Raw genomic sequence first — 57671 nt, 5'->3', positions numbered from 1 at the left:
AGAAAGAGTTTATATCGTAAATGTGAATAACGGAGAGCGTTTCGACACTTATGTTATTAAAGGTAAAAGAAAATCGGGAGAAGTCTGTCTTAACGGTCCTGCGGCGAGAAAAGTACAGAGAGATGATATCATTATTATTATCGCTTATGCACAGATGACTCCGGAAGAGGCGCAGAATTTCCAGCCGAAGATTGTTTTCCCCGACGAAAAAACAAACCTTTTAACGTAACAGGATGGAGAAGAACTCAAAAAATCCTCTGAAATCCATTCTTACGATAGTGATCTCGCTTGCTTTTGCAGGCTTTTTTTTATGGTTTGCTTTAAAGGGGCTGGATTTTGAAGTGATTCAGAAATCCATTGAAAGAGCAAATTATACCTGGGTCTTTATTGCAGGTGTCTTTGGTTTGTTAGCATATTGGCTGCGTGCAATACGCTGGAATATTCTTCTCGAACCGATGGGATATAAAATTTCGGATGCAAATGCTTTCTGGACCATATCTTTTGGATATTTAATGAATCTTACGATTCCGAGAAGTGGGGAACTGGCAAGATCTACAGCATTGTACGGTGTAGAAGACGTTCCTGTTGATAAATCTTTCGGAACTATTATTTTAGAAAGAGTTGTAGACCTTATCTGTATGATAGGTTTTCTGGGGCTTACCATCATTTTCAAGTATGATGCTATTCTTTCGTTCTATGATATTGCGACCGGACAAAAAGAGGAAAAGGTAAAAGTGGAGCATAGCTTTTTTGAAAAATTTCTAATGAAAATAGGAATTGTAGATTTTACTGCTTTTTATTTCTATATGAAGATTTCTCTTTTCCTGCTGGCAATCGTAGGATTGATTATTTTGTTTAAATACAAAAAAGATAAACTTATAGGATTTGCCAAAGGAATTTTACAGGGCTTGACCACAATATTCAAGCTCAGACAAAAAGGAAAATTCATTCTTTATACAATAGGAATCTGGATATGTTATTTTCTTGCTGCTTATCTTGTATGTTTTTCTCTTCCCGAAACATCAGATTTTACCATAGGAGACGGCTTCTTTATTATTACCGTGGGAACTTTCGGAATGATTGTGCCGGCAAGCGGAGGAATTGGCGCTTTTAATCTGGCGATGAAATATGGCTTTATGGCTCTTTTTATTTCTGCAGGTAAAAATGCTGTAACAGGCGGTGAAATGGGATTAATATATTCTTTTATATCCCTGCCCTTACAGTTTCTGCTCACAATTATTACCGGATTGCTTTCAATTCCTGCTTTAGCAAGAGCAAGGAACAAAAATGTGGTAAAAAAAGAATTTACAGAATAATTTATCTTTTAATTAAATCTTTTGAAAATATAAAATCCGGTCATAACGATCGGATTTTTTTAGGCTTAATTTTTAATGAATTTCAAAATTTTATGTTTTGCAATTTACATAATTTTTTGTCACAAAATTTTTTGGAAATTTACTAAAACCGCCATAACTTCGATAAACAATACATAAAACACATATCATTATTATGGCAATTAATTTACAGAAAGGGCAAAGAATTGATCTTGGATTTACAAAAATGACCATCGGTCTCGGATGGGATCCAAATGAAGGAATGGGATATGATTTTGACCTTGATGCCTCCGCAATTATGATTGATGCGGAACGAAAACTGGTGAGTGAAGAATATTTTGTTTTTTATAATAACCTGCATTCGCCGGATGGTGCACTTACACATACAGGAGATGACCCAAGTGGAAAAAACAGCGACGGAGATGATGATGAAGCCATCATTATTGATCTCGAAAAAGTAGACGAAAGAGTTCAGGAAATTCTTTTTGTTGTTACCATCGAAGATTTTGATAGGAGAAAGCAGAATTTCGGACAGGTAAGAAATTCTTACATCAGAATTGTAGACAATAATACCAATATGGAAATTGCCAAATACGAACTGGATGAAGATTTTTCCATAGAAACCGGAATTGAATTCGGAAGGCTGTACAAACGTGGCGGAAGCTGGAAATTTGAAGCTTCGGGAATCGGCTACAGAGCAGATCTGGGTTTCTTTCTTGAAAAATATTATAAAGGACAAATCATAAAATAAAAATGGCTATCAACTTACAAAAAGGTCAGACCATCAATCTCCGCAAAAATGAACATGGAGAAGATGCATATGATCTGTCATCTGTAACCATAGGTTTAGGATGGGATGTTAGAAGATCCGGTGGTTTTTTCAACCGTCTTTTCGGGATAAGTGACGGTGCGGAATATGATCTGGATGCCATTGCTTTTCTTTTGGATAAAAACGGGAAGGTTGCGGATCTCGGAATGACGGTTCCCGGAAGAAACGGAAGAGAGATTGCTCTGTATAAAAGCGACGTAATCTATTTCAATTCTATGCGGCATCCCAGCGGAAAAATATGGCTGACCGGAGATAACAGAACCGGAGCCGGAGATGGCGACGACGAACAGATTATTGTATTGCTGGATCAGCTGGATGAGCGCTATCAGAAAATTGTGTTTGTAGTTTCAATTTATCAGGGATTGTTCAACAGACAACATTTCGGAATGATAGAAAATGCATTTATCCGTGCGGTAGATGCAAGAGGAAGGGAAATTACAAAATTCAGTCTTTCTGGTGACGCCAGTATGAACGGAATGTGTTCTATGGTTTTTGCGGAAGTTTACCGCCACAACGGCGACTGGAAATTCCGTGCCATTGGAGAACCGCACCGGACGGATAATTTTATTGAGGTTCTTGTTCCTTACACCTATAAGTAAAAAAGTATGCTGAAAATGCATACTTTTTTATTTTATCATTTAATACCAGAATTTTACTAAGACAGAGCATTTATTTCAATCCGATTTTCAGTCCCATTTCCTTTTTCATATACAGCAAAACTTCTGCATTTCCTTTTGCGTCATCAACGGGATGATGGGTGTGCTTAGTTTTTCGTAGATGTTTCCACTGGGCAAAAGTGTCTTTTTCCAGTCCGCAATACAGATCCGCAAGTCTTCTGGAAGAAAAACCGAATGGATTTCTCCCGATGAAATGATGAAAATACCAACAGATAAACATCCAGTCGAAGCCGTTGTTATCACTGATGAAAACAGGTCTTCCTTTAGAATTTTCTTTAATCCATTCTTCAAATTTCAGCATCACTTCTTCAGGATCATTAAAATCCAATGTTTCTTCCCGCGTAAAACCGGAAACTGCCAAAGCTTCGGGATTGAATTTCTCTGAAACAGGCTTCAGTTTTCCGTAAAATGTGGTTTCCAGATTTTCGTCTACTAAAACTGCTCCAAAACAGACCATTGAAAAATCTCCGGGAATCGGTCCGTCCGATTCTATATCGACCATAATGTAGCTCATGCGATTGTGTTTCTATTTTAAAATTTTCTAAACGAATATATTGAAAAAAAAATCTTAAAATTTAATGTTTACAAAAGTTCAAAAAAACTTCTTTTTCCGATCTTAATTTTTATTCCTTTTTCTAATTTAATTTCTTCATTCGGATCTGTTAATTTGATATTGTTGATCTGAATTCCACCGTTTTCAATCAGTCTTCGGATGAAAGATTTACTTTCGTTACATTTCAGCTGATGGCATAATTCCGATAAGACTATTTTATGCTGAATATGGTGGAGAGAGTCAATGAAAACCGGTTCAAAAACTTTTTCTCTAAAATTTTTACTCTGGAACTGGTTCATAAAAAACAACTCTGCATTTTCAGCTGATTCTGCATCATGATATTGTGTGATGATATTTTTAGCGATCAGCTTTTTAATATTCATCGGGTTTTGACCATCATTGATGTTTTGTTTTAAACGTTCTTTCTCTTCAGAAGAAAAATCCGTGGTAAAATCAATAAATTCATCAATCAGAGAATCCGGGATGGACATCGTTTTCCCAAACATTTCATTCGGCTCGTCAGTTAATCCGATAATGTTGTTTAAAGATTTGCTCATCTTTTCCTTTCCGTCAAGCCCTTTCAGTAAAGGCATGCACATCACGATCTGCGGAGATTTTCCGTGATTTTCCTGCAATTGTCGCCCCATGGTACAGTTGAAAAGCTGGTCGGTTCCGCCCATTTCAATGTCACAATTAATCTGTACAGAATCGAATCCCTGCAAAATAGGGTATACAAGTTCGTGCATGGCAATCGGTGTGTTTTCAGAAAACCTTTTGCTGAAGTCATTTCTGTGCATCAGTTGTGCAACTGTCACTTTCGACATCAGTTGGATCACTTCCGAAAAATTCAGCGCATCCAGCCATTCAGAATTAAAGACGATTTTTGTTTTTTCCACATCAATAACTTTGGAGAGCTGACTGATATACGTTTCTGCATTATGATGAACTTCCTCAGCGGTTAAAGGTTTTCTCGCCTTGTTTTTTCCTGTGGGATCGCCGATTCTTGCCGTAAAACTTCCGACAATGATTACAATCTGATGTCCCAGATCCTGAAACTGTTTCAGTTTTTTCAAAACAACTGCGTGTCCCAAATGCAGATCCGGAGCAGTGGGATCAAACCCAAGTTTGATGATTAATTTTCTCTTCTCATTTTCGGCTTGCTGAATTTTCTCTTCCAGTCCGTTTTCCGGCAGAATAATTTCTGCATTCTCTTTTAATTTTCTGATCATTTTTTTAATTTTTAAGCATGAAAAAACCCGAACAAAACTGTCCGGGTTCTATGATATTTTTAGATTAAATTTCTACTGAATATAGTTATAGAAGTTTTCCCGAACGATTATCCGGGTAATAATAATTGCTGAAAAAAGGAAGTCGCAATAGGTTATTTAAGTGCTTCATGAGTGCAAATATAGAATTTTATTAAAAAATCATTTGTTTTTTCTTCAGAAAATCTTCAACTTTTCTTTCAAAATCATGGAAATTCTGTACAAGAAAGGCACCGCTTCTTTTGTCTGAAAATTCTTTATCATTAAGCATTAAATACGTTTTTTTCAATTGAAGGTAACACAGCAAAACAAATTGTTTTATTTTAATTTCGAACTGTATTTCCAGTTTAAAATTCAACTGTCCTCCGTAAGATTCTTCAAAATCATATACAGAAATAATTGCTTTGTGCTGTTTATCCTTTATTCGTTTTATTTCAAATTTGCATCCTCCCGGTTCGTTGTACCAGATAAATTCAGTTTCCTGTTTCTCTTTTATCAGATCCAGAACAGCATACATGATTTGAGAAAAGGGATTATTAAAAGCATGAGTGATTAAATAATTAAAGTTTCTTCCATCAATGTAAAGCAGAAATTCACTCCATCCGGAAGGAAGAAGGATCAAAAGCATATCCAATTCATCAGACTCTATTATTTTTTTGTTGTTTCTCATGGTACTTTGCAATTTGTAAATTTAGAGAATAGTTTGAAACAAAATATCTTTTGATTTTCATTAAATTTGTGTTTCTCATTCATTTTTATCATGCACGGCAAATTCATACAGCATCTTCAGTCTTTTCATCATTTCAACACTGACGAAATCGGGCTGATTAAAGACTGCTTCGAGCCTGTGGAATATCCGAAAAATACGATTATTGAAGAAAAGGGTAGTGTTCCGGTGCATCTGTATTATATCGTTTCCGGATATCTGAGATTGTTTCATACTGATGAAAAAGGAAACGAAATAACCACCCATATCAATTGTCCTCCCGGATTTTTTACCTCATACTTTCACTTTATCAATCAGACAAAATCAGACGAAAATGTGGAATGCATTACAGATTGTAAATTATTAAGAATTACAAAGGAAAATCTGGACAGGCTTACACTGGAAAGTTCTGCAATGAAAGATTTCAGTATTTCTGTTTTCCATCAGTCGATTACTTACAACGAAAACCGTTCAAAAGAACTTTCAACATTAAATGCAGAACAACGGTATCTTCAATTGCTGAAAAATTATCCGGAAATAATTCAGTTTGTTCCTGTTCAGTATATTGCTTCTTTTCTCGGAATGAAGCCCGAAAGTCTCAGCAGAATCCGCAGAAAACTGATTAACTAACAAAAGTCAGGTGCTTTTGGAATCAGGACAGGGAACTTTGTATCGTCAAAATATAATGAAAAATGATACAAGAAAAACTAAGTCTGGTTTCCGGAGCCAATGGACATTTGGGAAATAATCTGGTAAGATTGTTACTGCAAAAAGAAATTCCTGTAAGAGCAACAGTAAGAAATACAGCTCAAAAAAAATGTTTTGAAGGATTAAACTGCGAAGTTGTTCAGGCAGATATTACGGATAAAGCATCTTTCGTAAAGGCTTTGCAGGGAGTGGAAACTTTTTATGCCGTTGGAGCCGCATTTAAACTTTGGGCGAAAAATCCGGAAAAAGAAATTTATGACGTTAATCTGCAGGGTACAAGAAATACGATTGAAGCAGCGGCTGAAGCGGGAGTGAAAAAAATGGTCTACGTAAGTTCAATTGCAGCTCTGGATTACACCAGACTTCCTACAAAAGAAAGCTATGGTTATAATCCGGATCGTCGGGATATGTATTACAATTCTAAAAATGACGGTGAAAAGCTGGCTTTTGAACTGTCTGCAAAGTTTGGAATAGAACTGGTTTCCGTAATGCCTTCCGCGATGATAGGAGGGGAAGCTTTTCTTCCGCTGAATGTTTCTTACGGTATCTTAAAATTAATTCTGAATAAAGAAATTCCTGTTGATACAAAAATTACGCTTAATTGGATTGATGTGAAAGATGTGGCGGAAGGATGTTATCTTGCAGCACAGAAAGGACGTTCAGGTGAAAGATATATTCTGGCAAATGAAGAATGTATGACGATCACAGATACAACAGCTCTGGCAAAAAAACTGTATCCGGAACTGAACCTGAAAATTCCGCAGTCGGTTCCGAAATTTGTCCTTAAGCTGATTGCGGGAATCATGGAATTTTCGGCAATACTGAAAGGAAAAGCTCCTATTTTGACGCGAAAGGATATTTCTATGTTTTCCGGATTACAGCAGAATTTTGATATTTCAAAGGCAAGAAATGAATTGGGCTTTGCACCGAAAAATCCTGAGACAGCAGTAAAAGAAGCGCTGGATTATCTCATGAAAAACAGGAACTTAATAATAAAAGAGGCCTGAAAAAGCCTCTTCTTATTTTAAAGTCTGAAAATTAAACCTTTATAAAACTTTGTGCAGTCGTACAGCTCCTTAAAATCGGGAAAATAATTTTCTTGATAAAGTTCTGTATTTCCGGCGTTGAACTTCTGTTCTGCAAAGGAAAACAGATCTTTATGATTAATCTGTAAATAATCAGATAAATAATCTTCCTTCTTTTTATTAATAAATCCTGTGAAAAAAATTCCATAGATCAGGAAGCGGTTGAAATCTTCCGTATTGCATTTGTAGCCTAAATATTGTGTTGAATATTTTTCATAATCTGAAATAAGGGTGTTGAAATTTTCCACTTTTTCTGCATTATTTATTTCATAAAAAATATCAAATCCGTGTACGAAAAGCTGGGTTTTCATTTCTTCCGGATCAGAAATGTATTTTGATGCAAACCAATTGAAAATATCTTCCACTTCATCTTTATTAAGACTTTCTGCATTCTCCTGAACTTTCTTTTTAATAAGCTCAAAACTTGTTTTTTGATTTTCTTTAAAAAACTGAAGTGCACCTTCTTCTTCGCGGCAGATTTTATTGTATAGATTGATCTTTGCGGCAACAGGATTGGTTTTGATGAAATAAAGTTTTTCTGCCATAATCTTATGTATTGCCTTATTTTTCAGCAAATTTCAAAACTAAGGTAGTGAAAAATTTCACATGAAAATGCAGATTGGTATTATTTTATACACTTTACAGGTGTTTTTATTATAAGTTTTACTATTTGTTGAAAATGTTTAAATATTTTAGTTCATCTTTTAAAACAACTTCCTGAATGGCTTTATTCATCATGCTTCGAACGATGGAAAGGGGATGATCGGGAAAATCACTGTCATATTCTTCTCTTTCAGATTTGTTCATAAGAGTTCCGGATCTGAACGAAGGTTCGTACGGATCTTCAAACCAGTTTTTAAGTCCATTATCATCGAATGTAACTTCGCCGTTTTGGAGAAATCTGCTTAGTATCAGATTATCTCTTATCCCTGTTGTTCCGGTTTCAACAGCCTGAGCTTTGATGACGAAACTGCAGTTTTCAAAAGGAATGGTAACCGATGCAAGATACGTCATCCCATGTTCTTCCTGCGGAATTTTAAAAATGATTTTTACACTGGGTATGTTATGAAGATTAAATAGTGAAACCTCAACAATACCACCGCCGGAAGCTGAAATGGAATGTCTGTGAAAATTTCTTAATTCATCTGCATTTTTAACAGTTGGCAAATCAGGAGGAATATTGAAAAAATAGAGAGAAATTAAAGCGCTTTGCTCAGGATTCACCCACACAATACGTTCCGCATTCTGATCGACGATTTCCCATCCGAAAGTGGGGATAGAAACCGAATGGATGGTAACTTCCGGCTTTTTTCTTTTAAAGAAAGTAAACATAGTTATTGATTTTAAAGTTTATGATTTGCCGTTTTAAGGAATTTTATCAATTCGGCAAGTCCGTTTTGGGAAAACTGTATTTCATTCTGACTGTAGAATGTAGCTGGCAATTTCAGGTAATATTCCCATGTTTTCAGATCAGCATGGTAGTTGCTTCCTGTTTCAATACCGCTTTTGGTGGTGTATTTGTATTTGGTGTCGTTTTCAGTTTTGGAAGATGAGTTCTGCTGAATTTTTTCAAGCGCATTGATGAGTTTTTCGACTTCATCTTTTTCCAGAGTAATGGTCTTTCTGGAAATGTTGTCGAAAGTTTCGGAAAGTGTCATGATGCCCAAAACACTCAGCGTAGAATCATCCGACAAATCTTTAAGAACAATTTTCTGAAAATGAAGGTCTTTAAAGTCACCGAGTTTTATGATTTCTTTTTGAATTACCGTTTCTTTTTTTGAACTGAAGTTTTGATAATTTTTCTCCAGACCCACATTCAAAGGTTTTACAGTGGGAATCTGCGCTTTAAGAGCTGAAAAAATGATAATAAAAAATGCCGAAATAATTGTTTTCTTCATATAAGATGGTTATTATTTATGTTTTTTAAAAATGCTGAAATTACAGAAAAATTGGGAATTGATTATTAAACCGAATCATTATTTTAGATAAAATTCTCAACGCGACTCCGGATCAAAATGAGCTTTAAAAGTAAGCGGATCTTCTGTTTTGTCTTCTGCAATTTCCAAAAATTCATGATATTCTTCAGGATGCTTTCCCATGTAAGTCATCACAATTGCAAGATTAATAAACAGATTCTTATCCGCCGAACCCAGATTTAATGCCCTGTGAAGATATTTTAAAGCCTGCTCGTCTTCTCCCATATCAGAATAGATTGCACCGATGTTAATTAAGGCTGAAGTATTTTCCGGTTCTAGTGCTAAAATTTCATCTAGCTCTTTGATTAAAAGATCGTTAATTGCATCCCAATGATCTTCATTTTCCCATCTTTTTGCCTGAAGTTTTTTTACGTTTTGTAATCTTGTGTTTGTGTTACTCATGATTTTTATTTTTTTTCTAAAATTTCTGAACAAATGTTTTTGCCTTCATTGCACCGATAATCATATATAATATAATTTTTTCCTGTTTCTACAACTTCATATTCCGTTTTTTTACCAACATAAAATAAGCTGTCCGGCATTTTTTATTTCAGCCTCAAATTTACATTTACTCAGCATTTTTATATCACTTTCTATAATAACAGTTTTTCTTCCATAGATTTCAGTCATTTTATTATTATTGAATTTAACTTTAAAACCAGAGTTACCTTTTTCGTCCCTTGAAAAAGTTCCTTTTTTTATTAAATCGCAGTTGGGAATTTTATCTGAATCTGGGAAATCATTTCTTCTTTGAGATTGACATGTTGAATATAATGCCGTTAGAGTAAAAAGGATAATTTTAAACTTCATTAAAAGGAAATAAAGACAATTACATTATATTTTTATGAACACCAATCTTTAAAATATTAAAGGATTCATCGAATATAATTTTTGTTCTGATAACAGGGCTCGAACCTGTGTCCTCCCGGGTGAAGAGCCGGGTGCTCTGCCGCTGAGCTATACCAGATACGAAGATAAGTGTAGGGCTCGAACCTACGTCAATCCGGAAGAAGAGCCGGATATTCTGCCACTGAATTAACCTATCTTAATTTTTAATTTATTTTTCCAGAGAAAAATTTATTCTTTCTTAAAACTGCTGCCAAAAATGGATTTGAAACCGTTACTCCGTGTACAAGTTCGGGTGTCGGTTTAAATTTCGCAACTGAATGTTGTCTTGGTGCAATCCATCCGCATTTTTCGGGATCTATTCTTGCTTCTCGGCAAATATCTGTAATTAATTTTTTATTGCAAAATGCTTTCCCCTGAAAAACTTCCCAAGGTAGAGGAATCTTGTTCCATACTTCTGTATTAGGATCAATCTTACTGCCTGTTGCATAATGCCATGCAACAACATCAGCAGCCATTAATCTCATGACTTTTCCAAAGCAAATGTCTTCCAGAATAAAATCCATTCCCATTGCATAAATAAGATTCATCCAGTTGTCTCTTGCTTTATTCCATGCTCCGGCTGTATTATTCCAGGTTGTAGAATCATTTCCGCGTCTTACAGCCATTGTCTGGCGATTGATATTGTTTTTGTTCCATAACAATTCTAAAAAACCGGAGATTTCCTGAATAATAGATGTCCATTTGCCCAAGAGTTCGCCTTTTTGTTTATCACTTAAATGATTTAAAGTTGTATCGCTTGTGTAAATATGAGAAATTGCCCACCAATTTGTATTTTCAGGATTTTCTTTACATCTCCCGAATAAAATTTCGCAAATTTCATCAAATGGTCTCTCCTGACTTTGATTGGTAAATACACTTCTCATATTGCAGCGTGCATTATAATAAGCGATAAAACATGCAGTATTTAGATCAGATTGAAAATCCTCAAAACTTATCGTGTGAGCTAGTCCGTGTTTAGAAATTTTTTGAAACTCAAGCTTTTTAGTTTCCTGAATTAATGTTTTTAATTTCTTTTCGATCCTTTTCAGGAGACGCCATTTTTTATTGTAATTCCGTTTAGAAATATCCAGACCTATTTCTTTTCTTTGAATTTTGTTCAGCCTGTCTGTCTTAAAATTATTCTGACCAAAGGATTTAAAAATGAGGGGAGAAGTCTTATTTAAAAAATCTTCAATATCTTCTGTCTTACGACCATATTTGTCAGTTTTTTGAGTTTCAATCTTAAAGATTTCTATGGCTTTATTAATTTGGACTTCTGCACCAACTGTAGTTCCAAAACTTTCTAACATTGAAGTATAGCCGTACAGATTTCTATTCAGAGATCCTTTTGCTGCCTTTTCCAGAATTTGATTTTCATGAGTTGAAAGTTGAACTTTCATAAGTTCAACAATCATTTCCGCAACATCTTCCGGACGTCGTCGTTCATCTAAGGTTTTGTAAAGATCTTTGATATTGTACATTGTCACTTTTTATTTCAAATCTAATAATAAACTGTGAAAATTATTGATACTTCATTTTAAAATCAAGTCCATTTTCATATTCGGCAGGATTAAAAAAAGTAATAACTCCGATATCAGAATTCAGCCTTTGTTTCAAATCATTTAAATAAATTTCAGCTAAAGTAATGGTTCCGTCAATAGTTAAACTGAAGACAGTTTTATTATCATCTGTGATATTGACGCCAAATGAAATTTTATCAGGATTATTTACATATTGATTCCAGTAAAATGTCTGGTCAACATGATCTTTATTTACAAAATAATCGATCATCTCTTTATTGCTGGTAAAGCCTTCTTCGCTATCTATTCTGGAAGTATAATCTAAATTCAAAGACTCATATTTAGGCAGATAAAGATGTAAAAGTTCAAAAATTTTTTCGGTTGATTTTCCGTCAAAATAAACCTGACAGACAATGTCTTTAATTAATTCCATGGTTTTAATTTCGAATTGGTTTAAAACGGATTCTCAAATATAAATTTTAATTCTACGCAAAGTAAAACAATTTTTAAGATTAAAGAGAACAAGCATATTTCCGTTATGTGCAGATGATGAAACGTGCGCTTCATAGCAGATGAAATCTGCCTCACTTTGCTTTACTTAAATATTTAGCTCTGAATATAAAGCTTTGCGTTTCAGATTTATAATTAAGAATAGCTTAAATTTTCATTACGGATTTTTAAAATAAAACCATTAAGCTCAATAACTTAATGGTTTTAGAAATGTTTTTATCCAAACGCTCTCTTCAGCAAACTTTCCACTTTCGGTTCGCTTCCTCTGAAATTCTTGTATAGCTCCATCGGATCTTTTGTACCGCCGGAAGAAAGAAGAACTTTGTATTTTGCAGCAATTTTAGGATTGAAAATTCCGTTTTCCTTGAAATATTGAAACGCATCTGCATCCAGAACTTCCGCCCATTTGTAAGAATAATATCCCGCAGAATATCCACCCTGAAAAATATGTGAAAAACTCGGACTCATCGCCGTTTCAGGATTCGCAGGATATAACTGTGTTGCTTTTGTATATTCATCCTCAAACTCCTTTACACTTTTATTCTCCAACTCTTCAACTTTAGTATGGTAATTCATATCCAGTAACCCGAAACCAAGCTGCCTCAAGGTCTGATAACCTTCCATAAAGTTTTTAGACTGGGCGATTTTCTCAATTTTTTCATCCGGCAAAACTTCTCCTGTTTTGTAATGTTTTGCGAACGTTTTTAAGAATTCCGGTTCGTAGCAGAAATTTTCAAGGAATTGAGAAGGCAGCTCCACGAAATCCCATTTTACGGAAGTTCCGGAAAGAGTAGGGTATTGCGTATCGGCAAGCATTCCGTGAAGAGCATGACCAAATTCATGGAACAAAGTCGTTACTTCCTGAAACGTCAGTAAACTCGGCGTATCCTTCGTCGGCTTACTGAAATTACAAACGATAGAAATATGCGGACGGGAATTTTCGCCGTCTTTTTTGTACTGGTTTTTATAACTCGTCATCCATGCTCCCGCTCTTTTGCTTTTTCGCGGGAAATAATCTACATAAAGCAGCGCTTTGAATTGGGTTGATGGTTGTTTGTTGTCAGTCTGAGCGGAGTCGAAGACTTCTTTTACCTCATAAACCTTTACCTCTTCATGGTATTTCGGAATATCGTTTCTTTCCTCAAAAGTCAATCCGAAAAGTTGTTTTGCCAATCCGAAAACAGCATCCTGAACCTGATTTAACGGAAAATAAGGTTTTAATTCTTCATCATTGAGATCATATTTTGCTTTGCGGAGTTTTTCTGCATAAAAAGCGTGGTCATAACCTTGCATTTCTTCAATTCCGTCTGCTTTTGCCAAAGATTTCAACTCTTCAATTTCTTTGTCGGCATAAGGTTTTGCTTTGGTTAAAAGTTCGTTCAGAAAATCGATAACTTTTGTCGGAGATTTTGCCATTCTTTCCTCCAGAACGTAATCTGCATAATTTTTATAGCCTAATAATTCAGCTTTTTGCTGTTTTAAATTCAGCAATTCTTTAATTAAATTCTGATTATCAAATTCTCCGCCGTCGAAAGACTTTTTGCCGTTTGCCAAAGTAATTTCCTTTCTAAGCTCACGGTTTTCAGCATACGTCATGAACGGAATATAACTTGGATATTGCAGCGTTACCACCCATCCTTCCAGATTTCTTTCTTTGGCTTCTTCTGCATATTGTTCAAGAATAGCTTCCGGAATCCCCGCAAGATCTTCTTTATTGGTGATATGTTTAAAATAATTATTCGTTGAAGCCAATACATTCTGTCCGAACTGAAGCGATTTTAAAGACAAATCCATGCTGATTTTCTTTAATTTCTCTTTGTCTTCTTCATTTAATAAAGCACCGCTTCTCACAAAACCTTTGTACGTTTCCTCCAGAAGCATTTTCTGCTCTTCGTTGAGGTTATATTTCTCTTTTTCATCGTACACTTTTTTAATTTTACTGAAAAGAGCTTCGTTTTGAGAAATTTTTGAAGAATATTCTGTTAGAATCGGAGAAACTTCCTGTGCGATCTTTTGGATTTCGTCGCTGGTTTCTGCAGAATTTAAATTGAAAAATATATTGGAAACCACATCAAGCTGCTCTCCTGAATACGCCAATGCTTCAATTACATTTTCAAAGGTTGGTTCTGCAGAATTATTGGTGATCGCATCGATCTCTTCTTCGGATTTTTTAATTAATTCTTTAAAAGCAGGAAGATAATCTTCAGTTTTAATCTGATCGAAAGGTGCTGAATGATATGGTGTGGTAAATTTTTCTGTTAAAATATTCATATTCTGATTTTTAATTATTGTAAATTTAATGATTCTCCGGAACCGACAGCAAAAATGCTCAAAAATGATGCCTGAAAAGAAGTTGTGACAAAATTGATATTATTGTATAATCTTGTCATATGCAAAGTTAAGATGAAGCCGGATTGATTAATTTTGACAGTTAACTGAAGTCTTATTAAGATAAAATTATAAACTCCTAAAATAATATAACGATGAAAACATTTTTAAAGGCTCTTGGAATCATTATTTTGTTAATTGCAGTTTACGCTGTAGTTGCCATTTTGGCTTTCGGCAACAATTATCATTATGAAAAATCTATGGTGATGAACGCTCCGAAAGAAAAAGTCTGGAAACAGATCAGTTCCACAAAAGCATTCAACCAGTGGAATCCGTGGATGAAGTTGGATCCGAACATGAAACTTACGTACTCCGGAAATGAAGGACAGGTGGGAGATAAATATTGTTGGGACAGCAAAAATGATGATGCAGGAGCAGGATGTCAGGAAATAAAAGAATTGGTTGAAAATCAGAAACAAAAGACTGAAATGATTTTTGAAAGACCTTTTGCGGGACAGGCAACCTCAGAAATTACTTTATCTCCAGAAGGAAATGGTACAAAAGTAACGTGGACGATGGATACGGAACAAGATCCGATGATGAAAATAATGCGCCCGATGATGGATTACCAAATGGGAAAATCCTATGAAGAAGGTCTGAATAATCTGAAGAAATTAGTAGAAAAATAAAGATTTTTTACATCAAAATAAAATAAAGCCTTGTGAAATTTTTCACAAGGCTTTATTCTTAATATTCTTTTTGACCTATTTCATTGATAGAATTGTAATTTCCTTCACCTTTCGGATTGGGACCGTATTCATTCGGACCATGGTCGCTGTTTCCAAACAACATCCAAAGGGAATAGAAGGGAATAATCTGAAACCATCCTGAATTTCCTCTGTCGTGACATCTTTTTGCTCCTTGTGCTAACATAAACCACACTAGAGGAATAAGCAATAGTAAAAAGATAATAAGAAGAACTCCTGGAGGATCTTCGTTATTATTAATATTAAAATAAAGATTGAAGGGAACAGAAAATACTAAATAGATAAGATAGGATAGTCCATACTCTGTTCTTCTGATTCTTCCCTCGAAAGAAAATGGTGCTTTAAACATGGTATTTTAGTTTTATTTGTTAAAAAACAAATGTAGAAATTATTTTAAAATTTCAGTACCATATTTGGAATTGTTATTTTATGTTAAGCCGAGTAAGAATTATTGAAAAAATATTATCTTTATATAAAGATTTGATTCATGGAGAAGACCGTATTTGAGAAAAATAACATAAGAAATTATGTGAAGAACGTAATTGCCGAAAAAATTGAGAAACTTAAAAACTTTATTGAATTTACTCAGGAAGCAAGCCGTGATATAAAAAAAACTCCGAAATATGACAGCATGCGCGAGGAAATGCAGGAAGAAATCTACCAGATGCAGCGTCAGTTGGGCGCATTAAATGATCTCAGGAGAAATATGGCTAAAGTCCTGAATAATTCTACCGAAAGAGTTCAACTGGGTTCTCTGGTCATTACCAATAAGGCACGGTTTTATATTTCAGTTTCTTTAGGTGAATTTTTCTTCGAAGGAGACCGCTTTTACGCTATTTCATCTGAAAGCCCGATGGCAAAGAAAATGATGGGCATGAAACCCGGAGATGAATTTACGCTCAATAAAATCCATCAGAAAATTGTTGAGGTACTTTAATTTTTATGAATGATGAATGATGAATGATGAATGATGAATTTTTCAAACTAAACATTGCTGTCATTCTGAATGGAGCGTAGCGGAATGAAGAATCTATTTTGATGATATTACCGTTGAATATTCGTCAGAAAGACAAACAAACTTTTAAAATAAACGCGTAATCTAACTTATCAATAACTAAAAACTATCAGCTATCAACAGCCAGCCATCAACTTTTTCGTAATTTTACGCTCATGAATAAAGCAGAAGTTTTAAAAGAAATCATAGAGCAGAGAAGAAGTATATTCCCGAAAGATTATTCGGATACTGAAATTTCACAGGAAATTCTTGAAGAAATTTTACATTCGGCAACGTTAGCTCCCAATCATAAACGTACAAAACCCTGGCGTTTTAAAATATTCAGAGGGGAGGAAAAAGCAAATCTTTCTTTAGAAATGCAGTCGATTTACAAATTTACCCAACCTGAACATCTTTTTTTAGAAAAAAAATACAATGATATCGGCTTTAAAATCAATAAAGCAGATACCGTAGTCTCCATTGTTGTTAATTTCAGCGGAATGGTTCCGGAATGGGAAGAAATTGCCGCAGTTTCTATGGCGGTTCAGAATATGTATTTGACCTGTACAGCAAATAAAATCGGATGTTACTGGAGTTCCCCGAAAATCGTAGATCATTTAAAAGAGTCTTTAACGATTGAGGAAAATCAAAAATGTCTTGGGTTGTTCTACATGGGTAATTTGGACTAAATAGCCCTGATCGAACGGCACGTATGAGCTTTTTCCTTGGATTCCGGCGCGGCGAAGCCGCGCCGGAATCCAAGGAAAAAGCGAGTAGTGAGAGCAGGTTCCCGGCTCCAAAAAAAAAGAGAATTTACAAAACTTTTTACTGGAAACTTTTTACTTTGAACTTTTTTATTATCTTTGCACTCTTAAATATTTAACTGGGACGAGTTCCCGTAAAATTCAAACATTATGTCAGTAAAAATCAGATTACAAAGACACGGATCTAAAGGAAGACCTTTTTTCCACATCGTGGTTGCAGATTCTAGAGCAAGAAGAGATGGTAAATTCATCGAAAAACTAGGAACATACAACCCAATTACAAACCCTGCAACTATCGATTTGAACGTTGATTCTGCTGTAAAGTGGTTAAACAACGGTGCTCAGCCAACTGATACTGCAAGAGCTATTCTTTCTTACAAAGGAGCGCTTTACAAAAAACACTTACAAGGTGGTGTTGCTAAAGGAGCTTTTGATGAGGCTGAAGCTGAAAAAAGATTCAATGCTTGGGTAGAAGCTAAAGAAGCTAAAGTACAAGGTAAAGTAGACGGTTTGGCTACTGCTAAATCTGATGCTAAGAAAGCTGCTTTAGAAGCTGAAGTAAAAGTAAATGAAGCTAGATTGGCTGCTGCTGCACAGGCTGAAGCAGACGCTAAAGCTGCTGAAGAAGCTGCAAATGCACCTGCTGAAGAAACTACAGAAGGAGAAGCTGCTGCTGAATCTACAGAAGAAAATACTGAAGCTTAAGAAAAATCCGGTATGCGTAAAGAAGATTGCTATTTATTAGGAAAAATCACGCGCAGACACGGACTTGCGGGAAACGTTATCCTTAAACTGGATACCGATCAACCCGAGCTTTACAATAAACTGGAATCAATATTCGTTGAAATCAACGGATTATTGGTTCCTTTTTTTATTGAAAAATCATCCTGGAGTAAATTGGATGCTCTTAATATTGCCTTTAAAAATTCCTCGGAAGCTTTAGTGGATCAGTCATTGGGAAAAAATGTCTATCTTCCTCTCTCAAGCTTACCAAAACTTACCGGAAAGCAATTTTATTACCATGAAATCATCGGGTACGATATCCATGATGAAAATGATAACGACTGTGGAGTGATCCGTTCCGTAAACGATCAGACAGCACAGGTTTACTTTATCACCAATCTCGACGGAAAAGAAGTGGTAATCCCTATCATCAAAGACTGGATCTTAGAAGTGAACAGAGATGAAAGATTCATCAAAATGCAGCTTCCCGAAGGTCTTATTGATGTTTTCTTGGTTCCTTCCAAGAAAGACGAATAATTTTACAAATAATTTTGCTGCTTACATTTTAGTATTCAGTTTCTTTTTCAAATCCTCAATCTGAGTATACATTCTGTTAAAAAATATTTTTCGGTCCCGGTTTCCCGAAGTATTCATCGACTTTGAATTTTTAATCTGATGCTCAAAATAATTCAGTGTTTCGGTACATGTCTTTTCATCGTTAATCAGAATATAGCCAAACATATTGGTCGGAATGGCAAAGAGTGACTGTTGAGGATGATGAAAAAAGATGTCATTGGAAAGATGCATCAGTTCATTTTCATACAACTGAAATTTCGTATCGTTTTCTGTTTTTTCCTCAATATACTGTATAAGTTCCGTTAATTCATTTAAAATAATCCGAGCCTCACTCTGTTTCAGGTGCCCCGTTTCATAATAAAACAAAATTTGCTGTAGGATGCTCGAAATGGTACTGTTATTCCATAACTCAATAACATTCTGTTCCTCATATTTCTTCCTGAGTTCTTTCGTGTCGAGTTTAAAATCGGGAGGCGAAAACTGCAAAAAAGGAATGAAAACTTGTTTGGAATTAAGCAGATTCATCCATACATATACTTTAAAACGGGAAAGCATCGAATCTGAAAGCGTGTAGAAAAACGGAATATCTTTCGCCGAATAATAGATCGTCATTCCTTTTGAAAGAGGAAGATTTTCAAACACATTGAGATTGTTCTGGAAAAATGATTTTAAATCTTCTGTTTTCGTAACAACACTTGTTTTTCTTACGATAATCTGTCGGTCAGAAGTCTGAAACTGATCCAGAGAAATCTGAAAATACTTTGCCAGTTCCAAAGCTTCCTCTAAACTGAATTTTGCTTTCAGGGAAGTTCTTCGGTGTGCCGCATCGTAGCTGATATTGAGAATGTTGGCAATTTCGTCATTCAGAGATTTTTCGCCAATCTTTTTTCGGATTTCTTTAAGCAAACGTTCCTGATACATGATTTTTGCGATTTTCACAAATGTAGAGATTTATTTTAATTTTTTTTCGCATTTATGAAACAGCTTTTCAAGTATAGCTTTGAGGTGTAATTTTTAAAATAAGCAATCATGAAAAATTTTGTATTAATCATTGCGCTGTCTTTTTGCAGTTTTGTAAACGCACAAATCGGCAACAAAAAAGACTGGGCAATTATAGGATCAATTATTTGCACTCGTCTCGAATTAACCATCATGAATGATAAATCTTTTCTTTCTTTCGGTCCGAAAATTCCTCTTAATGAAAATAATTATGTGAGTTTAAGAGGGCATTTCAATTGGTGGGATACACCGGAAAGAAAATTTATTGTCATTCCGGAACTGGATTATTTTTACAAAATTGCAGATTTCAAAGAAAAAAGTATAATTACCAATTTATATACCGGCGCCGGAATTACTCCATATGCCGTATCACCAAAATTTGGAATAGTTTTTTACCATTTTATTTCTGCTGAATCAGGTTATAATATTGAATACGAACCTTATAAGTACTTTTCTACTTCAGGTTTCAGATTTTCTTTGGGATTTAATTTAGTCTTCTAAATCTTAAAAATAATTGAAATGAAAACAATACCCTATCTATTAATCGCCACAAGATTTTGTTTGGCTCCGGTCATTCTTTTATTAGCTTATTTTAAAGGAGAGCAATCCCGGTTTTTAATTTTAAGCTTAATGTATTTTGGTTTATTAACGGATATTTTCGACGGAATTATCGCGCGAAAAGTCGGTGTTTCTTCCGAAAAACTTAGAAGATTAGACAGTCAGACCGATTTGATATTCTGGCTATCTCTTGGATTTGCTTCTTACTTTTTAAATGCTGAATTAATAAAAAACGAATGGAAAGGAGTTACTCTAATTTTCGTAATGGAAGCACTTTGCTATATAATAAGCTGGCTAAAATTCGGCAAAGAGACCTGTACTCACGCTTTTTTATCGAAAATGTGGGGACTAAGTTTGCTGATCGCTTTTACCTATTTAATTGGATTTCAACAGGCAGGTTGGACTTTTTATCTTACCGTTATTTTAGGATTTGTTTCGCATATTGACGTAATTTTAATTATTTTAATCCTTCCCAAATGGCAATATGATGTTCCGAGTTCTTATCATGCATGGAAAATTAGGAAAGGAAAACAGCGAAAAAAATCGATTTTCTTCAATTGATTCTTATTTAAAGCATAATTTTTTGAGTAATTAATTGATAAATGAACTGAATTAAAACAGTGTAATCCTCAAATTGCGCTGTTTTTTTGTAACTTTGCAGACATTAATTTTTACAGAAAAATTTTAATCAACAAATGAAAAAGCAGACCATTAAGGAAATCCTACAGGATTACAAGAAAGTATTACATCATGACATTACGGTTTACGGTTGGGTAAGAACGTTCCGTGCGAATCGCTTTATTGCGCTTAATGATGGTTCTACGATTAATAATTTGCAGATTGTTGTTGATTTTGAAAATTTCGACGAAGAGATTATCAGCAAAATCAGTACAGCTTCTTCCCTTAAAATTGTAGGAGAAGTGGTGGAAAGTCAGGGAGCAGGACAGGCTGTTGAGATTTTAGCTAAAAAAATTACCATTTTAGGAGATAACTTCACGGAAGAAAGAGACAAAACGATTCTTCAGCCTAAAAAACACTCATTGGAGACTTTGAGAGATCAGGCGCATTTGAGATTCAGAACCAATTTGTTCGGAGCAGTTTTCAGAGTGCGTCATGCGGTGAGTTTTGCGGTACATTCTTTCTTTAACCAGAATCAGTTTTTCTACATCAACACACCGGTCATTACGGGAGCTGATGCAGAAGGAGCCGGAGAAATGTTCGGAGTAACGAATTTTGATCTGAACAATATTCCAAGAGATGAGCAGGGAGACATCGATTTTTCTCAGGATTTCTTCGGAAGAAAAACAAATTTAACGGTTTCCGGACAGCTTGAAGGAGAGACTGCGGCGATGGGATTGGGAAGAATTTATACTTTCGGGCCGACTTTCCGTGCAGAAAATTCAAACACAACCCGTCACTTGGCAGAATTTTGGATGATAGAGCCGGAAGTGGCGTTTAACAACCTTGAGGATAACATTGATCTCGCAGAAGATTTCTTAAAATATGTAATTAAATATGTATTGGATCACTGCAAAGATGATCTTGAGTTCTTAGACAAACGTTTTGAAGAAGAGCAAAAATCGAAGCCTGAAAAGGACAGAGCAAAAGAAGGTCTTATTGAAAAGCTTGAAAATGTAATTGCGAAACGTTTCAAGAGAGTTTCTTATACAGAAGCTATCGAGATCTTAATGAACTCAAAAGAAAATAAGAAAGGGAAATTCCAGTATCCGGTTGAAAACTGGGGAACCGATCTTCAGTCTGAGCACGAAAGATATCTGGTAGAAAAACATTTCGAAAGTCCGGTAGTTTTGTTTGATTATCCAAAAGAGATCAAAGCGTTCTACATGAAGCTGAATGAAGACGGAAAAACAGTTGCTGCGATGGACGTTCTTTTCCCGGGAATCGGAGAAATCATCGGAGGTTCAGAAAGAGAAGCCAGACTGGATGTTCTTAAGCAGAAAATGGCAGAAATGCACGTTGATGAGCATGAATTATGGTGGTATTTAGATACAAGAAAATTTGGTTCTGTACCGCACGCAGGATTTGGTCTGGGATTGGAAAGATTAATTCTTTTCGTAACAGGAATGACGAACATCAGAGATGTAATTCCTTTCCCGAGAACTCCGAAAAACGCTGAATTTTAATTTTTAATAAAAACATATAGAAATCTTTCTGAGAACATCGGAAGGATTTTTTTATTAACTTTACTTAAAATAATGATGATGAGTACAATTACCATACATACAGAAAACGAAAATCAGATCAATCTTCTGAAAGCTCTTCTGAAAGAGCTGAAAATTAATTTTGAAATTGATAAAGAAGAAAATCTTACAGAGTGGCAGAAGAAACAATTGCTAAAGGGTATAGATGAGGCTGATAAAGGAGATTTTGTTAGTAAAGAAGATGCTAAAGAAATTTTGGATCAATGTTTCAGATAAAATGGACTCGTCAGGCATTGTTATCTTTTGCTGACACATTAAAATATTGGATTGCTCATAATTCTTCCCAAACATATTCAAAAAAGCTAAGAAAAGAAGTTGAGAAAAAAGAAAAACTTATTTCCGAAAATCCGAATATAGGTTCACCCTCTGAAATTGATGATGTTAAATATGTTTTGATTGATAAAAATTTTTCCCTTTATTATCGGGTTAATAAAGATGTTATTGAAATTCTGGCGTTTTGGGATAACAGAAGAGATCCTGAAAATTTGGATATATAAGAATAAAAAAGCCCTGAAAATCATTGTTCAGGGCTTTTTTCGTTTATTTTAAATAGTTTATTATACGTAATTGAATACAAAAATCGTGCTAAAATTTAATTTTGTCAAAAAAAAGTATTAAATTCGTAAAATATGTTATGTTAAAACACCAACTAGTAATATGCTAAAACAACACTTACAACTCAAATTAGGACAAAAGCTGGCTCCCCAGCAAATCCAGTTAATGAAGTTGATCCAGCTTCACACACTGGAGTTTGAAGAGGAACTTGAGAGGGAGTTAGAAGAAAATCCGGCATTGGAGATCGCAAAAGAAGAATCTAAGGAAGATGATTATTCTTCTCTCGAAGATACGTATGAAACAGAAGGAACGGAAAGTATTGAAACGGATTTTGATGTAGACCAATATCTTTACGACGACGAACCAAGTTATAAAACAGCATCCAGCAACTATTCATCAGACGATGAGGAATTTGATAACGAAAGTCTTCTGACAGAAGGGCAGTCTTTGTATGATTATCTCATGGAACAGATTAATCTTGCCAATATTAACAAAGAAGATCTGAAGATTGCGGAATATCTTATCGGAAATCTCGATACAGACGGATATTTAAGAAGAGAAATAAAATCTATTGTTGATGACCTTGCGTTTTCTCAGGGAATTTATACAACGAGAGAAAATGTAGAAGATATTCTGGAAAACTATGTACAGAAGCTTGATCCGCCCGGTGTGGGAGCAAGAGGTCTTCAGGAATGTCTTTTGCTGCAGATTGAGAAAAAAGTAAGCTCAGATAAAGCGGTTTCTCTGGCTGCCAGTATTCTGAGACATCAGTTTGATGCACTTACCAACAAACACTATAACAAGATCATTCAGAAGTATGATATCGAGGAGGAAGATCTGAGAGACGCTCTGGATGAAATTTCAAAATTATCTCCGAAAGTAGGAGGAAACTTTGATACGCAAACCGTTACCATTAATCAGGAAATTATCCCGGATTTTGTAATTCAGGTGAAAGACGGACAGGTTGTTCCGATGCTGAACAGTAAAAACGCACCTACGCTGAGAGTTTCTGAAGAATACAAAGATATTTTATCTACTTATTCTCACGATAAAAATTCAGCAGAACACAAACAGGCGGCTTTGTTCATCAAGCAAAAATTAGATGCGGCAAAATGGTATATTGATGCCATTAATCAGCGCCAGAATACATTATTACAAACCATTACAGCCATTGTAAAATTTCAGAAAGACTATTTCCTTACCGGAGATGAAAAATCTTTGAGACCCATGATTCTTAAAGATATTGCCGATATTACTGGCTTCGATATTTCAACGATTTCAAGGGTGGTAAAAAGTAAATATGCCGATACGCCGAACGGAATTATTTACCTTAAAGATCTGTTCTCGGATAGTTTAACGAACGATGACGGAGAGGAAGTTTCTACAAAAGAAATCAAAATGCATCTTCAGGAAGTGATCAGCAAAGAAAATAAAAGAAAACCTCTAACGGATGATGCTTTAGTGGTTATTCTGAAAGAGCAGGGCTACAATATCGCCAGAAGAACGATTGCAAAGTATCGTGAACAGCTTAATATTCCGGTAGCGAGATTAAGAAAAGAATTATAAAATAGAAAAGCAGTTCAAATCGAACTGCTTTTTTTATTGTTTTTTAATTATCCATAAAGTTGTATTTCATTCTGAAACAGCCTGAAAAGATTCGAACGAAGTTGAAAGAATCTCCATTTGTAAAGAGGATTCTTTCGCTACAAATAACAAGATCTTTAAATCTTTGCCTTATCTAATCCCAATTCCTTTACAGAAATTTCCCGCATTTCCACTTTTCGTACTTTTCCGGAGATTGTCATAGGGAATTCGTCTACAAACTTCCAGTATTTCGGAACTTTATAATGAGCGATTCTGCCTTTGCAATAGTTTAAAAGTTCTTCTTCCGTTACCTGAAAACCTTTTCTCACTTTTACCCACGCCATTACTTCTTCTCCGAATTTCTCGCTCGGAACTCCGATGATCTGAACATCGAGAATATTCGGATACGTGTACAAAAAGTCTTCAATTTCTTTCGGAGAAATATTTTCACCGCCACGGATAATCAGGTCTTTTATCCTGCCCGAAATCGTAATGTAGCCTTCTTCATCCATTACTGCCATATCTCCGGTATGCATCCATCTTCCTTCGTCAAGAACTTTTCTGGTGTTTTCGGGATCGTTCCAGTATTTCAGCATTACAGAATATCCTCTTGTACACAGTTCCCCATGTTCGCCGCGCGCAACGATTTTTCCGTTTTCATCAATGATTTTTATTTCCAGATGATCCTGAACCGTTCCTACCGTATTCACCTGCTTTTCAAATGGGGTTCCGATAAGAGTTTGCGTAGAAACAGGGGAAGTTTCCGTCATTCCGTAGCAGATGCTCATTTCTTTAATATTCATGAGACTTTCCACCTTTTTCATAATTTCCGGAGGGCAGACTGAGCCTGCCATTACGCCTGTTCTTAAACTTGAAAAATCAAAGGTTTCGAAATTTTTTACGGCTAATTCTGCAATAAACATGGTCGGAACTCCGTAAAGCGAGGTGCATTTTTCGTCAGAAACAACTTTCAAAGTGATTTCAGGATCAAAACTGTCATTCGGAATCACCATACAGGCTCCGTGAGCAGTACAGCAGATGTTTCCGATTACCATTCCGAAACAGTGATAAAAAGGAACCGGAATACAGACCCTGTCTTTTTCGGTATACTTTAACCGAATTCCGATAAAATATCCGTTATTTAAAATATTATGATGAGAAAGCGTAACTCCTTTCGGAAAACCCGTCGTTCCTGAAGTATATTGAATATTCAAAGGATCATCAAACTGAACATGCTCCTCAAAACTGTGGAGTGTATCATCAGAAATATGCTGTCCGTTATTTAAAAATTCTTCCCAGTTATCATCAAAGAAAATTTCAGATTTTAAAGTTGAGCAGAATTCTCTTGCATCGGCAATCATCTGTTTATAATCGCTGGATTTGAAAGCCAGAGACGAAAAAATATGGGACATTTCAGACTGATTGATTACAAAGATCAGTTCACTGGTTCTGTAAGCGGGATTGATATTGACTAAAATAACTCCGATTCTTGCGGTTGCATATTGTAAAAGAACCCATTCGTAACGGTTCGTAGACCAGATTCCGATGCGGTCTCCGGATTTTGCTCCCAGAAAAATCAGTGCTTTTGCAACCGCTGTTGTCTGATTGTAAAATTCCTGATAGGTAGCGCGGTAATTTTGATGTACGCAGATTAATGCTTCGTGATTAGGAAATTTTTCAACCGTGTGTTTCAGGTTATTTCCGATGGTTTCACCCAATAAAGAAATGTCGGAAGCACCATGAACATAGGATATTTGCATAGAATAAAAGATTTGGTTAAATAAAATTAACAATAATATCTTAAATTCCTGCAGTTTTCAGTTTAAATTTCCTGCGAATCGATTTCTTTTAACTGCGTTAAATTCTTATCCAATTTTTTAATGATAATTCCATAAACAACCCTGTAATACAGCCATACCATTATTACTGTAAAAACAGTACTTATGATAATACCTGCTACAAATCCTATTAGCGTAGAATTGGTAATTTCTACATTCTGAGTATTTAAGATATAAAAAACAAAGATTGTGAAAATAGAGGTAAAAGTGATTAATAATGCGATATTAATTAAAATAAAGGCATTAACTGTCTTCTTAAATTTAATGATCTTAAGAATAAACTTTTTAAGATTTTCCTCAATTTTTATAACCTTGTAATTCTGATAAAATTTAAGGACAAAATAAGCTGTGATGGCTAAACTTAAAACTTTTAATACAAGATAAATATTGTCGAACGTATTTTCTAATTCCGAAGTTTTCTGTACGCCCAGCTTTGTAAGAATATTAATGAAAGAGTTGGACTCCTTTCCCTGAATGATGTAGAATAATCCTATTAATGTAAAGAATAAAAACTCGAAAACACTGATCCAGAAAATATACTTCACATAATTTCGTGATTTTTTGTTGAGCATCTGAAGAATCTCATTGTTGTTGTATTTTTCCTGAACAGGCTGTTCCTGCCATGTTTTCTTAAAGCTGTCTAAATCAAATTCAGGCATATTTTTCCATCTGTTCTTTAAGGGTTTTCTTTAATCTGTTCATTTTCACACGCGCATTTACTTCGGTTATCCCGAGGTTTTCTGCAATATCCTTATAAGGCAAATCATCCAGATACATCATCACGATTGCTCTTTCCACATTGGGAAGGGTTTTGATTACTGTATACAAAAGTGATACCTGTTGCTGTTTTTCATCATCATCTTCCACAAAATCTGCATGATTAATGTCCAGTTCATTAGTCTGTAAACTTTTGCTTTTTTTTCTGAAAAGGGTGATAGCGGTATTTAAAGCAACACGGTACATCCACGTAGAAATTTTGGAATTTCCTTTAAATGAGTCATAACTTCTCCACAATTGTAACACAATTTCCTGAAAAAGATCTTCCTCGTCCTCCAAAGAATTGGTATAAAGACGCGAAACCTTAATAATCAATCCCTGATTATCCTTAATAAGCTGCGCAAATTCTTTTTCCTTTGAAGCCAATTGGGATGTTTAATTTTTGTAGCACGAAGATAATAATTATTAGTCAATTGTCAATTTTACTTCGTAATTGAATGGTGAATTTTTTCTTTTCATTAAATTGATTTCAATGCTTTATAAATTGAGAATGAATTTTATTGACAATTCACAATCCACAAAATGTGGATTTAATTCACATTTTGCTATCTTTGCAGCCACGAGAAAATCGGCTTGTTGATTTCCCGTTTCACGGGAGGTAGGAAAGTCCGGACACCGTAGAGCAGCAAAGCGGATAACATCCGTCACCCGCGAGGGTAGGACAAGTGCAACAGAAAGGATGTACAGTTCGGCTGTAGTGAAATCAGGTAAACTCTTTGTGGTGCAATGATAAGTATATCGGTTCTTTTCAGCAATGAAAATAGGAGTTGCTCGCTCTGAAAGCCGAGGGGTAATCAGCTAAAGTTTTGCAGCAATGTAAGATGCAGATAAATAACAGGCGCTTCTTCGGAAGAACAAAATCCGGCTTATAGATTTTCTCGTGGTTTTTAGAGTTGGAAGTTAGAGGCTGGAAGAAGGAAGTCTTTAACGCAATCATTTAAACCTCCATCTTCAGGCTCCCATCTTCCCTCCAATTTATTTCTCGCTTTCCAGTTGTTTTTTTGCTTCTTCTAAATCTTTGCGATCCTCTTCCGATAATTTAGGATACTGCAGATTCATTTTTTCCAAAGCATCAATAATAATCTGTATCGCGGCAACTCTTGCAAACCATTTGTTATCAGCAGGAAGAACATACCAAGGCGCGTAATCTTTTGAAGTTTCATTAATTGCCGTTTCATAGCATTCCATATATTTATCGAATAAAGCTCTCTCCGGAAGATCCGCGGCGGAAAATTTCCAGTTTTTTTCCTGTTCGTTAATTCTGTCCAGAAGTCTTTTCTTTTGCTCGTCCTTCGAAACATTCAGGAATATTTTTATAACGGTCGTTCCGTTTTGAGCAAGATGCTTTTCAAAATTTCTGATGCTTTCATAGCGGTTTTCCCAGAATTTATCATCAAAATCCTTAACAGATTTCCATGTTTTTTCGCTTAAATTATACTCAGGATGAACTTTGCAGACCAATACACTTTCATAATGAGAACGGTTAAAAATTCCGATCATGCCTTTTTGAGGTAATGCCAAATAATGTCTCCACAAAAAATCATGCGAGTATTCTTTCGAAGTAGGAGTTTTGAAGCTCGTCACATTGCAGCCTTGCGGATTTACTCCCCCGAAAACGTGCTCAATCATGCTGTCTTTTCCAGCGGCATCCATTGCCTGAAGTACCACCAATAGAGACTGGCTTCCATCCGAATATAACTTCTCCTGAAGCTCACGAAGTTTTTCTTTTTCGTTTAATAATAATTGTTCGCCTTCTTCTTTGGTAAGTTTTCCTTTGTACTCCGTTGAAGCTTTTTTAATGGAAAATTTTCCTTTTACCAAAAAATCGTCTGAAAAGTTAGTGTCCATGTTTATTTTAAATTATTAAAAGATTAAAGATTAATTTTGGCCGCAATCCATAGTTAAAAACCGCTAACCATCAATTAACTTAAATATAAATGTAATAAAAAAACCGCCTCCATGAGACGGTTTCATTTATTTTAGTAAAGATTTTACCATTATGCAGCAGTTTTAGCAGCAGCTTTAGCCGCTTTTTTTGCTTCCTTCTTTGCAGCTTTAGCCGCAGCTTTCTCTTCTTTAGCTTTAGCCTTCAATTCCTCAGGAGTCAATGGTTTTGGATCCGGAGCATTTGGATCTACGTTTCCTTTAATGTAGATTACGCTTCTGCTGTTTACAGGATCGTTAGAAAATACTTCAATCATTTTGTTGAAACCACCATTAATTCCGGTATTGTATCCTACCTTTATTTTAGCTGATTTTCCCGGCAGAATCGGATCCTGGCTGAATTCAGGCGTTGTACATCCGCAAGATGCTTTTACATTCGATAAGATAAGAGGCTTGTCTCCCGTATTGGTTACCGTGAAAAACCTGATGCCGTCTGAACCTGGTTTTACATTTCCGTAGTCGAAAGTAGTTTTGTCAAACGTAATCGTTTGTGCAGATGCAAGAGCGAAGGTTCCGAATAATGCAATTCCTGCGATTAATTTTTTCATATTCTTGAATATTAAATATGTTGTTAGATAAATTTTGAGAAACAAAGTTAAAAATTATTTTAATTCATACTTAAAATATTTTTCTTTAGACTATTTTTGCAAATTGTAAATTAAAGTAAAAGAATTTATGCAGATTTCAGAAAAGTACAATCCACAGGAAACAGAACAAAAGTGGTACAATTACTGGTTGGAAAATAAATACTTCCATTCAGAACCCAATGACAAGCCGCCTTATACTGTTGTAATTCCTCCGCCAAACGTTACGGGGATTTTGCACATGGGGCATATGCTTAACAATACCATTCAGGATGTGCTGGTCCGTCGTGCAAGAATGCAGGGCTTTAATGCTTGCTGGGTTCCGGGAACAGATCATGCTTCTATTGCTACAGAAGCGAAAGTGGTTGCTAAACTGAAGTCTGAAGGAGTCAATAAATCTGATATTACAAGAGAAGAGTTTTTAAAGCACGCCTGGGAATGGACTGATAAATACGGAGGAACAATTCTTGAGCAGCTTAAAAAATTAGGATGTTCATGCGACTGGGACAGAACCCGCTTCACCATGGAGCCGAAACTTTCTCAACAGGTAATTAAATCTTTTGTTGATCTTTACAATAAAGGATTGATTTACCGTGGGTACAGAATGGTCAACTGGGATCCCGAAGCAAAAACCAACATTTCTGATGAAGAAGTAATCTTTAAAGAACAGAACGGAAAATTATATTTCCTGAAATATGCCATTGAGGGATCAGAAGAATTCCTTTCGGTTGCCACAACACGTCCTGAAACCATTTTCGGGGATACTGCAGTGTGTATCAATCCTAATGATGAGAGATACGCTCATTTAAAAGGTAAAAAAGTAATCGTACCAATCGTTAACAGGGTAATTCCGATTATCGAGGACGAATATGTGGATATTGAATTCGGAACAGGGGCTTTGAAAATTACGCCTGCTCATGACATCAATGACTACGAAATAGGACAGAAACATAATCTCCAGATGATTGATGCTTTAGATGATGACGGAAATCTGAACGATCACGGTTTACACTACGCCAGAAAAAACAGATTCGAGGTAAGAAAGCAGATTGCGAAAGAACTGGAAGAAAAAGATCTTTTGCTGAAAGCAGAAGATTACGTAAATAAAGTAGGAACTTCAGAAAGAACTGGTGCGGTAATCGAGCCTAAAGTTTCTGTACAGTGGTTCCTGAAAATGTCTGAAATTGCAAAACCAGCTTTGGATGTTGTAATGGATGATGAGGTTAAATTTTATCCTGAAAAGTTTAAAAATACCTACAAACACTGGATGGAAAACATCCGCGACTGGAATATTTCCCGACAGCTTTGGTGGGGACAGCAAATTCCTGCGTTCTATTATGGTGACGGAGAAAACGATTTCGTTGTTGCAGAAACTATCGAAGAAGCTTTGGCATTAGCCAAAGAGAAAACTCAAAACCCTGAACTCGAAATTCAAAATTTAAAACAAGACGAAGACGCTCTTGATACATGGTTCTCATCATGGTTATGGCCAATGTCGGTTTTCGATGGGTTGCTTGATCCTGAAAACAAAGACATCAGTTATTATTACCCGACTTCAGACCTAGTAACAGGTCCGGATATTATTTTCTTCTGGGTGGCAAGAATGATTATGGCAGGACTGGAGTACAGAAAAGAAGTTCCGTTTAAAAATGTTTATTTCACAGGGATTGTAAGAGATAAGCAGCGAAGAAAGATGTCTAAATCTTTAGGAAATTCACCGGATCCGCTGGAATTAATGGATAAATATGGAGCAGACGGAGTTCGTGTAGGAATTTTATTAAGTTCTGCAGCCGGAAACGACCTTCTTTTTGATGAAGATTTGATGCTTCAGGGAAGAAACTTCATGTCAAAGATCTGGAGTGCTTTCCGATTGATCAATATGTGGAACCATGAAGATAAGCCTGCCAATTCAACAGAACTTCAGGCAATTGAATGGTTTGAAAATAAATTAAATAAAACAATTGCTGAGATCAACGATCAGTTTGAAAAGTTCAGAATTTCTGATGCTTTACATTTAATTTATAAATTAATTTGGGATGATTTCTGCGGTTATTATCTTGAATCAATTAAACCAAACTACGGTGAAGGTATTTCAAAAGATGTTTATAACAAAACAGTTGAGCTTTTTGAGGAATTAATGAAGCAGGTTCATCCGTTTTTACCTTTCCAGTCAGAAGAAATCTGGCAATTAATATCTGAAAGAAAAGCAGAGGAAGCATTGGTTATTGCGCAGCAGAAAAAAGCAGGCGAATTTAATGAAGAAATAATTCGAAAGTTTGAATTTGCTTCAGAAATTATTTCCGGCGTTAGAAATTACCGTCAGACAACTAAAGGGGTTTCACCTAAAGATCCTGTAGAAGTTTATACCAATGCTTCAGAATTTCCTAACGAATCAGTGATTAAGAAATTGGCCAATGTTTCAGAAATTCATTTCGGAACAAAAACGGATAAGCCGAGCTTTACATTTTTGGTAGGCGCAACAGAAATTTCAATTCCATTAAGTGAAAATTTAGATTTGGGAGAAGAGAAAACGAAAACAGAAGAAGAATTAAAATATCTGAAAGGATTTTTGATCTCTGTAGATAAAAAACTTTCCAATGAAAAATTTGTTGCCAACGCAAAACCTGAAGTTGTTGAGACGGAACGAAAAAAGCAAAAAGACGCTCTTGACAAAATTGCAATTTTGGAAGAGAAGCTGAAAAGTTTATAATAATAAGGTTTAGGTTAAAGCTGAGTCTTAAGCTTAGCCTTAACCTAAATCTTAGCCTAAATATGACATGACACACATAGAAAACATCAAAAAACTGTTCTCCAAAAACTTCGTAGAAAGCCCGTTACTGGAAAGCTTTGAAGTTGGGAAAATTTATCTTTCCAGCGGAAAACTTGTTGCCTGTGATCCTCTGATTACAAATGACATGAAACCTTTCTCCATAACATTTCCGAAGGGAGATTTTTCGGTTTTACTGCATAAGGAAAGGGAAAGCAATTGTGTGGCGTATGCCGAAATTATTTTTAGCCAGTCGGAAATTACAGACTGGAAACTGGCAACGACAGAAGGACAGAATATTAAAGATCTTGAGGAAGGAGAAGTTTTCGGATATCCTGTAGAAAGCGGGATGGGCTGCTTTATGGATGTGGATACACAGAATAATCTTAACGAGCTCGAACAAAGACTGTATCACAGCAAAGGAGTCGATTTTATGGGGATTTATGAAGAATTTTTTCATGAATATTTCTTTGATGAAAAAGGAGCAATCGATCAGTTTGCTTTTTTAAAGCCGTCTGAAAACCATCCGGGAACTATTTTTGCTTTTGAAACAGGATATGGTGAAGGTTTTTATGCAAGTTACATCGCCTGCGATAAAAATAACAATCCTGTAAAAATCATCACAGAATTTATTGAAATTAGTTAATAGTCATTAATTTTTTTTGAAATTCTAATTTCATATTATAAATTTGTACAAATCACGGAATATTAAACCATTAAGAAACACTAATGAATTTTTCCTCAGAACAGCCAAGAATTATCGTTGTAGGAAGCTCTTCGATTGATCTTGTTTTAGAAACCGAAAAAGTTCCCTGTGAGAACGAAACGGTTATTGCCCGAAAATCCGAAAGTTACTTTGGTGGAAAGGGAGCCAATCAGGCAGTTGGTGCAGCACGTTTGGGAGCAAGCGTCTACTTTGTAGGCTGTGTGGGTATGGATCCGCTTGGTCAGCAGATCATGAGAAATATGGTGAACGAAAATGTGAATGTAGGCTTTGTCTTCGAAACAGATCGTGAGTCAACCGGTACAGCTTATGTAACTACCTCAGACGGAAACGCGGCAATTGTTGTGGTTCCCGCAGCCAATAACTATCTTAGTGTAGAACATGTGGAAGCGGCAGATAAATATTTTCATACAGCAGATCTTGTTCTTCTTCAGCTTGAAGTTTCTATGAAAGTGATTGAGTATACCGTAAAAAAAGCCAAGAAATATGGTAAAAAAGTAGGTATGTATGCTTCACCTGCACAGCGTCTGAGCGATGAAATTCTAAATAATGTAGATTTTCTTGTGGTAAAAAGCAATGAACTGCATATCGTTTTCGGAGAAGAGCAGAGAGAAGAAATTCTTAAAAAATATTTTAATAAAGTTTTTGTACGAGACGACATTAATTCTACCATTTATTTCGACGGTACAGAAATGAAATACTGTAGAAACGACAAGGATAAAACTGCTTATAAAATGGGAATGGGAGATGCTTTTACGGTAGGATTTTCTATTGCTTTGTGCCATAAAAATTCGATAGCGGAGTGTGTGAAATTCGGGAATGAAGTTTCGGCAAGAGTTTCTGAATCAAAAGGCTCTCAATGTTGTCTTCCCAGACTTTCAGATTTTATTTCATAAGCTATTTGCTACATATCGAAAGTTTTAAACTTAACATAAAATATAAAGTAAAATTTCCACTTTTATAGTGGATTTTTTCTTTTACCATGAAAAAGCTTACATTTACTACATCTGATAATGTTTCAATAGCTGCCCATCTGTTTTTGCCTGAAAAAAGCAATCGTAAACTATTGCTTATCAACTCTGCAACCGGGGTAAAACAACAGATTTATTTTTCCTTTGCCAAATTTTTTTCCGAAAACGGATTTACGGTCATCACTTACGATTATCGTGGAATCGGGCTTTCAAAACCTGAAAATATGAGAGGATTTCATGCTTCCATGAGAATCTGGGGTTCGAAAGATTTTAAAGCAGTTACAGATTATATTCAGAAAAATTTTAATGATTATCAGAAATATTGCCTGGGACATTCCGTAGGTGCTTTAATTTTAGGAATGAATAAAGATGCTGAAATTTTTGAAGAATTTTTCTTCGTGGGAACCCAGAATGCTTTTGTGGGACATTTAAAATTCAAAACGAAAATAGAAGCTTATCTTGGTTTTGGAATTGCCCAGCCTCTAACTACCGCATTATTAGGCTACTTCCCCGGAAATTGGTTCGGACTCGGAGAAAGTCTCCCGAAAAATTGCGCATATGACTGGAGAACCTTAATTTTAAACAGAAAATCGACCAACGGTTTACTGGAAAAAATTGATGATTATTCTAAAAGTTTAAGACAAAAGGTATTTGTTATTCGTGCTGAAGACGATGCCTGGCTCACAGAAAAAGGCGTAAAAAGTCTTATGAATGATACCTATCCGAACCTTAAGCCAACTTACAGACTTGTGAAAACTTCTGAATCGGAAAAAGGTGAAATAGGACACATCAATTTTTTCAGAAGTTACAATAACAAACTGTGGAATATTATTTTAAATGAAATTCCGTAACGAAACATTTTTCTTTCTGACGTGTTGGTCGCCAAATATTTAAAATGATTGATATAATGAAGAATCTGATTGAAAACACGGTAGAATTTGTAAAAGAAAAACTGGAAGGAGCAGAAGCGGGACATGACTGGTTTCATATCGAAAGAGTATGGAAATTATCCAAAAAAATTGCTGAAACCGAAAATTGTAATCATGAAGTGGTAGAACTGGCAGCTTTGCTTCACGATATAGCCGATCCCAAATTTCATAACGGCGATGAAACGCTTGCTTTGAAAGTTTCCCGTGAATATCTCGAAAGCCAGAACGCCGGAGAAGAATTAATTGAGCAGGTTTTGTTCATTATTAAAAATATTTCCTTTAAAAACAGGGGAGAAGTTCCCAAAAATCTTCCTGTTGAACTGAAAATTGTTCAGGATGCAGACCGGATTGATGCTATAGGAGCCATCGGTATCGGAAGAACATTCAATTTCGGAGGCTTTAAAAATAATCCGATGTATGATCCTCATATAGAGCCTAAACTCAATATGTCTAAAGAAGAGTATAAAAAATCCAACGGAACAACCATCAACCATTTCTACGAAAAGCTTTTACTGCTTAAAGATCTTATGAATACGGAAAAAGGAAAAGAAATTGCTGCCGAAAGACACGATTTTATGCTGAAATTTCTCGATCAGTTCTACAAAGAGTGGAATGTCGATTAGTATTCTTTTAAAAGTCTTTAAATAAGTATCTTTGCAGTATGGTATTTATTGTTCTGGTTATCTTCTGGGCTTCTGTTTTTTCTCTCCTTCTTTCTAAGCTGAAGAAAGGGAAAGGCGCAGAGTGGGCAAAATTATTCCGTATCGTTACGATTATTTTTTCATTTTCAATTTTTACCTACTGGTTTATTAAGAAAAGTACTATAGGTATTGTGGAAAATTCGGTAGCGCTTCAGGTTATTAACAAACTTCCGCAGCCACTGGATTTTTATGTACTCACCTTAAATGATGCTGAAGCCGGCAAAGTAATAGAAACAAAACATCTCGGAAAAATCCGCCCGGAGTATTACAGGATAGAATATCTGAAGATGGATAAATCTGATGAATATTGGGTAGTAGGGTATCTGGGTAAAAAGAATCTTGTTTATTTTTCTCAGAATTCGGTTCCGAATAAAAATATAGATCAGATCATTGAAGTTCAGAATTATATTATTCAGAGTTCAAAGCTTTCGGATCTGGCAAAAAAGCAGATTGATACGTACAACCATGAAAATGTGAAGCTCGGAATCTGGATCACTTTAGATTTTCTGCTTTTGTTTCTCAACATCATGCTTTTGCTGCGAAAAAGAAAATAAAAAATCCCAGGCTTTAGTAAAGATTGGGACTTTTTAATGCATTTTAAAAGATTTAGGGATAGTCTAAAATAATCATAATTCTTTCTTTGTGCTCTTCCGGACAGTTTTTAATCAGTTTGTCTTTATTCTGCTTACTGATCTGTTTAGGTTCAAGCCATTCCGTAACGTCGGAACTTAAGCTGTTGTTGTCATAAGTTCTTTTTATTTTTTCGTCTTCATAAAAAGTATAATCGTCTCCGAGCCAGTTACTCGTTATACTTATTGTACAAATTTCCTTTTCCATACTGTTATTGGTTTTTATTGTGATTTGATAATATAGAATCTCTTCTTTCTAATTTACTAATTATAACAATATGAATGAAGCTTTTAGAGTAATTTTTTTTACAGACAAAAAAGTGAATTATTTATAGTGAAAGTGTACTTTTTATTATCAATTATCCCACTTATTAGTGAATAAAATTAAAATTTGTTAAACTTTAAAATAAAGTTCCTGTACTTTCGGTTGCCATTTTTGGTATGTGAATGTCTTGTTTCCACTCTTCATTCACTTTTTTAATGAAATAAGCGGAAAGCAGGGGAGAGGCTTTTTCAATATTCTGATGAACAAAAAAGTACAGATTCTGCAAACCTTCCTCTTTCCATCGGGTAAGATGTCGCATCCAGTCGTCCAGTCTGTCATAATCACTTTCTGCGTTAGCTCCTACATAACGAATGAATGCATTGGGTGTAGTGAGGCGCATATGCAGCATATCTCTTCTTCCTGCCGTATCTACAATAATATTGGTGATGTTGTTTTCTTCGAATAAGTCACATGTTTTATTAAGGATCTCTTCATCCGTAAACCAGTCTGTATTTCTCAGTTCGATTGCAAGAGGAACTTCCTTTGGCCAGTTTTTTACAAATTTTTCCAGTCTTTCATAATCTTTTGGTTTAAAATTATCATGAAGCTGAAGGAAAACCATTCCCAGTTTTTCATCAAAATTTAAAACGGCTGTAGCGAACTGTGTTACCACATCATCAATATTTAAAAGTCTTCTGAAATGAGATACCGTATTTGTGATTTTGGGAAAAAATTTAAAATCAGCCGGAGTTTTTTCTTTCCATGTCTGCACTTGTTCCGGAGTTGGCATACCGTAAAAAGTTGCATTCAGTTCAATAGAATTAAACTGAGTTGCATAGTACGTAAGTTCGTCTTTTGTACCCTTAGGATAAAATCCTTTAAGATCTGTTTTATTCCATTTTGCACATCCTATGGAAATGTTTTCCAGCCCGCTTTTATTCCTGCTCAAAATTTCTTTGGTTCTTGGATGGTCTTTTGGTAACGTAAAATCTATCTTTGAAGGATCTTCAACTTGTCCGAATTTCATATCTGAATATTTTTAGAATTAATATGTAAAACAAAGATAAAAATAAAACCACAGAAAATTTTCTGTGGTTTGCCGGATTATATAATTGGTGAGGTTTTTACTGTACTCCCTGTGTTACCATTTTATTCGATACTACCGAATAAACACATCCCGTTGTTTTTAATGTAACGGTAATAGTTGCCGGAACTGATCTGTAGGCGGTATCACCATAAGGCTCCACGATATTGCCATTAGAATCTTTAAGCGTTTTTCCTTTTATCGTATATGTCATTGTTGCTGTTCCTGTAAATCCACTTGATGGAGTAAATGTAACTATTCCGGTACTTTTATTATAGCTCCATGTTCCTTCAGGAGTTACCTTTCTTCGGTATAAAGTAAGGTCGGTATCCCCTGTTTTTGTAAAGCTGAATGTCGTTTTATCAATATTATTTTTACTTCCTGTAGGCGGAGTTGTAATACTAATAGGACCTTTGTATGCAATATCATTATCCAAAACCGGGATTGAAACTGGCTGGAGTTTACATGTGGTAGCTGCATCATCATTGGCAACAGCAGAATAAGGCAATGTTAGTTTCACATTTCGGATAATATGCTGTTGGTAAGCAGCTCCGGTTGAAGCAGCAAACCCCAGTTTTAAAAATGAAGGTACTGTAGCATTTAAAGTCTGGTTTGTAGCCGCGCCTTCAGTATCTGAACTGTTAAAGTCGGTTACAGCCGGATTCGCATTTTCGGTGTACGGAATTGATGTTTTATAATGATAATAATCAATGATATTAATTGGTGTTCCGTTTTGTGTGGTCTGAATATCGACTTTAATATCGAAGCCGTCTGTAGTAGTTGCCGTTACAAAATGAGGAATCAGATCCAGAAGCACTTTTCTGAATTCACCGTTTCCGTTTCTCAAATCAAATACAGAAGACAGGGTATTAGTGGTTGTGGCATATGATCTGTCTGTCTGTAGTATTCTTCCTACCGTTCCTGTGTTACTTAATGTGGATCTCGTTACTAAAACAGGATATCCTGTATATCCGTCTCCCAAACCATTGGTATTGATGACAGCTCCTTTTGCTCCCCTTAAAGTAACATGGCTTGCCCCTTGGCTCCATGTAACTCCGGCAATACCGTTTACTCTCGATTCTCCCTGAAAACGTTTAGATTTAAAATTTCCGAATTCATCCAAAGCGATTCCGAGATATGCTCCTGACAACCCCGTTTTTCTAAAAGAAGAAAAATCGTTTTTTGCTCTGTTATATGCATATCCTAAACCAGCACCGGGAGCACCGATTGTAGGAGTGGTAACAGATCCGTCATAAAGGAAAAAGGATAACCCGTCTCCATACGAGCCACTGAACGGAGCACCGGATTTCATGTCGTATTCGAATTCTACGTGTAAACCATTCACCGAAGTAAATGTTCTGCCGTTAATAAACAATCCTCCGAACTGGCTGGAACTTGCCGGTGTAAGCTGTACTCCTGTTGCGGTATGAGAGGCGCTTCCCTGTATGGTAAGTTCAGATGCCGATGAAGCATTCATTAATGAACTGGAATACGAGTAAAATCCATAAATACTGGCAACTTCTGTACTGTCTGTCTGTGCATACATGAGATTTGTAAGCAAGGTAAAGATAAGGCTCATCAAAGACAGCCCTGTGAAATTCTTTTTCATGATGTTTACTTATTTTACGACAAAAACAATGTTAATAAAAGAAGCAGGCGTTGCATTTGCCAGTACATCATAGTTTAAAACCCCTGTATTGCTGATGCTGTTAATTCTGAATACAGTAGAATCATACCCTGTTACATAATAATAAAGATCCGTTGCGTTAGGGAAAAAAGGAATTGTTGCAGGCGCAGAGGTACTTCTCGCATTTGTAGGGATATTCGAAAACTGATTTTTATACAGTGTATACAAATCTTTCGTCTGTCCTGACGCAATAGTGGTAGTGTCGAAAACCACACTCGGCATGTAGAAAAATCTCGCCGAATAAGGTGAAAGACATACCCAGTCCGGAGTGGCAGGAGTACCAACGTTTTGGCTTATACACTTTTTATTGGTATCAAAAATAACCAAGCCCGTTGCAGGATTAGTAACCAGTGAAAGGTTGCTGATTCTCGGCAGTAACAGACCTTTTGAACTGCTTGTAATGTCTAAAGAAGAGCTGGGATCAGGTGAACTTGTATTTATACCAACTTGTGCGGTAATGCTGTAAGAAAACATTACCAAAATTAGAGTGATAATTTTGTTCATTAGAAATAATTTTTTTGTGTTTTTAATATTGATAAACTTTTTATCAATAAAATTAATTAAGGTTTCTTTTGTGTGTTTTTATGTTATAAATAAATTCATTTATAATCTTCAAGATTTATGAATGAACTATTTGTTTTTTATTTTCAAAACAACATTTGTTTTATTAATTTAATTAAAATTTCAATTTATAGTTGTGTTTTTAACAATAATAAACTTTGTTGTTAACAAAATACATTTGCAAATATACAAAAAATTTGTTTTTAAAAATATATAAAGCGCAGAGATGCAGTAATTTGATTCACTGGTTAGGGATTGAAAAAGCTATATTTTCAATATTTACAGGTGATTACGCTGGGATACATATTTTTATTTCTTAAATGTTAAAGTTATATTAAAATTTTTTAGGATTAAAAATACCTTGTCTTTCAAGTAATAGAAAACAGTTTGTTACTGTTGCTTTCAGATTATTTTTACTGTCCTAAATAAACAAAAATATAGGCAGATAAATATTTTGGCTGCAGATTAAGGGGAGTACCCGATCCGCCTGTAGAAATTGAGAATGTATGGGTATGAGCTCCTGCAGATGAAGTTGTAGATGTCGTGGCATCATTGTCTACCACCGTTTTAGTATTTCCGGCTTCAACACTGTTTACTATTCCGCTTGCCCTGTCGTTATAGGTATGGCTGTGCGCTCCGGTGTTTGAAGTTGTCGCATTATAAGTAATATTCGGAAGATTGGCCTGTGTAAGGGTAACAGCTGTATTTCCGCCCGTTGCTCCTAATGTTTCCGATGCAGATTTCGCTTTTAAATACCTGTCTGAACTGTCGGGAAGTGAAGCTGTAAAGCCCAATGAAGACGCAGCAGACTGTGCAGTTGCAGACAAGGTAGAAACTGCTCTTCCGTTTAAGAGATACCATCCGTCATGATCTGTCGCTACGTTGCTGTATTTTATGTCTCCCACAGTAGGTATTTGTACTTCCATTTTATTCCATGAACTTCCGTCATTATAATAAATCCCGGGAGTAACACTCGTAAGTGTGGTTGCAGTAGTGGTATTTGTATTATAAACCGTCATTCCGGTAATATGACCTGGAAAAGGGCTCGGATTGTCAGTAGTTATCAACGAAACCTTGGGCATTAAAAGTCCTTTATTGTTATTTTTAGAATAAATTTCCAGCAAAGCATTCGGATTTGGAGTAGGATTGCCGGGAGTTCCGTTTGTAATAAGAACCTGTGCAGAAAGAAACGAAGTAAAAGAAGTTAATATGATGGCGAAAATTATTTTTTTCATTGTTTAAATTTTTGTGTTATTTTCCTAGATAAATAAAATACTGAACCACCAAATGTTTTGGGTATTGCGTAATCGCGGTATTGGTTCCTCCGCTTGCTACGGAAATTGTGTGGCTGTGATCTCCTGCGGCTGCCGTAGTTCTTACTTCTGTATCAATTGTTCTTGTTGTATTAATGCTGCCTGCATTATAGTTCCAGTAGTTTACGCCCCGATTGGTATAGCTGTGGGTGTGCGCTCCTGAAGAAGCCGTAGTTCCCGTAATGTTTACATTCGGAAGATTAGCCTGTGCGATGGAGAAAGAATTGCTTCCTCCTGTTGAGGATACTGCCTCAGAAGTATTTTTACCTTTTAAAATCCGGTCGCTTGAACTTGGAAGTGTTGTACTGAAGCCTAAAGCCGCTGCATTGGTCTGGCTGATTGAAGGCAGGGTGGAAATATTTCTTCCGTTAAGCAGATACCATCCGTCATGGTCGGTTGTTGCCATGCTGGATTTTAGATCGCCGATTTTAGGAAGATCATTATTAATGGACATTAAAACCCACTTGGTCCCATCATTATAATACAACCCGGGAATAACATTATTGGGAGATGTTCCTGCTGTCGCGGTATTGTATACCCACATCCCTTCCACATTGCTTCCGAAAGGTGCTGCAGACGTGGTTGAAGTAAGTGCGACAGTATTCATCAGAAAACCTTTATTGGTACTACTCAGTTCCAGAACAGCAGAATTTGACGGATTAGAAGTTCCAATACCCACTTGGGCTTTGTGTGCAACAAATAAAAATGCAGCAATACATGTATATAAAAATTTTGTCTTCATACTAGTTTCCTAAATAGATAAATACGTTCGTAATAATATTATTTGGCTGCATACTTACAGGCTGGCTGCTTCCCAAAGTAAAACTTAAACTGTGGGTATGATTTCCATCGGTACTTGTCGTATCATTTACACTCGATGTATCAGAAATAGGATTATTGGTTCCGGATACTACGCCGTTTGTAGTGGAATTTAAAGGGTTATCTGTATACGTATGCGTATGATTTCCTGTAGTATTTGTTGTTCCCGTGAAGGTTACGTTAGGAAGATTGGCTTGTGTTAAAGTAAAAGTATCAGCTCCGGAAACTGCTGCTAGATTGTCTGTACCGCTTGTATTTTTAAGAAAACGGTCTGTAGCATCCGGTAAATTGGTGGTAAAGCCCAATGCTGTAGCTCTGGCTCTGGCATTTGTACTCAAAGTGCTTATTGCTCTTCCGTTGAGAAGATACCATCCATTATGGTCTGCTGCCTGAAATCCGTTTTTAATGTCTCCTGCTTTTGGAGTTTTTGCAGATAATTTTACCCAGCCGGATCCTGTGTTATAATACATTCCCGGAGTTACATTATTCGGTGCAGTGCCTGCTGTTGCTGTATTATAAACGATCATTCCCGCAACATGAGCATTCATCGGAGCAGCTAAAGTGGTAGACTGAAGAGCAATTCTTGTAAGCAGAAAGCCTTTGTTGTTGGATGAATTTTCTAATTGTAAGATGCTTTCCGAATTTACGGCTCCAGAAGAATTGGAGATTTTTACCTGAGCATTAGACTGAAAAGAAGTGAATAGAATTAATGTGATAAATCCATTAACTTGAAAATATTTTCGCATAATATTCGTTTGAAATAATTTTTTGTGTTATTTTTTGCAAATGTATGAAAAAAATATATTTTACTGTCAATTGAAAATCAATGCTGAAATCAGAAATATTTATCTGTAAAGAATAGTCTTTGCATGTTTCCTTTATTCACGGCAGATTCTACAGGATATTTTATAACAGATCATGAAATTAATACAATATTAATTTTTTCTTAACATAAAAAAGCACGCTGAAAAAGCGTGCCCGATTGAATATGTAATGTTTATTATTTGAGTATCTTATGCTTCACAAGCTGTGCAGGTAACAAAATTTACCATCATTTCTTTAGAAACAGAAGAACTTCTTTGATAATAAAGGGTTTTTACACCTTTTTTCCATGCTTCGATATAAAGATAGTTCACATCTTTTACCGGCATTGTAGAAGGGATCTGAAGGTTCAGAGACTGCGCCTGATCAATGTATTGTTGTCTTTGGGCTGCCTGAGAAATAATCTCCATCGGAGAAATTTCCTTGAATGTTTTAAACACTGCTTTCTCTTCATCCGTTAACTCCTTCAAATGTTGTACCGAACCGTGATTCAACATGATCGTTCTCCACGTTTCTTCGTTATCAAGCCCTTTTTCCTCCAGTAATTTTGCAAGATATTTGTTCTTACGCATGAAGTTTCCTTTCGCAAGACCAGCTTTATAATAATTCGAAGCAAACGGTTCGATTCCCGGAGAAGTCTGTCCTAAGATCGCAGAACTTGACGTTGTAGGCGCAATGGCCATGGTTGTCGTATTTCTTAATCCGTAACCTTTCAGCAATTCCGGCTCTCCGTAAATATTGGCAAGCTCTCTTGAAGCCTGCTCTGCCTGTTCTTTAATTCTTCTGAATGCTCTTGCATTAAATTGTGTAGCCTCAAAACTTTCAAAAGGAATCATGTTTTTCTGAAGGTAAGAATGATATCCTAAAACTCCTAAACCAAGCGCTCTGTGACGCATTGCGAAGTTTCTTGCACCCTGAAGATAATAGTTTCCTTCCGTTTTGTCGATAAATTCAGATAAAACAGCATCTAAGAAATAGATTGCTAATTTCACCGCGTCTGTATCTTTCCATTCATCATACAATTCCAAGTTCATGGAAGATAAACAGCAGATGAAGGATTCTTCTCTTGTAGAAGGAAGCATGATTTCAGAGCAAAGGTTACTTGCATTTACAGTAAGTCCTAAGTCTTTGTAAACCTGTGGTTTATTTCTGTTAACGTTATCCGTAAAGAAAATATAAGGAAGCCCTTTTTGCTGGCGGCTTTCCAGTACTCTTGCCCAGACTTTACGCTTTTCCATATCGCCATCAATCATATCCTGCATCCAGTAATCCGGAACACAAACTCCTGTAAATAAATTCTGGATCGGACTTCCGATGTCTTTGATGGATAAAAATTCTTCAATATCTCCGTGATCGATGTCTAAGTAAGCTGCAAAAGCTCCTCTTCTTACGCCACCCTGAGAAACAACGTCCATTGCCGTATCAAACAGTTTCATGAAAGAAACCGCTCCCGAAGATTTTCCGTTATCGGTAACCGCAGTTCCTCTGTTACGAAGCTCCCCGAAATATCCCGAAGTTCCGCCCCCGATTTTGGTCTGCATGATGACTTCGCCCATTTTATGGGTAATTCCTTCAATGCTGTCCGGAATGTGAACATTGAAACACGAAATAGGAAGACCTCTCTGTGTCCCCATATTTGCCCAAACAGGAGATGAGAAACTGATCCATCCTTTCGTGATCATTTCTTTGAAAGCAGGCTGAAGTTCCGGCTTATATAATCTTTTGGCAGCAGCAGTGGTAATTCTGTCGATGGCTCCGTCTACAGTTTCACCCTTCAGCAAATAACCTCTGTTCAGCATTTGCTCAGACTCTTCATTGAGCCACCATATGTTGTTGTTTTGTTCTTCCATTTTAATTAAGATAATGGGTTAAAAATTTTGAGGAATGATGGTAATTCTTTCCAGCTAAATATTATTCCTAAAATTATCACTACGATGTATATAAATCGTTGCGATATCGAAATGGATAAGCCTTGTAGATTACCCCATTTCTCGATTTTAATTTTAACCATATATATTATTGTTAAAAAATTTTTTCGAGAAAATGATTCTATTTAATTAAAACAAATCGTTCGCGGTAATACTCTTATCGTGCTTTGTATAATCTACCGGTCTTTTCGCAAAGAAATCATCCATAGAATTGGCGAAAACTTCCTCTTCGAACCAAACCATCGGTCTGTACTGTTCAGGAGTTACGTTGTATCTTGTTTTCATGTTGATTTTCTTTAAACTGTCGTCTACACGGTATTTCATGAAGTTTAATAAATCTTCTTTAGAAACGTTGTCGATTTCACCCAATTCAAAGATCCAGCTTAAAATATCACCTTCTCTTTCGATTGATTCATCAACCAGAGTATAAATATCCTCGATGTCGCTGTCTGTTAAAAGATCAGGCTGTTCTTCCCTGATTTTGTTGATTAAGAAAATTCCTGCGTTGGCGTGGATCTGCTCATCTACAGAAGTCCATGCGATGATATTGGAAACATTTTTCATAAACCCTTTAAATCTTGTGAAAGAAAGGATAATGGCAAATTGAGAGAAAAGAGAAACGTTTTCTACCAGAATACTGAAAAGCAACAATGCAGAAACATATTCTTTCGGTGTTGCGGAGTTTGCGTGTTTTAAGGCGTTTCCTAAGAATTCAATTCTGCTTTTTACGGCAGGGATTTCTACTACATTAAGGAATTCGTCGTTATATCCCAACACTTCCAGCAATCGGGAATACGCTTCCGAATGACGGAATTCGCATTCTGCAAAAGTAGCTCCCAAACCATTCAGTTCAGGCTTTGGAAGATGAGTGTACAGATTTCCCCAGAATGTCTTTACAGACACCTCAATCTGTGCAATGGCTAAAAGTGCATTTTTTACAGCGTGTTTTTCGTGCGGCTCCAACTGCGAATGAAAATCCTGAACATCTGCAGTAAAGTCCACTTCGGAATGCACCCAGAACGATTTGTTGATTGCCTCTACAAATTGAAGAACCTCAGGGTATTCAAATGGCTTGTAACTTACTCTCTTATCAAAAATTCCCATATTAAAATGTCTTAAAAAATTAAAATAAATAGATCAATGTGGATAACGTTCAAAAAATAATCAATATTCTGATTTGGTGTAACTTATGTGTGAAAGTTATCAACCACGGAAGCGATTTATTTTTTGATCTGTGCAAGCACAAAGTTCGAAAAAAAGAACTGTAATAAAAAGGGCGAAATACTAATTCGTTGAGTTTTAGCCTTAAAAGTTTTCCACATTTACATGAAAGCCCCTTAAATATTGACTTACAAAGTATTATGTTAACAAAAACCTGATTATTCGCAGGATTTTATTAAACAAAAAAATTAAAAGTACTTTAAATAAAGGCGTTTTAAGCTAAACAATTAATTAAATAAAGATTTTTTCAATATTCGTAACAAATTAAAAATTCTGTCTACTTATTGGGTATAAAAAACATACACCGCTTAATGTTAGTAATTCAGGATTTACATAAATCATACGATACAGGGAAGAGTAAGCTGCACGTTCTCAAGGGAATTAATCTTACCATTTCCGAAGGCGAATTTGTATCGATCATGGGAAGTTCGGGTTCAGGAAAATCCACACTTCTTAATATTATTGGTATTCTCGATGAAAAAGATTCCGGAACGTATGAGCTGGACGGAGTTCCGATTGAACATTTATCTGAAGTAAAAGCTGCCGAATACAGAAGTAAGTTTCTGGGATTTATTTTCCAGTCCTTCAATCTTATCGGTTATAAAACCGCTTTGGATAATGTTGCACTTCCGTTGTATTACCAAAATGTTCCGCGAAAGGAGCGAAACCAGAAAGCGATGGAATATCTGGAAAAAGTAGGACTGGCTCAGTGGGCAAATCATTTACCGAACGAGCTTTCCGGAGGGCAGAAACAGAGAGTTGCCATTGCAAGAGCTTTGATTACCAATCCGAAAGTGGTTCTAGCCGATGAACCGACCGGCGCACTGGACTCCAAAACAACGCACGACATCATGAAACTGCTTCAGGACATTAATAACGAAGGGAAAACCATCATTGTGGTAACCCACGAACCTGATGTAGCCGCACAAACAAAGAGAAATGTGGTGCTTCGGGACGGCATTATTGAAAGTGATGAGTTTATTAAACAGTTGGTGCTGTGAGGCAGGAGGCTGGAAGAAAGAAGTTTAATTAATAGAATAAATCAGCGGAAAGGCGGAAGAACCTCAATCATCCCGCTTCCCGCTTCAAACCTAAGAATATGTTCGATCTAGATCGTTGGCAGGAAATATTTAGTTCCATTCGCAGTAATGTATTGCGAACGGTGCTTTCCGGTTTTACTGTGGCTTTGGGATTATTTATTTTCATTGTTCTTTTCGGAATCGGAACAGGGCTGCAAAATGCCTTTACACAAGGTTTTGCAAGAGATGCACAAAATCTTATTTCTATTGCAACCGGAAAAACAACGATTGCCTACAACGGGCTTCAATCCGATCGTATGGTGACGATGAACAATGATGATTACGATTTTCTCGTAAATATTGACAAGAAAAAAGTAGGAAGTTCCACGCCGAGATATACCTCAAATTTACTGGTGAAATATGGTAAGGAAAGCGGAAATTACCAGATTAACGGAGCAAAACCCAAAGAGCAGATCATCGAAAACAGAAAAATGCTCGAAGGTCGCTATCTTACCCCGACAGATCTGGAAAGAAAACAGAATGTTGCGGTAATCGGAAGAATGGTTCAGCGAGACCTTATAAAAAACGGGAATCCGGTTGGCAAAGAATTAAATATCAATGGGACAATCTTTAAAGTCGTAGGTGTTTTCTCAGACGACGGCGGAGACTGGGACGAAAGACATATTACCGTACCGATCACCACTTTGCAGCAAATGAAGAAAGGTTCGGATACCGTAAGCATCAATTACATTGCATACAACGACAAATTAACACCGGAACAGGCAATTAAATATGGTGATGAATTAAAATCACGATTAAAAGCCCGAAAAAATGTAGCACCTGATGACGAAAACGGGATCAGAGTCTGGAACAATGCCCAGAATATGAACGACACTTTTGCTTTTATGGCAGTACTTACAGGAATTGTAGGTTTCATCGGATTGGGAACTCTCGCGGCAGGAATTATCGGGATCAGTAACATCATGGTGTACATTGTAAAAGAAAGAACCAAAGAAATCGGAGTCCGTAAAGCAATTGGTGCAAAACCCAAAAGTATTGTTGCGCTTATCGTTCAGGAGAGTGTTGTGATTACGGTAATTTCAGGATTAATAGGAGTGGGACTCGGCGTTCTGGCTTTATACTTAATAGGAGATAATCTGGAAGAATACTTCATTAAAAATCCGAGTGTAGGATGGGGACATATTATCGCTGCATTTATTGCACTCGTGTTTTCAGGGCTGATTGCAGGATTTGTTCCCGCATACAGAGCCTCAAAAATCAAACCTATTGAAGCATTGAGAACGGAATGATGAAAGAAGGTGAATGGTGAATTTTGTTTAGCAAGTGAATTTAGCTATTGACATTATTAAAAGAAACAGACATTAACAAATGAACATTATATTTAAAAAAGATACTTGGCAGGAAATTTATTATTCCTTGAGAAATAATAAGCTTCGTACCTTCCTTACTATGATTGGAGTAGGTTGGGGTATGTTTTTGTATGTTAGTTTGCTGGGTGCTGCAAAAGGAATGGAAAATGGTTTTGATAAGCTATTTTCAGGTTTTGCCACCAATTCTATTTTCCTTTGGGCGCAGAATACATCCATTCCTTATGACGGTTTCCCGAAAGGAAGACAGATGTACCTAAAACTTTCGGATATTGATATTTTAAAAAGAAAAATCACCGACATTGATTATATATCGCCTCAGAACTCAAGAGGAAGCTTTACCGGAACCCCCGGAGAATTAATGTCCAGAAACGGAAAAAGCGGAACCTATTCTTTAACAGGTGATTATCCTGTAGGAAATAAAATTTCAGAAAAAAAACTGATCTTCGGGAGATATCTCAACGACGCCGATGTTTCCGGGAATAAAAATGTAGCCGTTATCGGAGAAGAAATTTACAAGAACTTTTTCGATTCAAAAAAGAACGAAAATCCTTTGGGAAAATCCATTAATATAAAAGGAATTTTCTTTAATGTGATCGGAGTATTCAGAATCAAAAAAAACGGAGGTTTTGAAAATGACCGTTCGGTTTTCATTCCGTTATCCACCTACACAAAAATGTACAATGCGGCGGATAATATTGATATGTTCGCGATTGTAAGCAAACCGAATGTAGATGTAAATTCAGTAGAAGAAAAAGTAAAACAGGAGCTTAAAGCCAAAAATAAAGTTTCGCCTGATGATACCAATGCTTTCGGAAGTTTTAATTTAGGTAAAGAATTTAAAAAACTAACGGGGTTCTTATCTGGAATGCAGTTACTCACAATCATTGTAGGAACCTTAACCATTCTTGCCGGAGTTATTGCCATTTCCAACATTCTTTTAATTACGGTAAAAGAGAGAACCAAAGAGATTGGGATCCGAAGAGCTTTAGGAGCAAAACCTTCAGAAGTAAGAAACCAGATTTTATTGGAAAGTGTGGTTATTACACTCTCCTCCGGATTACTCGGTTTCATTTTCGGGATTTTTGTTCTGATGATTCTCGATATTGCCACAAAAGGACAGGATTCATTTCCCTTCTATAATCCAACAGTTAACTACGGAAACGTATTTGCAGCAATGGCAGTGATGGTGGTTTTAGGATTGATAATCGGAATGATTCCCGCGCAGAGAGCTGTTAAAATCAGACCAATTGAAGCTTTAAGAACTGAATAAAATAATTTAAATAAAAAAATAAACTATATATGAAAAAGAAATTCACTTGGAAAAAAGCCATTTATATCATCTTGGGGCTTTTATTTGCAGTGGCGCTGTTCTCGGGAATCGGGTATCTTGTAAAGTCCAATTCTAAAGAGAGTGAGGCTTTCCTTACCAGAAAACCGTCTGTTCAGAATATGGAGGATAAAGTGATGGCAACAGGAAAAATCGTTCCCAAAGAAGAAATCGAAATCAAGCCGAATATTGCCGGAATTATAGATAAAATTTTGGTAGATGAAGGAGACAGAGTAGAAGTGGGACAGTTAATTGCAACTGTAAGAATCGTTCCGAATCTTTCTGAGGTAAATAATGCGCAGCAAAATGTCAGCAATCAGCAGCTCCAGATCAGCAATGCAAAGCTGAATGTGGATAATATGCGCAAACAGTTTGAAATGCAGGAAAGACTTTACAAGCAGGGAGTCGCTTCCAAACAGGAATTTCTCAATGCACAGCAACAGTTGTATTCTACACAACAGGTTCTGAGAAACGCACAGCAGCAATTGATAACAGCTCAGAAAGCCTTACAGATCGCAAAAACGGGATCTACTCCTGAATTACAGGGTTTGGCAACAACACAAATTCGCTCAAAAGCTTCAGGAACCGTTCTTGAAGTTCCTGTAAAAGTGGGAAGTCAGGTTATTGAAGCCAACTCTTTCAATGCCGGAACAACCATTTGTTCCATTGCAGATTTGAATTCTTTGATCTTTCAGGGAGAAATTGATGAAGCTCAGGCTGGAAAATTAAAGCAGGGAATGGATATGAATATTGTGATCGGTGCACTTCAGAATAAAACATTTCCGGGAAGATTAACCATGATCGCTCCAAAAGGAAAAGATAATAACGGAACCATTAAATTTCCTGTTGAAGGAGATGTTTTCAATCCGAATAATGAATACATCAGAGCAGGATTTTCTGCCAACGGAGAAATTGTTCTGAACTCTCAGAAAAATGCATTGCTTTTGGATGAATCTTTAGTACAGTACGAAAAGAAAAACGGAAAAGATCTTCCTTTTGTTGAGGTGAAGCAGAAAGACGGTAAATTTAAGAAAGTCTACGTGAAATTGGGAGCAAGTGATGGAATTAATGTGCAGATCTTATCCGCAATTGATAAAAACGCAGACGTGAAAGTTTGGAATCCTTCCGATAAAGACAAAGAAGAGCTAAAAGAAAAAGCTAAAAAATAGTAAACTGACACTATAAATTTTTAAACTGTAGATCCCGGGAAATTTCTCGGGATTTTTTTATTACATATTATATATGATAGAATTCAATTTGTAATTGAAGATTCCAATAGTAAAATAAAGTTAATTAGTAAAGAATGCTACTATATATATTAAGAAAGATAGCTGCTGTTCTTCCTTTTCTCCGCTTTTTCCACCTGCAAACCAAACAATGGTTTAAAATTACAGAAATTATTCTCCCAGTCACTCAGTGCTTTAGGATTAAATATGAATTAAAGATGAAATTTATGTTAACAAAAGTTGGATTGTAAGGAATAAAGCCCCTATCTTTGCCCCACTGAAAAACGATAGAGAATCAGTAAGCGCAGAAGAGCTTTTAGCTAAGCAATATTACTTAATGAATCCTGAGGGAAGACGGTAAAAGTCTTTTTAAAGCTACAGATTGAAGCGGCTTTTATTTTAAACTTTTTTTTAAAAAATATAAAATAAGATTTGCGGGAATGAAAAAGATTTGTATCTTTGCAGTCCCTAAACGGGGGAGCGCAGGAGAGTATAGATTGAGTGTTTAGAGAGGGGTTAAGGTTACAGAAAAAACTTTAAAATTTTCTTGAAAAACATTTGGTCAAATCAAAATAAGTTATTACTTTTGCACTCGCAAATACGAAACGAAAACGACAGATACTGAGTTTTGTAGGAAGCGGAAGAAATGAAGATCATTGACATACAATATAACAACCAAGTAAGGAAAAACTAAAGCGTCAAAACTTTGAGTGAGTCAGACAAACATACAATGGAGAGTTTGATCCTGGCTCAGGATGAACGCTAGCGGGAGGCCTAACACATGCAAGCCGAGCGGTAGAGATTCTTCGGAATCTTGAGAGCGGCGCACGGGTGCGGAACACGTGTGCAACCTGCCTTTATCTGGGGGATAGCCTTTCGAAAGGGAGATTAATACCCCATAATATAATGAGTGGCATCACTTGTTATTGAAAACTCCGGTGGATAGAGATGGGCACGCGCAAGATTAGATAGTTGGTGAGGTAACGGCTCACCAAGTCAATGATCTTTAGGGGGCCTGAGAGGGTGATCCCCCACACTGGTACTGAGACACGGACCAGACTCCTACGGGAGGCAGCAGTGAGGAATATTGGACAATGGGTGAGAGCCTGATCCAGCCATCCCGCGTGAAGGACGACGGCCCTATGGGTTGTAAACTTCTTTTGTACAGGGATAAACCTTTCCACGTGTGGAAAGCTGAAGGTACTGTACGAATAAGCACCGGCTAACTCCGTGCCAGCAGCCGCGGTAATACGGAGGGTGCAAGCGTTATCCGGATTTATTGGGTTTAAAGGGTCCGTAGGCGGATCTGTAAGTCAGTGGTGAAATCTCATAGCTTAACTATGAAACTGCCATTGATACTGCAGGTCTTGAGTAAGGTAGAAGTAGCTGGAATAAGTAGTGTAGCGGTGAAATGCATAGATATTACTTAGAACACCAATTGCGAAGGCAGGTTACTATGTCTTAACTGACGCTGATGGACGAAAGCGTGGGGAGCGAACAGGATTAGATACCCTGGTAGTCCACGCTGTAAACGATGCTAACTCGTTTTTGGGTTTTCGGATTCAGAGACTAAGCGAAAGTGATAAGTTAGCCACCTGGGGAGTACGAACGCAAGTTTGAAACTCAAAGGAATTGACGGGGGCCCGCACAAGCGGTGGATTATGTGGTTTAATTCGATGATACGCGAGGAACCTTACCAAGACTTAAATGGGAATTGACAGATTTAGAAATAGATCCTCCTTCGGGCAATTTTCAAGGTGCTGCATGGTTGTCGTCAGCTCGTGCCGTGAGGTGTTAGGTTAAGTCCTGCAACGAGCGCAACCCCTGTCACTAGTTGCCATCATTCAGTTGGGGACTCTAGTGAGACTGCCTACGCAAGTAGAGAGGAAGGTGGGGATGACGTCAAATCATCACGGCCCTTACGTCTTGGGCCACACACGTAATACAATGGCCGGTACAGAGGGCAGCTACACAGCGATGTGATGCAAATCTCGAAAGCCGGTCTCAGTTCGGATTGGAGTCTGCAACTCGACTCTATGAAGCTGGAATCGCTAGTAATCGCGCATCAGCCATGGCGCGGTGAATACGTTCCCGGGCCTTGTACACACCGCCCGTCAAGCCATGGAAGTCTGGGGTACCTGAAGTCGGTGACCGTAACAGGAGCTGCCTAGGGTAAAACAGGTAACTAGGGCTAAGTCGTAACAAGGTAGCCGTACCGGAAGGTGCGGCTGGAACATCTCATTTTAGAGCGTCTTAAAGACGAAAAACAAAATTAGTACGCAAGTACAAAGTACTTACTTAAAGTAAAGCTTTAGTTTTTTATTTGGTTGATATATCATAATACACACCCACTAGAAATTAGTAAAAGGGAAAGAGATTGAGAAATGAAGAATGGGAAAAAGTATATTACTTATAACTCATCACCCATTACTCATACAAAGTCTCGTAGCTCAGCTGGTTAGAGCGCTACACTGATAATGTAGAGGTCGGCAGTTCGAGCCTGCCCGAGACTACTAATTAAGGCGGCTGGCAAATCGCTTATGGCTGATGGCAAAAAAGTCAACAGCAATTAGCAAGAAGCCAACAGCACCTAGAGGGGGAATTAGCTCAGCTGGCTAGAGCGCCTGCCTTGCACGCAGGAGGTCAAGGGTTCGACTCCCTTATTCTCCACCATCATAGATGGTTTAATTTTAAAAAAGCAGATAGAGCCAAAAACAATATTTGCGAATTAGATCAGAAGTAGAATTAAGATCATTGACATTAACGGTAAAGACATCACAAAGAGAAAACCGAGCACTTATAAGTGCTTGAGTAACCTAAAAATAGGAAAGAAATCGTTAAGGGCGTATGGCGGATGCCTAGGCTTTCAGAGGCGACGAAGGACGTGGTAAGCTGCGAAAAGCTGCGGGGATTGGCACACACGAATTGATCCGCAGATGTCCGAATGGGGCAACCCAATACATTGAAGATGTATTACCTCGTAAGAGGAGCAAACCCGGAGAACTGAAACATCTAAGTACCCGGAGGAAAAGAAATCGAAGAGATTCCGTAAGTAGTGGCGAGCGAAAGCGGATTAGCCCAAAAGTCTTTATATGTTTAATAGAATGTTCTGGAAAGAACAGCCATAGAGGGTGATAGCCCCGTATATGAAAGGCATACATAGATGATAAATGAGTAGGGCGGGACACGTGAAATCCTGTCTGAATATGGGGGGACCATCCTCCAAGGCTAAATACTCCTGAAAGACCGATAGTGAACAAGTACTGTGAAGGAAAGGTGAAAAGCACTTCGAATAGAAGGGTGAAATAGAACCTGAAACCGTACGCCTACAAGCGGTCGGAGCAGATTAATTCTGTGACGGCGTGCCTTTTGCATAATGAGCCTACGAGTTAATTTTACTAGCGAGGTTAAGTAATTAAGTTACGGAGCCGGAGCGAAAGCGAGTCTGAATAGGGCGCATAGTTAGTAGGATTAGACGCGAAACCTTGTGATCTACCCATGGGCAGGTTGAAGCTTTGGTAACACAAAGTGGAGGACCGAACCGGTTGACGTTGAAAAGTCTTCGGATGACCTGTGGGTAGGGGTGAAAGGCCAATCAAACTGGGAGATAGCTCGTACTCTCCGAAATGCATTTAGGTGCAGCGTCGTATATAAGTTTATTAGAGGTAGAGCTACTGATTGGATGCGGGGGTTTCACCGCCTACCAATTCCTGACAAACTCCGAATGCTAATAAATGTTCTACGGCAGTGAGGGCATGGGTGCTAAGGTCCATGTCCGAGAGGGAAAGAACCCAGACCAACAGCTAAGGTCCCCAAATTTCTGTTAAGTTGAAGCAACGCGGTTGGACTGCATTGACAGCTAGGATGTTGGCTTGGAAGCAGCCATTCATTTAAAGAGTGCGTAACAGCTCACTAGTCGAGCGGTCCGGCATGGATAATAATCGGGCATAAACAGAATACCGAAGCTATGGATTTATAATTAATTATATCTGGTAGGAGAGCATTCTATCGGCGCCGAAGCAGTATCGTGAGGTATTGTGGAGCTTATAGAAAAGAAAATGTAGGCATAAGTAACGATAAAGGGGGCGAGAAACCCCCTCACCGAAAGACTAAGGTTTCCTCAGCCATGCTAATCAGCTGAGGGTTAGTCGGGACCTAACGCGAACCCGAAAGGGGTAGTGGATGGACAATGGGTTAATATTCCCATACTTGCTCACACTAAAAAGGGGACGGTTCGATGTAGCTATAGAAGACGGACGGAAGTGTCAAGGCCTAGCCTTCGGGCGAAGCTGTTATAGTGTAATCGGATCCAAGAAAAGCCGAAGTGAAGCAACCCGTACCAAAACCGACACAGGTAGTCGAGGAGAGAATCCTAAGGTGCTCGAGTGAGTCGTGGCTAAGGAACTAGGCAAAATAGTCTCGTAACTTCGGAAGAAGAGACGCCAGCAGCAATGCTGGCCGCAGTGAAGAGGCCCAGGCGACTGTTTATCAAAAACACAGGACTCTGCTAAATCGAAAGATGCTGTATAGGGTCTGACACCTGCCCGGTGCTGGAAGGTTAAGGAAGGGCGTTAGCGTAAGCGAAGCGTTTGACTGAAGCCCCAGTAAACGGCGGCCGTAACTATAACGGTCCTAAGGTAGCGAAATTCCTTGTCGGGTAAGTTCCGACCTGCACGAATGGTGTAACGATCTGGGCACTGTCTCAGCCACGAGCTCGGTGAAATTGTAGTATCGGTGAAGATGCCGATTACCCGCAATGGGACGAAAAGACCCTGTGAACCTTTACTATAACTTCGTATTGACTTTGAGTAAGTAATGTGTAGGATAGGTGGGAGGCTTTGAAGCAGGCACGCTAGTGTTTGTGGAGCCGACGTTGAAATACCACCCTTTACTTACTTGGAGCCTAACTTCTTTAGGGAAGGACATTGCGTGGTGGGTAGTTTGACTGGGGTGGTCGCCTCCAAAAGAGTAACGGAGGCTTTCAAAGGTACCCTCAGCACGCTTGGTAACCGTGCGTAGAGTGTAATGGCATAAGGGTGCTTGACTGTGAGACCAACAAGTCGATCAGGTGCGAAAGCAGGACATAGTGATCCGGTGGTTCCGTATGGAAGGGCCATCGCTCATAGGATAAAAGGTACTCCGGGGATAACAGGCTAGTCTCCCCCAAGAGCTCACATCGACGGGGAGGTTCGGCACCTCGATGTCGGCTCGTCACATCCTGGGGCTGGAGAAGGTCCCAAGGGTTGGGCTGTTCGCCCATTAAAGTGGCACGCGAGCTGGGTTCAGAACGTCGTGAGACAGTTCGGTCTCTATCTATTGCGGGCGTTAGATGTTTGAGAGGGCTTGATTCTAGTACGAGAGGACCGAATTGAACAAACCTCTGGTGTATCAGTTGTACCGCCAGGTGCACCGCTGAGTAGCTATGTTTGGAAGAGATAAGCACTGAAAGCATATAAGTGCGAAACTCGCCTCAAGATGAGACATCTTTTAAGGGTCGTGGGAGATGACCACGTTGATAGGCTACAGGTGTAAAGTTGGTAACAGCATAGCCGAGTAGTACTAATTACCCGTAGATTTATAGCCTATTCATAAGTAATGAGTAATAGGTAATGAGCAATCATGCTTATCATAACTTAGCTTAAGTATTTATAAGTGCAACACTGGTTTTGCCTTTGTGATGAAATTTACCGATAAAAACGGTTCATGGTTGAATGTTTAAGATTCAGGGTTCAAAACTTTGAACAATAAACAATAAACCTTAAACCTATATACAACCTTTAGGGTGGTTTTAGCGGTGGGGCTCACCTGTTCCCATTCCGAACACAGAAGTTAAGCCCACCAGCGCCGATGGTACTGCGAAAGCGGGAGAGTAGGTCGCCGCCAGTTTTTATTTAAAAGTCTCATAGAATTTATTCTATGAGACTTTTTTTATGCCCATACCCCAGATAATACCCCAAGGGAAGAACCAAAAGAGCCAAGTGAAAAGTAACAAGTAAAAAGTAAACGTAAAAAGTAAAGAAGCCCCAGGATATAGTCAATCATCATTCATCAATTATCAATTATCTTTCATTACTCATTACTCATTACTCATTACTCAGCCACGATAGAAACACAATCCTTTTGGGGTACTGACGGAGCATAAACTGGAGGTTTACGAACGTAGTTCAGGAGCCCGTAATCCAAAAGATACAGTGGATAGCGGGAATAAGCTCATGAAAATTTGGTGAATGATTGGTATGAAAAGGCATGATGTATGTAATTGTCAACTTCTTATTTACAATTTGTTTTTACCGGATATTTTTGTAGATTTTTCTAATAATATTATATTTAAGGCAAACTAAAGGAAATGTGTAGATATGCCGGAAAAACATACAAGTCTCATTATGTCTGCTTCAGATGTAGAAAATCATTTAAACAGATTAGTTCTTCTGATATTTTAGGGAGGATCAATAAAAATAAGCTGAGTCATAAAGCTGGATTTCAATTTAATAAAGATACGAGTAAATTGGATACTTTAATTTCGGAAATAGAAAATCGTCCGATTAAATGTCCTGAATGCTCTCAATTAATGGCAGATCTGGGATTGGATTTTAAGGCTCCCAAGAAAACGGCTTTTAAAAAATGGGAAATAGTTGAAGGTTTATATACAATAGGAAAAGTATTTCATTCTTGTGGTTGTAGTGGACCAGGATATATTCCTCAAAACAGATTGGAATATAAAGATTATTTGATCGACAAGTTAAAATTATATCAAGAGTACTTGGTTGATTGTCAGAACTTATCAAAAGAATCAATTCCTGATAAGGATGAAAGATTAGTTTATTGGTCTCAAAGAATTTCTCAATTAAAGGAAGAAATACTTCATCAAGGTTTTGCCGTCGATTAATTTAAAAATAAGCAATACAGTATTTTCTTCAATATTGTGATATCTACATTACGAGTTAATTTTGAAAACGAACACTATGTATTCACAAGTCGAAATATTTTAAGTTTCTAATAAATTGGAGGAAGCCTTAATTTTAT

Annotated in this window: 55 protein-coding genes, 4 tRNA genes, 3 rRNA genes and 1 other RNA gene (1 of these 63 running past the window's edge); 34 read left to right on the top strand and 29 right to left on the bottom strand. The window is 36.9% G+C overall.

Annotated features, from left to right (window positions below; all coding sequences use genetic code 11):
* The 4 genes from panD to KKI44_RS08985 form a co-directional block, all read left to right on the top strand.
* Positions 1 to 229: the 3' portion of an aspartate 1-decarboxylase gene (panD, locus tag KKI44_RS09000; protein WP_048511083.1), read on the top strand. It extends 122 nt beyond the left edge of the window; only the last 229 of its 351 coding nucleotides appear in the window; the start codon falls outside the window, past its left edge; its stop codon occupies positions 227 to 229.
* A 4-nt stretch (positions 230 to 233) separates the two neighbouring features.
* Positions 234 to 1316 carry a lysylphosphatidylglycerol synthase transmembrane domain-containing protein gene (locus KKI44_RS08995; RefSeq protein WP_214590696.1) on the top strand — a complete coding sequence of 361 codons (1083 nt, stop codon included), beginning with the start codon at positions 234 to 236 and terminating at the stop codon, positions 1314 to 1316.
* 193 nt (positions 1317 to 1509) lie between these two features.
* Positions 1510 to 2085 carry a TerD family protein gene (locus tag KKI44_RS08990; protein ID WP_214590695.1) on the top strand — a complete coding sequence of 192 codons (576 nt, stop codon included), beginning with the start codon at positions 1510 to 1512 and terminating at the stop codon, positions 2083 to 2085.
* Positions 2086 to 2087: 2 nt separating this feature from the next.
* Positions 2088 to 2762, top strand: a complete 675-nt coding sequence (locus KKI44_RS08985) for a TerD family protein (protein WP_214590694.1) — start codon at positions 2088 to 2090, stop codon at positions 2760 to 2762.
* Between the two features lie 70 nt (positions 2763 to 2832).
* Here the strand turns inward: KKI44_RS08985 and KKI44_RS08980 are convergent, their stop codons facing one another.
* The 3 genes from KKI44_RS08980 to KKI44_RS08970 all read right to left on the bottom strand — a co-directional run bounded on the left by KKI44_RS08980 (position 2833) and on the right by KKI44_RS08970 (position 5328).
* A complete protein-coding gene (locus tag KKI44_RS08980) occupies positions 2833 to 3354 on the bottom strand; it encodes a 3'-5' exoribonuclease domain-containing protein (RefSeq protein ID WP_214590693.1) in 522 nt (173 codons plus the stop codon).
* Between the two features lie 68 nt (positions 3355 to 3422).
* Positions 3423 to 4622, bottom strand: a complete 1200-nt coding sequence (tyrS, locus tag KKI44_RS08975; RefSeq protein ID WP_214590692.1) for a tyrosine--tRNA ligase — start codon at positions 4620 to 4622, stop codon at positions 3423 to 3425.
* Positions 4623 to 4812: 190 nt separating this feature from the next.
* Complete coding sequence (locus KKI44_RS08970; RefSeq protein WP_214590691.1) at positions 4813 to 5328, bottom strand: hypothetical protein; 516 nt, start codon at positions 5326 to 5328, stop codon at positions 4813 to 4815.
* 90 nt (positions 5329 to 5418) lie between these two features.
* Between KKI44_RS08970 and KKI44_RS08965 the strand changes: the two genes are divergently transcribed.
* Positions 5419 to 5994 (top strand): Crp/Fnr family transcriptional regulator, encoded by a 576-nt coding sequence (locus KKI44_RS08965; RefSeq protein ID WP_214590690.1) that lies wholly within the window; start codon positions 5419 to 5421, stop codon positions 5992 to 5994.
* 62 nt (positions 5995 to 6056) lie between these two features.
* The gene (locus tag KKI44_RS08960; protein ID WP_214590689.1) at positions 6057 to 7079 is read left to right on the top strand and encodes an NAD-dependent epimerase/dehydratase family protein; all 1023 of its coding nucleotides are present in this window, start codon (positions 6057 to 6059) and stop codon (positions 7077 to 7079) included.
* 17 nt (positions 7080 to 7096) lie between these two features.
* Here KKI44_RS08960 and KKI44_RS08955 read toward each other — a convergent pair whose 3' ends face one another.
* The 10 genes from KKI44_RS08955 to KKI44_RS08910 form a co-directional block, all read right to left on the bottom strand.
* Positions 7097 to 7702, bottom strand: a complete 606-nt coding sequence (locus KKI44_RS08955; RefSeq protein ID WP_214590688.1) for a hypothetical protein — start codon at positions 7700 to 7702, stop codon at positions 7097 to 7099.
* Between the two features lie 121 nt (positions 7703 to 7823).
* Positions 7824 to 8489, bottom strand: a complete 666-nt coding sequence (locus tag KKI44_RS08950; RefSeq protein WP_214590687.1) for a hypothetical protein — start codon at positions 8487 to 8489, stop codon at positions 7824 to 7826.
* An 11-nt stretch (positions 8490 to 8500) separates the two neighbouring features.
* On the bottom strand, positions 8501 to 9055 hold the full coding sequence (locus KKI44_RS08945; RefSeq protein ID WP_214590686.1) for a hypothetical protein: 555 nt from the start codon (positions 9053 to 9055) through the stop codon (positions 8501 to 8503).
* Positions 9056 to 9151: 96 nt separating this feature from the next.
* Entirely contained in the window at positions 9152 to 9535 is a 384-nt protein-coding gene (locus KKI44_RS08940; RefSeq protein WP_214590685.1) for a tetratricopeptide repeat protein, read from the bottom strand.
* 111 nt (positions 9536 to 9646) lie between these two features.
* Positions 9647 to 9943, bottom strand: coding sequence for a hypothetical protein (locus KKI44_RS08935; protein ID WP_214590684.1), 297 nt, complete (start codon positions 9941 to 9943; stop codon positions 9647 to 9649).
* 84 nt (positions 9944 to 10027) lie between these two features.
* Positions 10028 to 10100, bottom strand: a tRNA-Lys gene (locus KKI44_RS08930).
* A gap of 5 nt (positions 10101 to 10105) precedes the next feature.
* Positions 10106 to 10178, bottom strand: a tRNA-OTHER gene (locus tag KKI44_RS08925).
* A gap of 7 nt (positions 10179 to 10185) precedes the next feature.
* A complete protein-coding gene (locus tag KKI44_RS08920) occupies positions 10186 to 11502 on the bottom strand; it encodes a hypothetical protein (RefSeq protein WP_214590683.1) in 1317 nt (438 codons plus the stop codon).
* A gap of 40 nt (positions 11503 to 11542) precedes the next feature.
* Complete coding sequence (locus tag KKI44_RS08915; protein WP_214590682.1) at positions 11543 to 11974, bottom strand: hypothetical protein; 432 nt, start codon at positions 11972 to 11974, stop codon at positions 11543 to 11545.
* Positions 11975 to 12267: 293 nt separating this feature from the next.
* Complete coding sequence (locus tag KKI44_RS08910; protein WP_214590681.1) at positions 12268 to 14322, bottom strand: M3 family metallopeptidase; 2055 nt, start codon at positions 14320 to 14322, stop codon at positions 12268 to 12270.
* Between the two features lie 212 nt (positions 14323 to 14534).
* On the opposite strand from KKI44_RS08910, the gene KKI44_RS08905 reads away from it, so the two are divergent.
* A complete protein-coding gene (locus tag KKI44_RS08905; protein ID WP_214590680.1) occupies positions 14535 to 15068 on the top strand; it encodes an SRPBCC family protein in 534 nt (177 codons plus the stop codon).
* Between the two features lie 58 nt (positions 15069 to 15126).
* On the opposite strand, the gene KKI44_RS08900 is transcribed toward KKI44_RS08905, so the two are convergent.
* Positions 15127 to 15495, bottom strand: coding sequence for a DUF805 domain-containing protein (locus tag KKI44_RS08900; RefSeq protein WP_214590679.1), 369 nt, complete (start codon positions 15493 to 15495; stop codon positions 15127 to 15129).
* Between the two features lie 138 nt (positions 15496 to 15633).
* On the opposite strand from KKI44_RS08900, the gene KKI44_RS08895 reads away from it, so the two are divergent.
* From KKI44_RS08895 to rimM, 4 genes are all read left to right on the top strand, one after another.
* Entirely contained in the window at positions 15634 to 16083 is a 450-nt protein-coding gene (locus KKI44_RS08895) for a hypothetical protein (RefSeq protein ID WP_214590678.1), read from the top strand.
* Between the two features lie 233 nt (positions 16084 to 16316).
* On the top strand, positions 16317 to 16829 hold the full coding sequence (locus KKI44_RS08890; RefSeq protein WP_214590677.1) for a nitroreductase: 513 nt from the start codon (positions 16317 to 16319) through the stop codon (positions 16827 to 16829).
* Between the two features lie 225 nt (positions 16830 to 17054).
* Positions 17055 to 17609 (top strand): 30S ribosomal protein S16, encoded by a 555-nt coding sequence (locus tag KKI44_RS08885; protein ID WP_214590676.1) that lies wholly within the window; start codon positions 17055 to 17057, stop codon positions 17607 to 17609.
* A 12-nt stretch (positions 17610 to 17621) separates the two neighbouring features.
* Positions 17622 to 18164: a ribosome maturation factor RimM gene (gene rimM / locus KKI44_RS08880; RefSeq protein WP_214590675.1), complete on the top strand. Its 543-nt coding sequence runs from the start codon at positions 17622 to 17624 to the stop codon at positions 18162 to 18164.
* 21 nt (positions 18165 to 18185) lie between these two features.
* Here rimM and KKI44_RS08875 read toward each other — a convergent pair whose 3' ends face one another.
* Entirely contained in the window at positions 18186 to 19142 is a 957-nt protein-coding gene (locus tag KKI44_RS08875; protein WP_250902184.1) for an XRE family transcriptional regulator, read from the bottom strand.
* A gap of 90 nt (positions 19143 to 19232) precedes the next feature.
* Between KKI44_RS08875 and KKI44_RS08870 the strand changes: the two genes are divergently transcribed.
* The 6 genes from KKI44_RS08870 (at position 19233) to rpoN (ending at position 24103) form a co-directional block, all read left to right on the top strand.
* Complete coding sequence (locus tag KKI44_RS08870; protein WP_214590674.1) at positions 19233 to 19703, top strand: hypothetical protein; 471 nt, start codon at positions 19233 to 19235, stop codon at positions 19701 to 19703.
* An 18-nt stretch (positions 19704 to 19721) separates the two neighbouring features.
* On the top strand, positions 19722 to 20321 hold the full coding sequence (locus KKI44_RS08865) for a CDP-alcohol phosphatidyltransferase family protein (RefSeq protein ID WP_214590673.1): 600 nt from the start codon (positions 19722 to 19724) through the stop codon (positions 20319 to 20321).
* Positions 20322 to 20455: 134 nt separating this feature from the next.
* Positions 20456 to 21904 carry an asparagine--tRNA ligase gene (asnS, locus tag KKI44_RS08860; RefSeq protein ID WP_214590672.1) on the top strand — a complete coding sequence of 483 codons (1449 nt, stop codon included), beginning with the start codon at positions 20456 to 20458 and terminating at the stop codon, positions 21902 to 21904.
* 72 nt (positions 21905 to 21976) lie between these two features.
* A complete protein-coding gene (locus KKI44_RS08855) occupies positions 21977 to 22198 on the top strand; it encodes a DUF2683 family protein (protein ID WP_214590671.1) in 222 nt (73 codons plus the stop codon).
* A complete protein-coding gene (locus tag KKI44_RS08850; RefSeq protein WP_214590670.1) occupies positions 22186 to 22479 on the top strand; it encodes a type II toxin-antitoxin system RelE/ParE family toxin in 294 nt (97 codons plus the stop codon). The genes KKI44_RS08855 and KKI44_RS08850 overlap by 13 nt, the downstream gene beginning before the upstream one ends.
* 160 nt (positions 22480 to 22639) lie before the next feature.
* The gene (gene rpoN / locus KKI44_RS08845) at positions 22640 to 24103 is read left to right on the top strand and encodes an RNA polymerase factor sigma-54 (RefSeq protein ID WP_214590669.1); all 1464 of its coding nucleotides are present in this window, start codon (positions 22640 to 22642) and stop codon (positions 24101 to 24103) included.
* A gap of 155 nt (positions 24104 to 24258) precedes the next feature.
* On the opposite strand, the gene KKI44_RS08840 is transcribed toward rpoN, so the two are convergent.
* The 3 genes from KKI44_RS08840 to KKI44_RS08830 all read right to left on the bottom strand — a co-directional run bounded on the left by KKI44_RS08840 (position 24259) and on the right by KKI44_RS08830 (position 27102).
* Positions 24259 to 25881, bottom strand: a complete 1623-nt coding sequence (locus KKI44_RS08840; protein WP_214590668.1) for an AMP-binding protein — start codon at positions 25879 to 25881, stop codon at positions 24259 to 24261.
* A gap of 62 nt (positions 25882 to 25943) precedes the next feature.
* Positions 25944 to 26618, bottom strand: coding sequence for a beta-carotene 15,15'-monooxygenase (locus KKI44_RS08835; protein ID WP_214590667.1), 675 nt, complete (start codon positions 26616 to 26618; stop codon positions 25944 to 25946).
* Complete coding sequence (locus KKI44_RS08830; RefSeq protein ID WP_076396001.1) at positions 26611 to 27102, bottom strand: RNA polymerase sigma factor; 492 nt, start codon at positions 27100 to 27102, stop codon at positions 26611 to 26613. Before KKI44_RS08830 ends, KKI44_RS08835 begins: the two co-directional genes overlap by 8 nt.
* Positions 27103 to 27296: 194 nt before the next feature.
* On the opposite strand from KKI44_RS08830, the gene rnpB reads away from it, so the two are divergent.
* Positions 27297 to 27621, top strand: an RNA gene (gene rnpB / locus KKI44_RS08825) — RNase P RNA component class A.
* A 90-nt stretch (positions 27622 to 27711) separates the two neighbouring features.
* Here rnpB and KKI44_RS08820 read toward each other — a convergent pair.
* Positions 27712 to 28584 carry a polyphosphate kinase 2 family protein gene (locus KKI44_RS08820; RefSeq protein ID WP_214590666.1) on the bottom strand — a complete coding sequence of 291 codons (873 nt, stop codon included), beginning with the start codon at positions 28582 to 28584 and terminating at the stop codon, positions 27712 to 27714.
* 149 nt (positions 28585 to 28733) lie between these two features.
* Positions 28734 to 29228 carry a DUF1573 domain-containing protein gene (locus KKI44_RS08815; protein WP_214590665.1) on the bottom strand — a complete coding sequence of 165 codons (495 nt, stop codon included), beginning with the start codon at positions 29226 to 29228 and terminating at the stop codon, positions 28734 to 28736.
* Between the two features lie 127 nt (positions 29229 to 29355).
* On the opposite strand from KKI44_RS08815, the gene KKI44_RS08810 reads away from it, so the two are divergent.
* From KKI44_RS08810 to KKI44_RS08785, 6 genes are all read left to right on the top strand, one after another.
* Complete coding sequence (locus KKI44_RS08810) at positions 29356 to 31974, top strand: valine--tRNA ligase (RefSeq protein WP_214590664.1); 2619 nt, start codon at positions 29356 to 29358, stop codon at positions 31972 to 31974.
* 67 nt (positions 31975 to 32041) lie between these two features.
* Positions 32042 to 32677 (top strand): DUF4241 domain-containing protein, encoded by a 636-nt coding sequence (locus KKI44_RS08805; RefSeq protein ID WP_214590663.1) that lies wholly within the window; start codon positions 32042 to 32044, stop codon positions 32675 to 32677.
* Positions 32678 to 32760: 83 nt separating this feature from the next.
* Complete coding sequence (locus KKI44_RS08800) at positions 32761 to 33651, top strand: PfkB family carbohydrate kinase (RefSeq protein WP_214590662.1); 891 nt, start codon at positions 32761 to 32763, stop codon at positions 33649 to 33651.
* 86 nt (positions 33652 to 33737) lie between these two features.
* Entirely contained in the window at positions 33738 to 34577 is an 840-nt protein-coding gene (locus tag KKI44_RS08795; RefSeq protein WP_214590661.1) for an alpha/beta fold hydrolase, read from the top strand.
* Between the two features lie 56 nt (positions 34578 to 34633).
* A complete protein-coding gene (locus tag KKI44_RS08790) occupies positions 34634 to 35278 on the top strand; it encodes an HD domain-containing protein (RefSeq protein ID WP_214590660.1) in 645 nt (214 codons plus the stop codon).
* A 38-nt stretch (positions 35279 to 35316) separates the two neighbouring features.
* A complete protein-coding gene (locus KKI44_RS08785) occupies positions 35317 to 35910 on the top strand; it encodes a hypothetical protein (RefSeq protein ID WP_214590659.1) in 594 nt (197 codons plus the stop codon).
* 52 nt (positions 35911 to 35962) lie between these two features.
* Here the strand turns inward: KKI44_RS08785 and KKI44_RS08780 are convergent, their stop codons facing one another.
* From KKI44_RS08780 to KKI44_RS08740, 9 genes are all read right to left on the bottom strand, one after another.
* Positions 35963 to 36193, bottom strand: a complete 231-nt coding sequence (locus KKI44_RS08780; RefSeq protein ID WP_214590658.1) for a hypothetical protein — start codon at positions 36191 to 36193, stop codon at positions 35963 to 35965.
* 193 nt (positions 36194 to 36386) lie between these two features.
* Positions 36387 to 37277, bottom strand: coding sequence for a DUF72 domain-containing protein (locus KKI44_RS08775; RefSeq protein ID WP_214590657.1), 891 nt, complete (start codon positions 37275 to 37277; stop codon positions 36387 to 36389).
* Between the two features lie 97 nt (positions 37278 to 37374).
* Positions 37375 to 38943, bottom strand: coding sequence for a hypothetical protein (locus tag KKI44_RS08770; protein ID WP_214590656.1), 1569 nt, complete (start codon positions 38941 to 38943; stop codon positions 37375 to 37377).
* A gap of 9 nt (positions 38944 to 38952) precedes the next feature.
* Positions 38953 to 39525, bottom strand: coding sequence for a hypothetical protein (locus tag KKI44_RS08765; protein WP_214590655.1), 573 nt, complete (start codon positions 39523 to 39525; stop codon positions 38953 to 38955).
* A 470-nt stretch (positions 39526 to 39995) separates the two neighbouring features.
* Positions 39996 to 40817, bottom strand: a complete 822-nt coding sequence (locus tag KKI44_RS08760) for a hypothetical protein (protein WP_214590654.1) — start codon at positions 40815 to 40817, stop codon at positions 39996 to 39998.
* Positions 40818 to 40833: 16 nt separating this feature from the next.
* Complete coding sequence (locus KKI44_RS08755; protein WP_214590653.1) at positions 40834 to 41637, bottom strand: hypothetical protein; 804 nt, start codon at positions 41635 to 41637, stop codon at positions 40834 to 40836.
* A gap of 1 nt (position 41638) precedes the next feature.
* A complete protein-coding gene (locus KKI44_RS08750; protein WP_214590652.1) occupies positions 41639 to 42460 on the bottom strand; it encodes a hypothetical protein in 822 nt (273 codons plus the stop codon).
* 267 nt (positions 42461 to 42727) lie between these two features.
* Positions 42728 to 44386: a ribonucleoside-diphosphate reductase subunit alpha gene (locus KKI44_RS08745; RefSeq protein ID WP_076395972.1), complete on the bottom strand. Its 1659-nt coding sequence runs from the start codon at positions 44384 to 44386 to the stop codon at positions 42728 to 42730.
* 207 nt (positions 44387 to 44593) lie between these two features.
* Complete coding sequence (locus tag KKI44_RS08740; protein WP_214590651.1) at positions 44594 to 45568, bottom strand: ribonucleotide-diphosphate reductase subunit beta; 975 nt, start codon at positions 45566 to 45568, stop codon at positions 44594 to 44596.
* Positions 45569 to 45996: 428 nt separating this feature from the next.
* Between KKI44_RS08740 and KKI44_RS08735 the strand changes: the two genes are divergently transcribed.
* The 10 genes from KKI44_RS08735 (at position 45997) to KKI44_RS08690 (ending at position 57534) form a co-directional block, all read left to right on the top strand.
* Positions 45997 to 46686, top strand: coding sequence for an ABC transporter ATP-binding protein (locus KKI44_RS08735; RefSeq protein WP_214590650.1), 690 nt, complete (start codon positions 45997 to 45999; stop codon positions 46684 to 46686).
* 98 nt (positions 46687 to 46784) lie between these two features.
* Entirely contained in the window at positions 46785 to 48014 is a 1230-nt protein-coding gene (locus KKI44_RS08730) for an ABC transporter permease (RefSeq protein WP_214590649.1), read from the top strand.
* 79 nt (positions 48015 to 48093) lie between these two features.
* Positions 48094 to 49365, top strand: a complete 1272-nt coding sequence (locus tag KKI44_RS08725; RefSeq protein WP_214590648.1) for an ABC transporter permease — start codon at positions 48094 to 48096, stop codon at positions 49363 to 49365.
* 29 nt (positions 49366 to 49394) lie between these two features.
* Positions 49395 to 50591, top strand: a complete 1197-nt coding sequence (locus KKI44_RS08720; protein WP_214590647.1) for an efflux RND transporter periplasmic adaptor subunit — start codon at positions 49395 to 49397, stop codon at positions 50589 to 50591.
* A gap of 784 nt (positions 50592 to 51375) precedes the next feature.
* Positions 51376 to 52892: ribosomal RNA gene (locus tag KKI44_RS08715) — 16S ribosomal RNA — on the top strand.
* Between the two features lie 195 nt (positions 52893 to 53087).
* A tRNA-Ile gene (locus KKI44_RS08710) sits at positions 53088 to 53161 on the top strand.
* An 83-nt stretch (positions 53162 to 53244) separates the two neighbouring features.
* Positions 53245 to 53321, top strand: a tRNA-Ala gene (locus KKI44_RS08705).
* Between the two features lie 154 nt (positions 53322 to 53475).
* A 23S ribosomal RNA gene (locus KKI44_RS08700) occupies positions 53476 to 56231 on the top strand.
* Between the two features lie 195 nt (positions 56232 to 56426).
* Positions 56427 to 56534 (top strand): 5S ribosomal RNA (rrf, locus tag KKI44_RS08695).
* The 16S, 23S and 5S rRNA genes sit together here with 2 tRNA genes alongside, the layout of an rRNA operon.
* Before the next feature lie 460 nt (positions 56535 to 56994).
* Positions 56995 to 57534, top strand: a complete 540-nt coding sequence (locus KKI44_RS08690) for a hypothetical protein (RefSeq protein WP_214590646.1) — start codon at positions 56995 to 56997, stop codon at positions 57532 to 57534.
* Positions 57535 to 57671: the final 137 nt, after the last annotated feature.

Source organism: Chryseobacterium sp. ZHDP1, from assembly GCF_018603435.1.
Lineage (GTDB): Bacteria > Bacteroidota > Bacteroidia > Flavobacteriales > Weeksellaceae > Chryseobacterium > Chryseobacterium indicum.
Note: the sequence above shows the minus strand (reverse complement) of the source record. Positions and strands in the feature narration are given on the sequence as shown.

Bases quoted from the DNA above. Each gene is read 5' to 3' on its own strand.
- rpoN (WP_214590669.1), top strand. From the start codon at position 22,640: ATGCTAAAACAACACTTACAACTCAAATTAGGACAAAAGCTGGCTCCC.
- KKI44_RS08730 (WP_214590649.1), top strand. From the start codon at position 46,785: ATGTTCGATCTAGATCGTTGGCAGGAAATATTTAGTTCCATTCGCAGT.
- rimM (WP_214590675.1), top strand. From the start codon at position 17,622: ATGCGTAAAGAAGATTGCTATTTATTAGGAAAAATCACGCGCAGACAC.
- KKI44_RS08750 (WP_214590652.1), bottom strand. From the start codon at position 42,460: ATGCGAAAATATTTTCAAGTTAATGGATTTATCACATTAATTCTATTC.
- KKI44_RS08775 (WP_214590657.1), bottom strand. From the start codon at position 37,277: ATGAAATTCGGACAAGTTGAAGATCCTTCAAAGATAGATTTTACGTTA.
- asnS (WP_214590672.1), top strand. From the start codon at position 20,456: ATGAAAAAGCAGACCATTAAGGAAATCCTACAGGATTACAAGAAAGTA.
- KKI44_RS08900 (WP_214590679.1), bottom strand. From the start codon at position 15,495: ATGTTTAAAGCACCATTTTCTTTCGAGGGAAGAATCAGAAGAACAGAG.
- KKI44_RS08735 (WP_214590650.1), top strand. From the start codon at position 45,997: ATGTTAGTAATTCAGGATTTACATAAATCATACGATACAGGGAAGAGT.
- KKI44_RS08835 (WP_214590667.1), bottom strand. From the start codon at position 26,618: ATGCCTGAATTTGATTTAGACAGCTTTAAGAAAACATGGCAGGAACAG.
- KKI44_RS08785 (WP_214590659.1), top strand. From the start codon at position 35,317: ATGGTATTTATTGTTCTGGTTATCTTCTGGGCTTCTGTTTTTTCTCTC.
- KKI44_RS08990 (WP_214590695.1), top strand. From the start codon at position 1,510: ATGGCAATTAATTTACAGAAAGGGCAAAGAATTGATCTTGGATTTACA.
- KKI44_RS08850 (WP_214590670.1), top strand. From the start codon at position 22,186: ATGTTTCAGATAAAATGGACTCGTCAGGCATTGTTATCTTTTGCTGAC.
- KKI44_RS08855 (WP_214590671.1), top strand. From the start codon at position 21,977: ATGATGATGAGTACAATTACCATACATACAGAAAACGAAAATCAGATC.
- KKI44_RS08955 (WP_214590688.1), bottom strand. From the start codon at position 7,702: ATGGCAGAAAAACTTTATTTCATCAAAACCAATCCTGTTGCCGCAAAG.
- KKI44_RS08920 (WP_214590683.1), bottom strand. From the start codon at position 11,502: ATGTACAATATCAAAGATCTTTACAAAACCTTAGATGAACGACGACGT.
- KKI44_RS08740 (WP_214590651.1), bottom strand. From the start codon at position 45,568: ATGGGAATTTTTGATAAGAGAGTAAGTTACAAGCCATTTGAATACCCT.
- KKI44_RS08790 (WP_214590660.1), top strand. From the start codon at position 34,634: ATGAAGAATCTGATTGAAAACACGGTAGAATTTGTAAAAGAAAAACTG.
- KKI44_RS08885 (WP_214590676.1), top strand. From the start codon at position 17,055: ATGTCAGTAAAAATCAGATTACAAAGACACGGATCTAAAGGAAGACCT.
- KKI44_RS08890 (WP_214590677.1), top strand. From the start codon at position 16,317: ATGAATAAAGCAGAAGTTTTAAAAGAAATCATAGAGCAGAGAAGAAGT.
- KKI44_RS08965 (WP_214590690.1), top strand. From the start codon at position 5,419: ATGCACGGCAAATTCATACAGCATCTTCAGTCTTTTCATCATTTCAAC.
- KKI44_RS08725 (WP_214590648.1), top strand. From the start codon at position 48,094: ATGAACATTATATTTAAAAAAGATACTTGGCAGGAAATTTATTATTCC.
- KKI44_RS08985 (WP_214590694.1), top strand. From the start codon at position 2,088: ATGGCTATCAACTTACAAAAAGGTCAGACCATCAATCTCCGCAAAAAT.
- KKI44_RS08800 (WP_214590662.1), top strand. From the start codon at position 32,761: ATGAATTTTTCCTCAGAACAGCCAAGAATTATCGTTGTAGGAAGCTCT.
- KKI44_RS08950 (WP_214590687.1), bottom strand. From the start codon at position 8,489: ATGTTTACTTTCTTTAAAAGAAAAAAGCCGGAAGTTACCATCCATTCG.
- KKI44_RS08820 (WP_214590666.1), bottom strand. From the start codon at position 28,584: ATGGACACTAACTTTTCAGACGATTTTTTGGTAAAAGGAAAATTTTCC.
- KKI44_RS08690 (WP_214590646.1), top strand. From the start codon at position 56,995: ATGTGTAGATATGCCGGAAAAACATACAAGTCTCATTATGTCTGCTTC.
- KKI44_RS08780 (WP_214590658.1), bottom strand. From the start codon at position 36,193: ATGGAAAAGGAAATTTGTACAATAAGTATAACGAGTAACTGGCTCGGA.
- KKI44_RS08915 (WP_214590682.1), bottom strand. From the start codon at position 11,974: ATGGAATTAATTAAAGACATTGTCTGTCAGGTTTATTTTGACGGAAAA.
- KKI44_RS08895 (WP_214590678.1), top strand. From the start codon at position 15,634: ATGGAGAAGACCGTATTTGAGAAAAATAACATAAGAAATTATGTGAAG.
- KKI44_RS08815 (WP_214590665.1), bottom strand. From the start codon at position 29,228: ATGAAAAAATTAATCGCAGGAATTGCATTATTCGGAACCTTCGCTCTT.
- KKI44_RS08865 (WP_214590673.1), top strand. From the start codon at position 19,722: ATGAAAACAATACCCTATCTATTAATCGCCACAAGATTTTGTTTGGCT.
- KKI44_RS08840 (WP_214590668.1), bottom strand. From the start codon at position 25,881: ATGCAAATATCCTATGTTCATGGTGCTTCCGACATTTCTTTATTGGGT.
- KKI44_RS08765 (WP_214590655.1), bottom strand. From the start codon at position 39,525: ATGAACAAAATTATCACTCTAATTTTGGTAATGTTTTCTTACAGCATT.
- KKI44_RS08795 (WP_214590661.1), top strand. From the start codon at position 33,738: ATGAAAAAGCTTACATTTACTACATCTGATAATGTTTCAATAGCTGCC.
- KKI44_RS08970 (WP_214590691.1), bottom strand. From the start codon at position 5,328: ATGAGAAACAACAAAAAAATAATAGAGTCTGATGAATTGGATATGCTT.
- KKI44_RS08960 (WP_214590689.1), top strand. From the start codon at position 6,057: ATGATACAAGAAAAACTAAGTCTGGTTTCCGGAGCCAATGGACATTTG.
- KKI44_RS08940 (WP_214590685.1), bottom strand. From the start codon at position 9,535: ATGAGTAACACAAACACAAGATTACAAAACGTAAAAAAACTTCAGGCA.
- KKI44_RS08805 (WP_214590663.1), top strand. From the start codon at position 32,042: ATGACACACATAGAAAACATCAAAAAACTGTTCTCCAAAAACTTCGTA.
- KKI44_RS08910 (WP_214590681.1), bottom strand. From the start codon at position 14,322: ATGAATATTTTAACAGAAAAATTTACCACACCATATCATTCAGCACCT.
- KKI44_RS08770 (WP_214590656.1), bottom strand. From the start codon at position 38,943: ATGAAAAAGAATTTCACAGGGCTGTCTTTGATGAGCCTTATCTTTACC.
- KKI44_RS08745 (WP_076395972.1), bottom strand. From the start codon at position 44,386: ATGGAAGAACAAAACAACAACATATGGTGGCTCAATGAAGAGTCTGAG.
- KKI44_RS08810 (WP_214590664.1), top strand. From the start codon at position 29,356: ATGCAGATTTCAGAAAAGTACAATCCACAGGAAACAGAACAAAAGTGG.
- KKI44_RS08760 (WP_214590654.1), bottom strand. From the start codon at position 40,817: ATGAAAAAAATAATTTTCGCCATCATATTAACTTCTTTTACTTCGTTT.
- KKI44_RS08995 (WP_214590696.1), top strand. From the start codon at position 234: ATGGAGAAGAACTCAAAAAATCCTCTGAAATCCATTCTTACGATAGTG.
- KKI44_RS08870 (WP_214590674.1), top strand. From the start codon at position 19,233: ATGAAAAATTTTGTATTAATCATTGCGCTGTCTTTTTGCAGTTTTGTA.
- KKI44_RS08945 (WP_214590686.1), bottom strand. From the start codon at position 9,055: ATGAAGAAAACAATTATTTCGGCATTTTTTATTATCATTTTTTCAGCT.
- KKI44_RS08980 (WP_214590693.1), bottom strand. From the start codon at position 3,354: ATGAGCTACATTATGGTCGATATAGAATCGGACGGACCGATTCCCGGA.
- KKI44_RS08720 (WP_214590647.1), top strand. From the start codon at position 49,395: ATGAAAAAGAAATTCACTTGGAAAAAAGCCATTTATATCATCTTGGGG.
- tyrS (WP_214590692.1), bottom strand. From the start codon at position 4,622: ATGATCAGAAAATTAAAAGAGAATGCAGAAATTATTCTGCCGGAAAAC.
- KKI44_RS08755 (WP_214590653.1), bottom strand. From the start codon at position 41,637: ATGAAGACAAAATTTTTATATACATGTATTGCTGCATTTTTATTTGTT.
- KKI44_RS08935 (WP_214590684.1), bottom strand. From the start codon at position 9,943: ATGAAGTTTAAAATTATCCTTTTTACTCTAACGGCATTATATTCAACA.
- KKI44_RS08905 (WP_214590680.1), top strand. From the start codon at position 14,535: ATGAAAACATTTTTAAAGGCTCTTGGAATCATTATTTTGTTAATTGCA.